General features: G+C 39.1%; 44 protein-coding genes, 1 other RNA gene and 1 riboswitch. Of the genes, 1 reads left to right on the top strand and 44 read right to left on the bottom strand.

Annotation, left to right across the window (positions count from 1 at the left end; translation table 11 throughout):
- Nucleotides 1–160 precede the first annotated feature (160 nt).
- From JJE29_03030 to JJE29_02815, 44 genes are all read right to left on the bottom strand, one after another.
- The gene (locus JJE29_03030) at nt 161–1792 is read right to left on the bottom strand and encodes a putative manganese-dependent inorganic diphosphatase (GenBank protein MBK5251603.1); all 1632 of its coding nucleotides are present in this window, start codon (nt 1790–1792) and stop codon (nt 161–163) included.
- A gap of 48 nt (nt 1793–1840) precedes the next feature.
- The gene (locus JJE29_03025) at nt 1841–3700 is read right to left on the bottom strand and encodes an ABC transporter ATP-binding protein (GenBank protein ID MBK5251602.1); all 1860 of its coding nucleotides are present in this window, start codon (nt 3698–3700) and stop codon (nt 1841–1843) included.
- Entirely contained in the window at nt 3697–5913 is a 2217-nt protein-coding gene (locus tag JJE29_03020; GenBank protein MBK5251601.1) for an ABC transporter ATP-binding protein, read from the bottom strand. Before JJE29_03020 ends, JJE29_03025 begins: the two co-directional genes overlap by 4 nt.
- Nucleotides 5906–6373, bottom strand: coding sequence for a MarR family transcriptional regulator (locus JJE29_03015; GenBank protein ID MBK5251600.1), 468 nt, complete (start codon nt 6371–6373; stop codon nt 5906–5908). Before JJE29_03015 ends, JJE29_03020 begins: the two co-directional genes overlap by 8 nt.
- Nucleotides 6374–6632: 259 nt before the next feature.
- The gene (locus JJE29_03010; GenBank protein ID MBK5251599.1) at nt 6633–7703 is read right to left on the bottom strand and encodes a Fic family protein; all 1071 of its coding nucleotides are present in this window, start codon (nt 7701–7703) and stop codon (nt 6633–6635) included.
- A gap of 267 nt (nt 7704–7970) precedes the next feature.
- Nucleotides 7971–9599, bottom strand: a complete 1629-nt coding sequence (locus JJE29_03005) for an amidohydrolase (protein ID MBK5251598.1) — start codon at nt 9597–9599, stop codon at nt 7971–7973.
- 420 nt (nt 9600–10019) lie between these two features.
- Nucleotides 10020–10373, bottom strand: a transfer-messenger RNA (tmRNA) gene (gene ssrA, locus JJE29_03000).
- Nucleotides 10374–10376: 3 nt separating this feature from the next.
- Entirely contained in the window at nt 10377–10853 is a 477-nt protein-coding gene (gene smpB, locus JJE29_02995) for an SsrA-binding protein SmpB (GenBank protein ID MBK5251597.1), read from the bottom strand.
- A gap of 28 nt (nt 10854–10881) precedes the next feature.
- Nucleotides 10882–11142 carry an iron-only hydrogenase system regulator gene (locus JJE29_02990; GenBank protein ID MBK5251596.1) on the bottom strand — a complete coding sequence of 87 codons (261 nt, stop codon included), beginning with the start codon at nt 11140–11142 and terminating at the stop codon, nt 10882–10884.
- 83 nt (nt 11143–11225) lie between these two features.
- On the bottom strand, nt 11226–13349 hold the full coding sequence (rnr, locus tag JJE29_02985; protein MBK5251595.1) for a ribonuclease R: 2124 nt from the start codon (nt 13347–13349) through the stop codon (nt 11226–11228).
- 155 nt (nt 13350–13504) lie between these two features.
- Complete coding sequence (locus tag JJE29_02980) at nt 13505–15511, bottom strand: sodium-translocating pyrophosphatase (GenBank protein ID MBK5251594.1); 2007 nt, start codon at nt 15509–15511, stop codon at nt 13505–13507.
- A gap of 37 nt (nt 15512–15548) precedes the next feature.
- The gene (gene secG / locus JJE29_02975; protein ID MBK5251593.1) at nt 15549–15779 is read right to left on the bottom strand and encodes a preprotein translocase subunit SecG; all 231 of its coding nucleotides are present in this window, start codon (nt 15777–15779) and stop codon (nt 15549–15551) included.
- A 137-nt stretch (nt 15780–15916) separates the two neighbouring features.
- The gene (gene eno, locus JJE29_02970) at nt 15917–17206 is read right to left on the bottom strand and encodes a phosphopyruvate hydratase (protein MBK5251592.1); all 1290 of its coding nucleotides are present in this window, start codon (nt 17204–17206) and stop codon (nt 15917–15919) included.
- A 16-nt stretch (nt 17207–17222) separates the two neighbouring features.
- Entirely contained in the window at nt 17223–17972 is a 750-nt protein-coding gene (locus JJE29_02965; protein MBK5251591.1) for a triose-phosphate isomerase, read from the bottom strand.
- 1 nt (nt 17973) lies between these two features.
- Entirely contained in the window at nt 17974–19179 is a 1206-nt protein-coding gene (locus JJE29_02960) for a phosphoglycerate kinase (GenBank protein ID MBK5251590.1), read from the bottom strand.
- A 115-nt stretch (nt 19180–19294) separates the two neighbouring features.
- Nucleotides 19295–20692, bottom strand: a complete 1398-nt coding sequence (gene rpoN, locus JJE29_02955; protein ID MBK5251589.1) for an RNA polymerase factor sigma-54 — start codon at nt 20690–20692, stop codon at nt 19295–19297.
- Between the two features lie 137 nt (nt 20693–20829).
- Complete coding sequence (locus JJE29_02950; GenBank protein ID MBK5251588.1) at nt 20830–21771, bottom strand: ABC transporter permease; 942 nt, start codon at nt 21769–21771, stop codon at nt 20830–20832.
- Entirely contained in the window at nt 21772–22866 is a 1095-nt protein-coding gene (locus JJE29_02945; protein ID MBK5251587.1) for an ABC transporter permease, read from the bottom strand.
- Nucleotides 22863–24395, bottom strand: a complete 1533-nt coding sequence (locus JJE29_02940) for an ABC transporter ATP-binding protein (protein MBK5251586.1) — start codon at nt 24393–24395, stop codon at nt 22863–22865. Before JJE29_02940 ends, JJE29_02945 begins: the two co-directional genes overlap by 4 nt.
- A gap of 84 nt (nt 24396–24479) precedes the next feature.
- A complete protein-coding gene (locus JJE29_02935) occupies nt 24480–25535 on the bottom strand; it encodes a BMP family ABC transporter substrate-binding protein (GenBank protein ID MBK5251585.1) in 1056 nt (351 codons plus the stop codon).
- Nucleotides 25536–25665: 130 nt separating this feature from the next.
- The gene (locus JJE29_02930) at nt 25666–26847 is read right to left on the bottom strand and encodes a glycine reductase (GenBank protein ID MBK5251584.1); all 1182 of its coding nucleotides are present in this window, start codon (nt 26845–26847) and stop codon (nt 25666–25668) included.
- A 10-nt stretch (nt 26848–26857) separates the two neighbouring features.
- On the bottom strand, nt 26858–28393 hold the full coding sequence (locus JJE29_02925; GenBank protein MBK5251583.1) for a ketoacyl-ACP synthase III family protein: 1536 nt from the start codon (nt 28391–28393) through the stop codon (nt 26858–26860).
- 77 nt (nt 28394–28470) lie between these two features.
- On the bottom strand, nt 28471–29781 hold the full coding sequence (gene grdB / locus JJE29_02920) for a glycine reductase complex selenoprotein B (GenBank protein ID MBK5251582.1): 1311 nt from the start codon (nt 29779–29781) through the stop codon (nt 28471–28473).
- A gap of 30 nt (nt 29782–29811) precedes the next feature.
- Entirely contained in the window at nt 29812–30285 is a 474-nt protein-coding gene (locus JJE29_02915; protein ID MBK5251581.1) for a glycine/sarcosine/betaine reductase complex selenoprotein A, read from the bottom strand.
- Between the two features lie 33 nt (nt 30286–30318).
- Nucleotides 30319–31605, bottom strand: a complete 1287-nt coding sequence (locus JJE29_02910; protein ID MBK5251580.1) for a glycine/sarcosine/betaine reductase component B subunit — start codon at nt 31603–31605, stop codon at nt 30319–30321.
- A 52-nt stretch (nt 31606–31657) separates the two neighbouring features.
- On the bottom strand, nt 31658–31975 hold the full coding sequence (locus JJE29_02905; GenBank protein MBK5251579.1) for a thioredoxin: 318 nt from the start codon (nt 31973–31975) through the stop codon (nt 31658–31660).
- A gap of 14 nt (nt 31976–31989) precedes the next feature.
- Nucleotides 31990–32937 carry a thioredoxin-disulfide reductase gene (trxB, locus tag JJE29_02900; protein ID MBK5251578.1) on the bottom strand — a complete coding sequence of 316 codons (948 nt, stop codon included), beginning with the start codon at nt 32935–32937 and terminating at the stop codon, nt 31990–31992.
- Between the two features lie 18 nt (nt 32938–32955).
- Nucleotides 32956–33330 (bottom strand): GrdX family protein, encoded by a 375-nt coding sequence (locus JJE29_02895; protein ID MBK5251577.1) that lies wholly within the window; start codon nt 33328–33330, stop codon nt 32956–32958.
- Nucleotides 33331–33489: 159 nt separating this feature from the next.
- Nucleotides 33490–33590, bottom strand: a riboswitch (glycine riboswitch).
- 150 nt (nt 33591–33740) lie between these two features.
- Nucleotides 33741–34205 (bottom strand): tRNA (cytidine(34)-2'-O)-methyltransferase, encoded by a 465-nt coding sequence (locus tag JJE29_02890; protein ID MBK5251576.1) that lies wholly within the window; start codon nt 34203–34205, stop codon nt 33741–33743.
- A 20-nt stretch (nt 34206–34225) separates the two neighbouring features.
- Complete coding sequence (locus JJE29_02885; GenBank protein MBK5251575.1) at nt 34226–35872, bottom strand: Na/Pi cotransporter family protein; 1647 nt, start codon at nt 35870–35872, stop codon at nt 34226–34228.
- A 15-nt stretch (nt 35873–35887) separates the two neighbouring features.
- On the bottom strand, nt 35888–36673 hold the full coding sequence (locus JJE29_02880) for an undecaprenyl-diphosphate phosphatase (protein MBK5251574.1): 786 nt from the start codon (nt 36671–36673) through the stop codon (nt 35888–35890).
- A 53-nt stretch (nt 36674–36726) separates the two neighbouring features.
- A complete protein-coding gene (gene nth, locus JJE29_02875; GenBank protein MBK5251573.1) occupies nt 36727–37368 on the bottom strand; it encodes an endonuclease III in 642 nt (213 codons plus the stop codon).
- Nucleotides 37369–37534: 166 nt separating this feature from the next.
- Nucleotides 37535–38122, bottom strand: a complete 588-nt coding sequence (locus JJE29_02870; GenBank protein ID MBK5251572.1) for a TetR/AcrR family transcriptional regulator — start codon at nt 38120–38122, stop codon at nt 37535–37537.
- Nucleotides 38115–41237: an efflux RND transporter permease subunit gene (locus JJE29_02865; GenBank protein MBK5251571.1), complete on the bottom strand. Its 3123-nt coding sequence runs from the start codon at nt 41235–41237 to the stop codon at nt 38115–38117. Before JJE29_02865 ends, JJE29_02870 begins: the two co-directional genes overlap by 8 nt.
- Before the next feature lies 1 nt (nt 41238).
- Nucleotides 41239–42291, bottom strand: coding sequence for an efflux RND transporter periplasmic adaptor subunit (locus JJE29_02860; protein MBK5251570.1), 1053 nt, complete (start codon nt 42289–42291; stop codon nt 41239–41241).
- A 139-nt stretch (nt 42292–42430) separates the two neighbouring features.
- On the bottom strand, nt 42431–43618 hold the full coding sequence (locus JJE29_02855) for a glycine C-acetyltransferase (protein ID MBK5251569.1): 1188 nt from the start codon (nt 43616–43618) through the stop codon (nt 42431–42433).
- A gap of 84 nt (nt 43619–43702) precedes the next feature.
- Nucleotides 43703–44806, bottom strand: coding sequence for a DUF1730 domain-containing protein (locus tag JJE29_02850; GenBank protein ID MBK5251568.1), 1104 nt, complete (start codon nt 44804–44806; stop codon nt 43703–43705).
- Nucleotides 44807–44835: 29 nt separating this feature from the next.
- Entirely contained in the window at nt 44836–45393 is a 558-nt protein-coding gene (locus JJE29_02845; protein ID MBK5251567.1) for a helix-turn-helix transcriptional regulator, read from the bottom strand.
- A gap of 16 nt (nt 45394–45409) precedes the next feature.
- Nucleotides 45410–47062, bottom strand: coding sequence for a SpoIIE family protein phosphatase (locus JJE29_02840; protein ID MBK5251566.1), 1653 nt, complete (start codon nt 47060–47062; stop codon nt 45410–45412).
- A 21-nt stretch (nt 47063–47083) separates the two neighbouring features.
- Nucleotides 47084–48730: a nucleoside kinase gene (locus JJE29_02835; GenBank protein ID MBK5251565.1), complete on the bottom strand. Its 1647-nt coding sequence runs from the start codon at nt 48728–48730 to the stop codon at nt 47084–47086.
- Between the two features lie 13 nt (nt 48731–48743).
- Complete coding sequence (gene lepB, locus JJE29_02830) at nt 48744–49265, bottom strand: signal peptidase I (GenBank protein MBK5251564.1); 522 nt, start codon at nt 49263–49265, stop codon at nt 48744–48746.
- Nucleotides 49266–50183: an RluA family pseudouridine synthase gene (locus JJE29_02825; protein ID MBK5251563.1), complete on the bottom strand. Its 918-nt coding sequence runs from the start codon at nt 50181–50183 to the stop codon at nt 49266–49268.
- A 340-nt stretch (nt 50184–50523) separates the two neighbouring features.
- On the bottom strand, nt 50524–50790 hold the full coding sequence (locus JJE29_02820) for a pentapeptide repeat-containing protein (GenBank protein ID MBK5251562.1): 267 nt from the start codon (nt 50788–50790) through the stop codon (nt 50524–50526).
- 165 nt (nt 50791–50955) lie between these two features.
- On the bottom strand, nt 50956–52329 hold the full coding sequence (locus JJE29_02815) for an RsmB/NOP family class I SAM-dependent RNA methyltransferase (GenBank protein ID MBK5251561.1): 1374 nt from the start codon (nt 52327–52329) through the stop codon (nt 50956–50958).
- A gap of 138 nt (nt 52330–52467) precedes the next feature.
- Between JJE29_02815 and fba the strand changes: the two genes are divergently transcribed.
- Nucleotides 52468–53397 carry a class II fructose-1,6-bisphosphate aldolase gene (gene fba, locus JJE29_02810; protein MBK5251560.1) on the top strand — a complete coding sequence of 310 codons (930 nt, stop codon included), beginning with the start codon at nt 52468–52470 and terminating at the stop codon, nt 53395–53397.
- Nucleotides 53398–53572: the final 175 nt, after the last annotated feature.

The following is a 53572-nucleotide window of genomic DNA, read 5'->3' as shown; positions in this document are numbered from 1 at the left end:
TTTTCGATGGTACAATATTCTTGACTCATGAGTTAAACCCTCCATTTACAAGTTTTAGATTAGTTACTAAACATTGTACACGGGTTTTTCTCTTGAGTCATTTGTTTTTACAAATGTGGTCATTTCATTTTACAACTTAGCGCCAAGTGTTATTTTCGGTTTAAATTGTATCAACATCCATTCTATGCAATGCTTCCAACAACTTCGGCACTACCTGCTTTTTCCGAGAAATCACATTGCGCACAAATATGCCTTGGCTCTCATTTACATCAAAAGCTTTCTTCATTGCTCCCGCAAATTCAGTTTTAAACAAAAGGGTTGATCCTTCATTAATTATGTCTGTAATCACCAAAAGTGTTATCACATAATTATTCTTATCATGTACCTTTTTCATAAACTCGAGAATTTCATCTTTTCTATCCATAATGCCTTCCACATCCATTGTAAGAACCTGACTAACGCCTATTTCTCGGTTCTTATATTCAAATGTTTTAAAATCTCGATAGAATATTTCTTCTATAGACAACCCTTCCAAAGAAGTTCCTATTTTAAACATTTCTTTTGCATAGCTGTCCATGTCTATCTGCAGTATCTCGTTTAATTCAAAAGCCACTTCACTGTCTATTATTGTAGTCGTAGGTGATTTGAAATTTAAAGTATCCGATATTATACCTGATAGAAGCAATCCTGCTATTTCTCTTTCGGGCATAAATCCTGATTCCCGGTATATCTTATATACAATTGTACATGTACTTCCAACCGGCATATTCCTAAACGATATAGGCATGTTTGTTCTAATATTTCCAATTTTATGATGGTCTACAACCTCCATAATTTCCGCTTCTTCAATACCGGGGGCACTTTGAGAATATTCGTTGTGATCAACCATTATGACTTTTTTCCTTTGAGGGTTAAGTAGCTGATTCCTTCCTATAAAGCCCAAATAATTGCTATTTTGATCTATTATTGGATAAAATGTATGTCTATGTTCTCGAATGTTTTTATATACATCTTCAAGATACTCGTACTCCTTAAGTGAACAGATTTCATCGCAGCGCATAATCGATGAAACATATGTGCACTGATCGATTTTTCTCGATGTAATATAGGTGTCAGATGAAACGGACATGACCGGAACATTTTTTTCATTGGCAAGATCAATAAGCCTTTCAGGTATCTCATGGCCCCCTGTTACTACAAGCAGTTGTACTCCCTCATTTATGCAGAATTCAATATTTTCATAGTTGTCGCCGACAATACTTATCCAAGTGTCATCAAGCATGCTAGTTTTTGCCAAAGTCTTATGGAAAAAGGCCATTACCATTATCTTGCCATCTACATTCCCCTGTTCTCCTACAAGCATCTTCCCGCCAAGATCATTGATAATATTGTTCATATGTGTTTTTAAATGCCTCTCGTTGTTCTGTATCAGCCCCATGGCTATATCCTTCATAGTAACGATACCTAGCAGGATTCCTTCAGCATCGCAAACAGGGATTGTTTTAAGCTTATTGTCCTCCATCATTTTAAAAACCTGCAAAATTGATGACTTTGGATCAACAAAAGGAATTTCATCATAAGTCAAATCTCTTACTTCCGTCTTTATATCTTCTATAACTATGGGGTGTTCTACTCCATACATATCAAGAGCGTATTCCGTTTCTTTATTTATTTGATCAAGCGAGCAAGCCTTTGTCTCAAAACCCATCTTGTTTTTTAATCTTGACAGAGCTATCGCAGAACATACAGAATCTGTATCTGGGTTTCTATGTCCAAATATATATATCATTATCTATTCCCTTCTTTTTTTTAATTACTATATCACGTAAAAAAGCATTAGTTAAGCAATGTCATTTTCAAATTGACTTTGGTAAAGGCTAGAGTAAAAGCCACGTCGATCCAGCAATTCCAAATGTGTTCCCTGTTCGACTATATTGCCATGATCCATAACGAGAATCAAATCCGCGTCCCTGATTGTTGAAAGACGATGCGCAATGATGAAAGATGTCCTTCCCGACATCAATCGACCCATTGCCTTTTGTATCTGCATTTCAGTACGAGTATCCACAGAACTTGTAGCTTCATCGAATATAAGAAGTTTCGGGTCTGCAAGGATTGCCCTGGCGATTGTAATAAGCTGCTTTTGCCCTTGGGAAATATTGGACGCTTCTTCATTTAGCACCATATCATAACCCTTTGGAAGCATGTGTATGAAGCTGTCTACATGGGCCGCCTTTGCCGCACTTATAACCTCTTCATCAGTCGCAGCAAGTCGTCCATACCGTATATTCTCCATTATCGTTCCGTTGTATAGCCAGGTATCCTGAAGCACCATTCCAAACCGTTTTCTTAGGTCATGCCGCGAGAAGCCTCTTATGTCTATTCCATCAACCATTACCGAGCCGGACTGAATATCATAGAAACGCATAAGCAGTTTTACCATTGTGGTTTTTCCTGCTCCTGTCGGCCCAACTATAGCCACAGTCTGTCCTTTTTTTATCTTTGCGCTAAAATTATTGATAATCGGTACTTTCGGGTCATATCCAAAATGGACGTTGGCAAATACAACATTGCCTTCTATATGATCTACCACGGCAGGCGTTTCGCTCTCGGCAATTTCTTCCGACTCATCTAAAAATTCAAAAACTCTTTCGGAAGCCGCAGCTGTTTGCTGAAGGACGTTTGAAATATTGGCAAGCTGAGAGATCGGCCTTGTAAAATTTCGTACGTACTGTATGAATGCTTGTATTTCTCCTACTGATATAGCCCCTCTAACTGCAAGTGTCGCTCCCATAACGGCCACTGCAACATAACCTATGTTGCCTATTATACTCATAACCGGCATCATTATTGATGAGAGAAACTGTGATTTCCAAGCTGTTCCATAGAGTTGCTCATTGAGAACATTGAATTTTTTGATGCTTTTTCCCTCGCCATTAAAGGCTTTGACTATCTGATGTCCTCCGAACATCTCTTCGATGTGTCCGTTGACATTGCCAAGGTAGGCTTGTTGCTGCTTAAAATATTTTTGGGAACGCTTTACAATCATCATGACAGATATAGCCGACAGGGGTATGATGGTCAAGGCCACCAAAGTCATCCATCTGCTAATTGTCATCATCATGATGAGTACGCCCAGCACAGTCACAGAAGATGTGAGTATCTGTGACATGCTTTGATTCAGGGTTCGGCTGATGGTGTCCACATCATTTGTCACTCTTGAAAGTACTTCGCCCTGATTTGTGTTGTCAAAGTATTTTAAAGGCATCTTGTTTATCTTCTCTGAGATTTCCTTACGCATGCTATAGCTTACCTTCATGGATACACCCGACATGATGTAGCCCTGAAAATACGAGAACAGGGAACTCATTCCATATAGACCCATCAAAAGAATAATTATCCTTCCAACGTATTTAAAATCAATGCCGATTCCTATTCCGGACAGCTGATTGATTGCCCCCTCAAATATTTTTGTGGTAGCCATACCCAAGAGCTTGGGCCCGAATATCCCAAACGTGGAGCTCGTCACTGCAAACAGTAGCACTATGGCAAATTGAAATCTAAATTCCTTGAGATAAGCAAGCAATCGACGAATAGTTCCTTTGAAATTTTTCGTTTTCTCCCCGCTTCCCATCATGGGTCCGTGGCCTCGGCCCATTCCCCCTCTGTGTCCACTATCCTTTCTCTTGTTTTTATTCATGACAATTCCTCCACCGACAATTGCGATAAAGCAATCTCTTTGTATATCTCGCATTTTTCCATGAGTTCTTCGTGTTTGCCAATTCCGCAAATGCCGCCTTCTTCAAGCACTACTATCTGATCTGCATTTCTGATGGTCGAAATTCTTTGAGCAATAAGAAGAATAGTACTGCTTCCAGTCTTGTCTTTGAGTGCCTTTCTAAGCTCGGAGTCCGTTTTGAAATCCAGCGCAGAAAAGCTGTCGTCTATGATATAGATTTTCGGCTTTTTTACAAGGGCGCGCGCAATGGACAATCGTTGTTTTTGTCCACCGGAAAGATTCGCGCCGTGTTGCGAAACCTCGGATTTGAGACCATCTGTTTTTTCACTTACGATGTCGGATGCCTGGGCTATGGAAATGGCCTCGCTCAATTCATCTGCCGAGGCTTCCTCGTTAGCATATTTAAGATTGCTTTCGATTGTTCCGCTGAATAGGGATGCCTTTTGTGGCACATAACCGATCATATCCCTCAAATCATGCATAGTCATATCTGATATATTTACTCCGTCTATTTTAATTTCACCATTTTTTATATCGTAGAACCGAGGAAGCAAATTAACTAGAGTGGTTTTGCCGGACCCTGTGGCACCAATAATTGCGGTAGTTTCACCGGGTTTTGCGACAAAGCTTATGTTTTTCAACAAGCTTTCTTCAGCCCCCGGAAATCCGAATTCGACATCTTCATAAACTACTTCCCCCGCTCCATTTGCGTTTGGCTTTACTGGATTTTTCGGGTCAAGTATTACAGGCTCCACATCAAGGACTTCCGAGATTCTCTGTGCGGACACTATGGCTCTGGGAACCATTATAAACATCATTGACAGCATCAGGAATGCAAAGATTATCTGCAACGCATATTGCATATAGGCCATCATATCTCCAACCTTCATGGCAGAGTTTGCAATCTGGTGAGCTCCAACCCAGACAATCAATAGCGAGGTCCCGTTCATGATAAGCATCATGGCCGGCTGGAAGAATACCATTAGACGGTTGACAAAAAGATTGGTCGCCGTCAGTTCCCTATTCGCATCGTCAAACCTTTTCTCCTCGAAAGCCTGCGTGTTGAACGCCCTTATTACCATCATCCCGGCAAGATTTTCACGCGTTACCATGTTAAGCCTATCAATCAGTTTTTGTACCAATTTAAACTTTGGAAGAGCTATGCTGAATATTACAATGATCATCCCTATCAGTACTATTACCGCTAGGGCGATTATCCATGACATCGATCCGCTTTTTTCAAGAGCCATAAACACCCCGCCAATACCCATTATGGGGGCATAAAAGATAATTCTTAGCAGCATGACAAGCAATGACTGTATCTGTGTGACATCATTGGTGCTTCTTGTAATTAGGGAAGCCGTAGAGAATTTGTCAAATTCCTGGTTGGAAAAGCTTTCAATCTTGGTAAAAATCGTCTTTCTGAGATTTTTACCAACGCCCGCTGCGATTCTTGCGGCAAGAAAACCAACCGATATGGAAGCCATCGCCCCCAAGATTGTAATTACAATCATGATGGCGCCGATTCCAAGAATGTAGCCTCTCTGATTCCCCGCTACATCAATGCCGATTGAGGCATTGTATTCGGCTAAAGCCCTAGTTCCCACTTGTATAAGCATGCTTTCATTATTTTCAGGTATTTGACCAATTAATCGTTCGGCCGCTGCCAAGCGTTTTTCTAAAGGCATTCGAGCCAGTAGTTCAAACACATCCGCATCGGGAGGGATTATCATACCGTCAATCTCCATCCCCTTGCTGCCTTCATCCATAATAATTCTGCTGATGCCTGTATAAGCTAGAAGAGATTTTGCCATTATAGGCTCAATCTCGGAAACAGAGTACTCGGCATCTTCATCTAATACATAAATAGCCTTTCCTTCCGCCTTCAAATCATACTCCCCATAGTCCTTGTCTTCAGGCGCAACTCTACTATAGATGCCATTGACATCATCCATCTCTTCAGGAGTCATAAACAGCATTAAATACTGAAAGTCATCTTCAATCATTATTTCAGGAATGGCATATTCTACTCCGCTCTGCTGTATTCCATTATTGACTATTCGAGACATATAATCAGGTAAAGCCAAATCCGCCATAGCCTGTCCAAAAAGGAGAATAACCGTCAACAGAATCAGCGCAATGAAGGGTTTTAAAAATCTCATCAACTTAATCACGCAATAGGTCCCCCTCTTTAATTTCGTTTTTCATTTCAAACAGTTTATCGAGTATTAACAATCCGTCGAGAATTGCATCGATTTCGTCAGGTGAAACATTTGAAAACAGATCGTTTGCGAATTTTTCGAAGCAGTCGCGATGCTCAAGCGCCTTCTTTTGATAACTGTCGCTAAATCCGACGCGGACAATGCGCCGGTCATTTTCATCGCGGGTCCTTAAAAGCACATCTGCTTTTTCCAAGCGATTGACCATTTCAGATACGGTGCTTGTCGACAGATTCATCCTATGGCTCAGATCGCTCATCTTTATCGGTCCGAAATGCACAATCATGCCAACCATCATCCCCTGGGTCCCCGTCAAATCCAAATGCTTGAACTGTTCTCTTTTAAGCGTCCTGAACCTGCCGTTTATGGACCGGTATAGATTCATTATTTCGAGGCCTCTATTTTCTTTTTCCATTTTCTGTTCCTTTCATTTTTACTTCGCAAGCGAATATTTCGTGTACGAATTTATTATATTCCACTACTCGCGATTTGTAAAATACTTTTCTTCTATCCATTTAAGAAAAGGTATTATATGCTGCCAGCAAAAGCTTTATTCAATCACGCTTTCAGGCTGCGAAAAAGGCCACTCTGCTATTGCAGAGTGGCCTTTTTTTTACTTGATAATTCACCGATAATTTGTATTTCCAATAACACTGAAATATTTGATATCAAGTTTATCTACTGTATCTAACAATATCAAACAACCGTTTGTTCAGGTAAATCCTTTCCTTTCCAATCTTCTCTGATACTAGGATGCCTTCTTTTTCAAGAATATTCAAATATGTAACTGCAGTTTTTCTGGATACGGATAGTCCTTTCTGAATAAATATCGTTTTAGTATAAAATTCAAAAAATAATAAATCAATTAATTCTTTTGAATATAGCTTTGGTAGATTTTGTTTTATTTCATCTGTCATTAATTGTACCTCTTCATTTATTCTTCTCACTATCCTCAAAGTTTCATTTGAAGTCTCCTCTATACCTTTAAGAATATAAATAATCCAATCCTCCCAATTTTCTTTTGTCCTTACTTCGTGAAGTAATCTATAGTACTCTAATTTATTCTCGTTTATATACTTACTTAAATACAGTATAGGACTCTCAATGAGGTCTTTTAAAACTAAATACAAAATATTGATAATTCTACCTGTTCTACCGTTCGCATCATAGAAAGGATGAATGCTTTCAAATTGATAATGAATAACTGCTAGTTTTATCAATGGGTCAACAATTATCTCATCGTCATTAATATAATTCTCAAGATTACTCAATAATTCTCTGATTACCACTTCACCTATTGGTGGTGTATATACAATTTCACCTGTCATATCATTTTTAAGAACAGTACCAGGCAACTTTCTAATTCCAGCATCATTACCCTCAACAATTGATTGTAAATCTATAATCATATTTGTTGTAATTACTTCATGCTTTTTTATAAAATCGAATCCATACCAGAGCGCTTCTCGGTACGAAATCACTTCTTTCGCAGCAGCACTTCCTGAGGAATATTGACTCATAGCCCTATAAATTTCATCGTGTGTAGTCACAATATTTTCGATTTCCGAACTATCTTTTGCTTCATTGATTAAAATTACATTGATCAAAATATTCTTATTTGGAATCGTATCCGAAAAACCTTTTAGCTCAGCTAGCAAACGATTTGTTTTCGACAACTGCTTCAATATTTTATTAGTTTCAATATCTGAATTAGGCGGTAACATATTCAACGTATTATAATCCATCAATATCCACTCCTTTATAAGTAGATTATCACTATTATTTACCTATATCAAGCTTACGTGTGTAGAAAACATTAAAAAACTACCTATATTATTCTGTTATAGGTAGTTTATCTAATATCTCTACTTGTGTATTTTTTCTATTATTTGGATTTCAAGTAGCCGATTATGTCTATTTGAAATATATTTTGAAACAGCGTCAAAATTTAGATGCAATTGAACACAAATTCATTACTATCTAACACATTATTTTATCACACGACTGAATAGTTACCTTTCCCTTTTATATACTATGTTACCATCCATAATAGTCATCTCTACAACTATATCTTTTATCTTGTCAAGAGATACTTTGTAAATATCATCTGAAATTACGGCTATATCAGCAAACTTTTTTTCTTCAATTGAACCCTTTATATTCTCTTCAAAAGATGCGTATGCTGAGCCCATAGTGAAAGCATAAAGTGCCTGTTCCACGGTTAAACACTCTTCTGGATACCATCCTCCGTTTGGATACCCACTATAATCCTTTCTTGTTACAGCTACATATATGCTATTCATTGAATTGAGCGAATCTACAGGGCAGTCAGAAGAAATACACACATGCACGCCATCTTCAACTAAAGTTCTATATTTATAACTAGTCTTAGCTCTATCTTTACCTACTCTGTCTTTAGCCATATGCAAGTCATTATTAACACATATTGGTTCTGCATTTGCTATGACATTTAATTCCTTAAATTTATTCAATAGTTTTTCATCTGTGATTTGCAAATGAACTATTCCAAACCTAGGATCTTCATTTGGATACTGAGATTGAGCTTTCTCAAAACTATTAAAACACATATACATAGCTCCATCTCCTATAGCATGAGTTAGTATTTGCATACCATTTTTATGGGCCGTTACTATTAAATTATCTAGTTCTTCTTGGGTGAAAGTACTCATTCCTCTATTTGATGGGTCATCTGAATATGGTTCACAAAGAAATGCTGTTCTTCCCCCTAAGGATCCATCTGTTAACAATTTTAGCGGTCCTATTTTAAAATATTCATTTCCTTGACCTGTTCTATAACCAGAATCTAGAAAACCCTCCAATCTATCTATCTCTGGCAATAGACATTGTTCATAAATCCTTATGGGTAAAGCTTTTTCAGATACTAACTCATTATATGCCTGCATAACCATTTCATAATCTCTATTGGCAAATGTTTCAAAATCATCCGTCTGTACCGATGTAATACCATAACTTGAAGCTATTTTTGATACATCAACAAGCATCTTCTTAATATCATCTTTGCTTACATTTGGAACGTTTTCATAAATCATATATCTTGCAGCTTCCCTAAATATACCTGTAGGTTCTCCTTTTTCATCTATGTCAAAATGTCCACCTAGTGGTTGAGGTGTATCTTTAGTTATTCCACATACTTCAATCGCCTTGCTATTTGCTACAGTAATGTGTTCACAGATTCTTGTAAATGAAAGTGGGTGTTCAGTCGTGATTTTATCTAAATCATATTTGTTGATTTCTCTTTTATTATTAAAAATAATCTGGTTCCAGCCTCTTCCCAATACCCATTCGCCTGGATTTGGTTTATTAACATCAATAAATTCTTTTCCTAGTCTAATTATTTCTTCTATCGATTTAGCACTACTACAATCAACTTTTATTAAACTATATCCATAATTCAGCAAGTGCACATGACTATCATTGATCCCTGGTATTACAGTCTTATTATTTAAATCTATTATTTTTGTCTTATTAGTCTTCAATCTTAATATTTCTTTGTCTGTTCCAACCTTATATATTATGCCATCCTTAATAGCTACGGCCTTAGCAATTGCATTCATTTCATCCATAGTAATAATATTTCCGTTAAATAATATTAAATCCATTCTTATCACTCCTATTTAAATGCTGTATTTTTTTAATCTACTCTTGTACAGTATAATAACATAAACAAATTGTATATATCCCTGCGAGTATCGCCCTACTGACGATTAACTTATAAATAGCAGCCATTGGTTATATTCTCTTTGTCTATATTTCTCATTTTATTTTAGAGTTATCTTTATTTTCATACACCAAGATACCTTCAACATATGTGTTTAGAATTTTAACATCTTTAATACTATCTTCTCGAATTTTAAAAATATCTTTGGATAATACAACAAAATCTGCAAATTTTCCGTGTCTAACACCTTTAGAAACATCAAGTCTATCGCCATTAGACAACAATGTCAATAAAGTTTCTCAAAAAACAACGGGATCCACTGATTAGTGGATCCCAATTATATTGATATTTGTATCTTTTTTGGTGGAGGCGGCGGGAATCGAACCCGCGTCCGAAAGCACTTAACATTGAAATTCTCCGAGCGCAGTCATTGATTTATTTCTCGCGTCCAAAACCGCTCAATGACAAGCTGTTTCATCGGCCAGTCCCAATTAGTTCAGCAAGAGGTCGGGACAACCCTCAAGTCGGATCCCCGCATATCGACACCCTATAACTGAAGCGGCGGGTAGGCTTCAGCAGGATGAGCCACAACTAGGCGGCTAAAGCGTAATTATTATCTGCGTTTACATTTTTGTCCGGTTTTTTAATGTGGCACCAAACAAACCACAGCTCGCTGTTCAATGCTCCATACCCCCGTCGAAACCTGTACGCCCCCGCGTTAGTCTCCCCTTTGGGATTTTCGCATTTCCTTTAGCATTCTTCTTTCTGCATCTTTCTTGGCTATTGTCTCACGCTTGTCGTAGAGTTTTTTACCTCGCCCTACACCAATTTCCAGCTTCACTAAGCCCTTCTCATTCAAATATATTCTTAAAGGCACAAGTGCATACCCCTTTAGCGTTGTATAACCTATCAATTTTCTTATTTCTCGTTTGTGCAGAAGCAATTTTTTCGGCCGCAAGGGATCGGTATTGAATATGTTGCCTTTTTCGTAAGGACTGACATGAACCCCAAGAAGGAATACCTCTCCATCGCGAAGTTCTGCATAGCCTTCCTTAAGATTTACTCGGCCCATGCGTATGGATTTTACCTCGGTACCTTTTAAAACCATTCCGGTTTCGTAGGTTTCCTCTATGAAATAATCATGTCTTGCTTTTTTGTTGTTTGCTAAAACTTTCATAGATTCACCTGCTTCCATTCTTTTCAAATAAAGACTACCTTATTTATCAGCTGTCGAAATCCTTTTTCGAAATAGATGTCTTAACATTTATTCCTCTTATGTTTCCGAGTTTGCCAGTCAATCCGTTAATTTCATCCATTGTTCCAAATACAATTATTGAAATTACAGAAACTCCTGCTTCTTCATAGGGAATTCCCATTCTGCCCTTGACGATTCCCTTATATTCAGCTACCGTATCATTGAATATATGTTGGGTCTCTCTGGGCCGATCCAAAATTGCCCCTATGACAGCGAATTTCTTCCTCATGATTTTCTCCTTGATATTTTTTCAGTCAAGACCTCCCGGAAGCAATCCGGGAGGCTCACAAACATTCTACCATTTTTGAAGCTTTATTTCAATTCTTCAAGTTCGAAGTCAATTTCACCCTGTGGAACGTCCACGCGAATCAACAACACCTTTACATTGTCTCCCAATCTATAACGCTTTCCTGTCCGTTCACCGGTAAACATCATGTTGTCTCCATCATACTTGTAATAATCGTCATCCAAAGATGCAATCTTCACTAGACCTTCTATGGTATTCGGCAACTGCACGAAAAATCCAAAGGATGCAACCGACGTTATTATGACATCGAAAACCTCACCTACATGATGGCTCATATATTCAGCCTTCTTGAGGTCATCTGTGTCTCTTTCAGCCTCCATTGCAATCCTTTCCCTTTCAGAAGATCGTTCGGCCGCATTTTTAACTATCGCTAAAAGAGCCTTTTTCCTTCCCTCTGAAATGCCGCCATTTAGATATTCCTTTATTATTCTATGAATCTGCAAATCGGGATATCTTCTTATGGGCGATGTGAAATGCGTATAGTATTCTGCTGCCAAGCCGAAGTGTCCAAGATTATCCTCGGAGTACCGCGCCTGCTTTAGTGAACGCAACATCAATGTATGAACGAACAGTTCCTCTTTATGACCCTTCACTTGTTCAAGCAAGTCCCTTAGATCTTTTGGGCGAACCTCTTTACCTATGCCTTTTATGTGATATCCAAGATTGTGAACCAGATTGTTGAAATTCTCAAGCTTCTCCATATCCGGCGTTTCATGAACTCTATAAACAAAGGGTATCTTAAGCTGGAACATATGCTCAGCTACGGTTTCATTGCAAGCAAGCATGAAGTCCTCAATAATTTTATTGGAAACCCCTCTTTCCTCAACTATTACATCTACCGCTTCCCTTTCCTCATTCAGTATAACCTTCGCCTCCGGCAAATCGAAATCTATAGCTCCCCTATTTTCACGATTTCCTCGTATTATAGCACTCAGTTTCTTCATATCCTTAAACATATCTTTAAGGTATTCGTATTTTTCAAGCTCGGGATCACTCCCGTTCTCAAGTAATGCTGTAACATCCTTGTATGTCATTCGTTCGGACGAATTGATTATGCTCTCAAATATTTCGTATTTTATCACTTTCCCTTTTTTATCTATTTGCATTTCTACGGATAAAGTCAGCCTGTCTACTTTTGGATTCAAGCTGCATATTCCGTTTGAAAGCCTCCTTGGAAGCATAGGAATAACCCTGTCAACAAGATAAACGCTTGTTGCCCTATTTAGAGCCTCCTTATCCATTTTGCTTCCTTCACTAACATAATGTGTGACGTCCGCGATATGAACCCCAAGCAGAAAATCTCCATTTTCAAGTTTCTTAATAGAAACAGCATCGTCCAAATCCTTTGCGTCTGCACCATCAATTGTAATAATTTTTTCGTTTCTAAGGTCTCTTCGTCCTTTTATATCCGATTCACTTACTGCTTCCTCGGTCCTTTCGGCTTCATCAAGCACCTTTTGGGGGAATTCTTCAGGAAGTTTGTGCCTCCTTATTATTGAAAGTATATCTGTTCCTATATCATCCACATATCCAAGTATCTCGACTATTTTACCTTCTGGATTTCTGCCTGCTGCGGGCCATGCAGTGATTGACGCAACAACCTTATGTCCAGCTTTAGCGCCCATTGCCTCCGTTTTTGGTATGAAAACATCCGTATTCATTTTTTTATCGTCAGGAATTACAAACCCGAAATTTTTGTTTTCCTCAAATGTTCCTACTATTACTTCATTGTTTCTCTTGCTTACTTTAACAATTTCTCCGTCTGTCTTTTTATTGAATACTCCCTTGCTTAGTATACGAGCAACTACCGTATCACCATTCATGGCTCCATTTATTTTATTCGCCGGAATGAATATGTCTTCCTTTTGTGTTTTCGATACAACAAAACCATATCCGTTCTTTGTCATGTCCATCTTTCCGACAACCAGATTAAGTTTTTCCGGCAAAGCAAATTTATTATGCCTCGTCTTTACTATCATTCCTTCTTCCACCAATTCATCGAGGTATGTTACAAATTTCCCTATATTCTTGCCTTTTACTTGAAAGGTTTTTATCAATTCATCTTCCTTCATAGGTTTATATGCTTTTTCACTCATTAATTGCAAGATTGTATCTTTTTCGATTAAAATATCAATCACTCTCCTTTATTTGTTGTTGTTATTTCATTATACCGAACATTCGATTCTTTTACCAATTATTAAAGCAACATACTTAAACACAAATCAATGCACAAAAAGCTCCCCTTCACTATGAAGGGGAGCTGAAAAGTCTTTTCTATTTAAATCTAAAACAACATTCCACCCATTTTTACAAACAATGGAGCAAATACAAGTGAAACTATTGTCATAAGCTTTATGAGTATGTTGATTGAAGGCCCTGAAGTGTCCTTGAACGGGTCTCCAACTGTATCTCCAACAACAGCAGCTTTATGAGGTTCGCTTCCTTTTCCTCCGTGGTTTCCTTCTTCGATGTATTTCTTGGCATTGTCCCATGCTCCGCCTGCATTGGCCATAAATATTGCCATAAGAACACCGGTAACAAGGGCTCCGGCCAAAAGGCCGCCTAGCGCTTCCGGTCCAAGCAGCAAGCCCATAGCTATTGGAGCAACTATTGCCATTATTCCGGGAATAAGCATTTCTTTAAGCGCAGCTGCTGTCGAAATATCTACGCATTTAGCATAATCCGGTTTAGTTGTACCTTCCATTATTCCGGGCATTTCCTTAAATTGACGTCTAACTTCTTCAATCATCTCAAATGCCGCTTTTCCAACAGACTCCATTGTCATAGCGGAGAAAAGGAATGGCAGCATGCCGCCAACGAAGAGTCCGACTACAACTTTAGGATCCAAAATACTTATCTCTGTAACTTCCGCAACCGTTGCATACGATGCAAATAGAGCCAAAGCTGTAAGTGCCGCTGAACCGATTGCAAAACCTTTACCCATAGCCGCTGTAGTATTTCCTACGGCATCAAGCTTATCAGTGATTTTTCTTACTTCATGCGGCAATTCACACATCTCGGCGATACCGCCGGCATTGTCTGCAATTGGTCCGTATGCGTCAACCGCAACTGTTACCCCTGCAGTTGAAAGCATACCTACAGCCGCCAAAGCGATTCCATAAAGTCCCATAAATTTAAAAGAAACCAAGATGCCTACACATATTGCTATGATTGGCGCTGCTGTAGAGTACATGCCTACAGCCAAACCGCTTATAATTATTGTAGCAGGTCCTGTTTCGGATTGCATCGCTATCTTCTTAACCGAATTGTAGTCTGCAGAAGTATATATCTCAGTTAACTGACCTATTACAAGTCCAACAACCAATCCTGCTGCAATTGCAAAGAATGCATTCAGGTTTCCGAAGAACATTCTGCTCATGAAAAATGCTCCGATCAATACGAGAGCGCCGCTTACATAAGTACTCATTTTGAGAGCCTTGTGCGGATCCGAATTCTCATCGCCTTTTACAAACAAGGTTCCAATAATGGAAGCTATGATTCCAAATGATGCCAAAGCTAATGGGAACAACGCTCCTGCTTTTTCTATTAGTCCCATCTCGATTACTGCTTTTGACGAAACGCCCAAAGTAATTGCCGCGATTATTGACCCTACATACGACTCGAAAAGATCTGCTCCCATGCCTGCTACATCACCAACATTGTCTCCTACGTTGTCTGCGATGACTGCGGGGTTCCTGGGGTCGTCCTCAGGTATTCCAGCCTCTACCTTGCCAACAAGGTCAGCTCCCACATCTGCTGCCTTAGTATATATTCCTCCACCTACACGTCCGAACAATGCTATAGATGAAGCACCCAAACCAAATCCGGTTATGATTTCAGGACTTCCGAAAACAATATATGCCATACCAACACCAATGATTCCCAAACCTACTACCGACATTCCCATAACAGCTCCACCAGAAAACGCAACCGAAAGAGCTTTATTCATTCCGCCGTTCATTGCTGCATTAGCAGTTCTTACATTTGCTTTTGTAGCAACCTTCATACCAAAAAATCCTGCCATTGCTGAAAAAACTGCCCCAAACAAGAAACAAATTGCAGTAAGCCAATTTATCCCGAAACCTACAATAACAAAAACCACTGCGGTAAAAATAACCAAGGATCTATACTCTCTAGTCAAAAAAGCCATTGATCCTTCTTGTATATAAGAAGCAATTTCAATCATTCTTTCATTTCCCGGTTCAACCTTATTAATCTTGTTAGCCAGCATAAACGCAAAAAGAAGCGCAACTACCCCTATAGCCGGCACCATGTAAACTAGTGATTCCATCTATTTCCTCCCTAAACCTAATTATATTATTGTTCGATTATTGCAGGTAAACCATTACCAAGGAACTTATTATGAAAACTATCGCTCCTATCTTTGTAATTTTAGCCATGATTTCGTCAATTCCTCTGCTCTTTTGTTTTCCCCAGATTTGTTCCGCTCCTCCCCCTATGGCTCCGGAGAGTCCGGCACTTTTTCCAGGTTGCAACAATATGCTAGCAATCAGTATGACACTTGTAATAATCTGAATTACCATGAATACAGTATTCATTAACATTTACACCTCCTTGCATCTTGTTTAACAAAGATATTCTATCATAGGGCTATTTATAAATCAATGAATTATGTCTTATTCTTTGCATTATAAATTAAAGCGATGCACTCACTTTTGAATGCATCGCTTTTCATCTACTTGATATTGTAAAAAGCCATTTTCCCGGCAAATTCAGCAGCATCAGACAATGTTTCTTCTATTCTAAGCAATTGGTTGTATTTAGCCACTCTATCAACACGAGCAGGTGCTCCGGTTTTTATTTGCCCCCCGTTTACGGCAACTACGAAATCGGCAATTATCGGATCTTCCGTTTCTCCTGACCTGTGGGATACAACAGTGGTGAATCCTGCGCGTTTTGCCATTTCTATTGCATCAAGCGTCTCAGTAATTGTTCCGATTTGATTTAATTTTATAAGAATTGAATTTGCGGATCGCTCTTCTATGCCCCTCTTGAGGCGCTTCGTGTTAGTTACAAACAAATCGTCTCCAACAATCTGTATCTTTGAACCAAGTCTTTCTGTCATTATCTTCCAGCCTTCCCAATCCTCTTCGGCAAGACCATCTTCTATCGAAATTATAGGGTACTTTTCTACCAGTTTGGAATAGTATTCCACCATTTCTTCGGCTGTTTTTGCAAGCCCTTCTCCTGCTAATGTATATAGTTTTTCTTTTTCATCATACAATTCCGTGGCGGCTACATCAATTGCAAGCTTGATGTCTTTATCAGGTTCATAACCTGCTGCTTCAACCGCTTCAATGATAACCTTGAGAGCTTCCTCGTTTGATGTCAAGTTAGGCGCGAATCCACCCTCGTCCCCTACGGATGTGCTCAGGCCTTTTGATTTCAGAACCTTCTTGAGACTGTGGTATATTTCTACGCCCATGCGAAGGCATTCTTTGTAGGTTGCAGCACCTACCGGCATAATCATGAATTCCTGAATGTCTACATTGTTGTCGGCATGCTTTCCGCCATTTAGTATGTTCATCATCGGAACCGGCAACGTTTTTGCGTTTACTCCTCCAAGATATTGATATAAAGGCATTCCCAACGAATTAGCAGCAGCCTTTGCAACCGCCATGGAAACTCCTAGTATGGCATTTGCACCCATGTTTTCTTTGTTTTCCGTTCCATCAAAATCAATCATGAGTTTGTCAATTGCAACCTGTTCAAGAGCGTCCATCCCTATTAGTTCCGGTCTAAGATCTTCCATCACATGATCTACTGCTCGACTTACGCCTTTTCCCATGTATCGATTCTTGTCTCCATCTCGGAGTTCAACGGCCTCGTAAGCACCCGTTGATGCCCCCGACGGTACAGAAGCCCTTCCCATTGAGCCATCCTCAAGATATACCTCAACTTCAATCGTCGGATTGCCTCTTGAATCCAAGATTTCTCTTGCATTGATTTCCGTAATAAATAACATACTCACACCTCCAAAATTATTTGTATTCGATTATTTTCTTGAAATGCTCTTTGTTAAGACTCGCACCACCTACGAGTACCCCGTCAATGTCTTTTTGTTTCATGATTTCCTTTATGTTAGAATACTTTACACTTCCACCATAGAGTATTCTTATCTTTTCAGATACAGTCTTTCCATATTCATTTTTTAACAATTCTCTTATATATTCAATGGTTTTTTGTGCATCCTCAGGAGCTGCGGTTCTTCCAGTTCCAATTGCCCATATGGGTTCATATGCTACGGCTACAATCGACGCATCCTTGCCCAATATATCCATGAACGCTCCCATAATCTGTCTTTGAAGTACGCTTTCTGCCTTGCCCTCTTCTTTTTCTTCAAGAGTCTCTCCTACACAAACTATCGGCATAATTTCTTTTTCCAGCGCTTTCTTCAATTTTAGGTTCACCGATTTATCTGTTTCATTGAAGTATTTTCTTCTTTCAGAATGTCCAATTATGCAATGCGTGATTCCATAATCCAGAAGCATGCCTGCAGATATCTCACCCGTAAAGGCTCCATTGTCTTCCTGATGCATGGTCTGAGCCCCAAGCTTCAAATCACTTCCCGCAGCTTTTGCCGCAAGCATTCCCAAATATATACTCGGTGGACAAATAAGCACATCATCGCTTGTATTGTCAGCAGCTTCCATAATTGCAACAATGAAATCTTTTGCATCATTCATGGACATGTTCATTTTCCAATTGCCTGCTATCAAAGGCTTTCTCATATCACATCTCCCCCTTATTCGATATACATTCAATTCCCGGTAATTCTCCACCCTCAAATAATTTTAATGATGCTCCACCACCTGTCGATATATGCGTCATTTTATCTTCTAATCCAAATTTGTGGATTGCTGAAGCACTGTCTCCCCCTCCAATGATGGTTGTTGCATCCGCACCAGCTAAAGCTTTTGCCACTCCGAGAGTACCTTTTGCAAATTTCTCCATTTCAAAAACGCCCATTGGTCCGTTCCAAAGAACAGTTTTGGATTTAGAAATAATATCCGCAAACAGCTTTACGGTTTCTTCCCCTATGTCAAGCCCCATCATTTTAGGCGGTATTTCCGTCGTTGAAACACTTTTAAATGAAGCTCCATTGCTGAACGAATCAGCTACAACAACATCCGAAGGCAATATGAGTTGAACTCCTCTTTCTTTACAAAATTCAATTATAGTTCTTGCAGTTTCAAGTTGATCTTCTTCAACTATTGATGTTCCTATTTCGCAGCCCGTGGCCTTAAGAAAAGTAAACATCATTCCTCCACCAATCAATATGTAGTCAGCCGAAAGTGCAAGATTCTTTATTACCCCTATTTTATCGGATACTTTTGAGCCCCCTAGTATAACTGTAAAAGGCTTGTCAGCATCAGACATAGCTTTACCCATTATTTCAAGTTCTTTCTCAACTAAAAGCCCAACACACGATGGCAATAGACTCGCTATTCCCACATTAGAGCTGTGAGCTCTATGGGCTGTGCCAAAGGCATCATTCACATACAGTTCTCCCAAAGAGGCAAGTTCTTTTGAAAAATTCACTCCGTTCTTCTTTTCTTCTTCCCTAAATCTTGTGTTTTCTAAAAGAATCACATCTCCATATTGAGCAGATGAAACCTTTTCTTTTATTGAATCGTCTACAACTTGCTCGCTCTCGAGGAATTTTACATTAACTTTTAAAATTTCAGATATTCGCTTTGCTACCGGTGCCAATGAAAAAGCCTTTGAATACTGTCCCTTTGGCCTTCCAAGATGGGACAACAAAATAACTTTCGCTTTTTTTTCCATAAGGTATTTGATAGTCGGAATTGCCGCTACAATCCTTTTGTCATCCGCCACATTCCCCTTTTCGTCTAATGGAACATTGAAATCACATCTTACAATTACGCTTTTTTGCTTGAAATCCATGTCCGATAAGGTTTTTTTATTAAACAAAATACACACCTCCGCATTTCACTCAATCTGCCAGTTAACTATATTATCAACAAGCTTGGGACACGATAAACGTGTCCCATATCATTATATTCCTTATATATTTTTTTTCAATCCTATATTAGTATCTCTTTCTTCTTGAAGAAGAAGGTATTTTAAGCTCATCTCTATACTTTGCAACAGTTCTTCTCGAAATTTTGATGCCTCGATTAATCAATTCCTCGGTTATAAATTGATCACTGTGAGGCTTATTAGGGTTTTCTCTTTCAATTATATCTTTTATCATAGATTGTATGCTAGCGGAAGATACTCCTTCTCCCGCGTTGCTCAAAACTCCGCTCTGAAAAAAAAACTTCAATTCGAAAATCCCCCTAGGGCACTGCATGTATTTCCCATTGATAGCCCTACTTACAGTTGATTCATGAACCTCTACCTGCTCGGCAACATTTTTCAAAGTCAATGGTTTCAGATAGGCTTTGCCATTTTCAAAAAAATCATATTGGAATTCGATTATAGAACTTACAACTCTCGCTATTGTATTTCTTCTTTGCTCTATGCTTTTAATAATACGCACAGCCGCGTTAAGCTTTTCGTTTATATATGACGATGCATTGTTTTCTATATTTCCGCTTGATAGAAGTTTTTTATAGTAATTGCTTATTGTAAGTCTCGGTGCTGTTATATCATTTATCTTTATAACATACTCGCCCTCTATCTTCTCAACGGCTATATCCGGTATGATGTATTTCACGCCCTTCATCGACGCAAACTCCCTGCCCGGTTTAGGTTCAAGTGTTTTTATAAAATCAGCCGCTTCTTGTATTTCTTCTTTCGAAAAATTTGTAGCTTTTGCAATTTGAAGTATCCTGTTTGAAGCTAAATCATCCAAATGTAAACTTATAATCTGCTCTGCAACGGGATATTCTATCCTTCTTCTCTCAAGTTGAAGAAGCAGGCACTCCCTCAAGTTTCTAGCGCATACTCCCAAAGGATCGAAGTCATGAATCACATCAAGAATCTTTTCAAGTTCAGAATCATCAATTCCAAATTTTTCCTTTATTTCATCATCCGTAAGCTGATAATACCCGTTACTATCCAGGTTTTCTATTATATACTCTGCTACTATCTTTTCCGCTTTGTCAAGAAGTGTGAATTTCAGTTGAAACAAAAGGTGTTCTGTTAGAGTTGTTTCATTCGTTACGAAATTTTGGAAAAGAACCTCTTCTTTTTCTTCTTTGAAATTATTTCTGATTTTGGTTCGTTCAAAGTCCGAAAAATATTCTTTCCAATCTATATTGTTTGATTCCTTTTCAGTTGGCTCTGATTCTTCCACTTTTTTTTCATCGTCAGTTTCGTCATTTTTTGGATTTTCAAGCAAGGGATTGCTTAATAATTCCTGTCTTATGAACTCATTAAGCTCCACCGAATTATATTGCAGTATTTCGATGGCCTGCTTAAGTTCCGGTGTCATAACCAATTTTTGAGTTTGCGACAAGTTTAAATTATAGGACATTTTCATAAAAACATCACCTTGCTTATATATTTCAACATATATATATTATAACAGATACATTGTTTCATACAACTTATTAGGCGGAAGCTATAAAGCCACCGCCAATTTTAAAAGCATATTATTCATTTATTGGATAGAGTAATTTAACCCATATCCTTTTCGTATGGTTCCCCATCAGCTTTGGGAGCAACCGATCTGCCGACAACTCCCGCAAGAGCGAAAATAGTTGCAACGTAAGGAAGCATCTGAAGAAATTCCTGCGCAATGGGAATCCCAAAGGACTGCGCCTGTATCTGTATAGCATCAGCCAATCCGAAGAATAGACAAGCAAATAATGCTCCAACCGGATGCCATTTTCCAAATATCATGGCAGCCAAAGCGATGAAGCCTTTCCCTGCAGTCATCCCTTCCCTGAAAAGGCTTATTGTCCCTATCGAAAGAGACGCTCCAGCCAGTCCGGCAAGTGCTCCGCTTATCATTACACAAATATATCTTATCCTATAAACATTTATTCCTACCGTATCCGCTGCCCTTGGATGTTCCCCTACAGCCCTTACCCTTAATCCAAAAGAAGTCTCGAATAGTACATAAAAAGAAACTGCCACCATAAGAAACGCTAAATATACGAAGGGTGTAAATTTTGAAAACAAGTCACCCAATAAAGGTATACCTTCCAGAAATTTAAAAGGATTATCTGTAAGAGCGCGCTCGACAGAAGGCGTAGAACCAGAGCGCTTCCAAACCATTTCAAGCATGAATGCCGTGAAGCTTACTGCCAAAAGATTTATGGCAACTCCGGCAATAACTTGATTTCCTCTTAAGTTGATTGATACAAACGCTAATATAAGAGATGTTAATATGCCAACAACTACCGCGGCAAGAACTCCAATCCATGGATTGCCTGTCATGTGTGTGAACAGCACGGCAAAGAATGCACCCATTATCATGATTCCTTCCAATGCAATATTAACAACTCCAGAACGCTCTGAAAACACTCCACCCAAGGAAGCAAATATCAAAGGTGTCGCAAGACGGATTGCCGAAGCCGCAATTGCTATAACAATTACTACTATTCCATTATCCATCTATTCCACCTCCTTCTGCTTCATTTTCTTTATTTTTTTAGATAAAATCTGTACAATGAGTTTTCCTGCGATAAAAATTATTATAACTCCTTGGATGATTCCGATAACTTCTTTTGGAATTCCGGCCAGCTGCATCTTTCTTGCACCGTTGCCCAATACTCCAAAAAGAAATGCGCTTGCAAGCACTCCCAACGGATGATTTCCAGCAACCAGTGCTACAGCTATTCCATCGAATCCATATCCTGACATTGCCGATGACATGTTGACCTTATAGATAAGCCCAGTCACCTGTACTGCCCCGGCCAATCCAGCTAAAAGTCCTGAAATAAGCATTGCCAAAATGATATTTTTCTTTTTGCTTATGCCTCCATATTCAGCAGCATCCGGGCTGAAACCAACGGAACGTATCTCGTATCCAAGGGTTGTCTTGAATAATAAATAATAGATAATAATCGCACATACGATACCTATGAATATGCCGGTATGGGCACTTGAGTACCCAAACTGCGGGATATATTGGCTCAGCTTGGCAAGCCTAGCTTTTTCGGGTATAGATACCGAATAAGCCATTTTAGTAGTCCCTTGCAGTACCTGGGGATTTAGTATTGTTCTAATAATATAGTTTGTACCAATTAAAGCTGTATAATTAAGCATAATTGTAGTAATTACTTCATGAACCCCGAAGCGGGCCTTTAAAAATCCGGCGATCGAAGCCCAAATGCCACCTGCTATAGCACCTAAAATCAAAATCATTGGCAAAAGGATTACTGCCGGCAGATTTTGAAAATACCAACCTATTGCTATTGCAGTTATTGACCCCACAATATACTGGCCCTCTGCTCCAATGTTAAAAAGCCCGGTCCTAAAAGCAAATGCAACAGAAAGTCCGGTAAAGATTAATGGAGTGGATTTATAAAGTGTTTCTCCTATCTTGCTCAAACCGCCAAGACTCCCTGCAAAAAGAGCTGAATAGGCAACAACCGGGCTTTTTCCGGCAATCAAAATGAAGAAAGCTCCTACAATAAACCCCAATAATATTGCAACTAAAGGCAATTTAAAGCTGTCCCAAAGCCATCCGAATCCTTTTTTCTTCATCCCTTCACCTCTCTTTCGGGTATTCCTCCGGCCATCATGATTCCCAATTCTTTTTCAGTTGCATTTTTGGCATCGACAATCCCAACTATTCTACCATCGTATATAACAGCGATTCGGTCTGCCAAAGACATGACTTCATCCAGCTCCATCGATACCAGCAGAACCGCTTTATTGTTGTTTCTTTGTTCAATTAATCTTTTATGAACAAATTCTATGGCGCCTACATCGAGTCCTCGGGTTGGTTGCGCGGCAATCAAAAGCTTTGGATTCTTGTAAAACTCTCTTGCAATTATCACTTTCTGCTGATTGCCGCCGGAAAGTGATTTCGCCAATACCTGTTCGTTAGGCGTCCTTATATCAAACTCCTTTATCAAGGCCTTGCCGTGGGCGTTAATTGCCTCGTAATTCATCATTTTATTCTTGCTGAAAGGCTTTTTATTGTGCAAACCAAGAATCATATTTTCAGCCAATGAATATTCTAGAACCAAGCCTCTTTTATGTCTGTCTTCCGGAATATGCCCAACACCCTTATCGATTATTTCCTTTGTCTTGGAATGAGTTATATCATCCCCATCCAATTCAATCGAACCGTAAATTACTTTTCGAAGTCCAGTAATTGCTTCTATAAGTTCTGATTGGCCGTTGCCGTTAACACCGGCAATTGCCAAAACCTCTCCTTGTTTTACTTCAAAGCTTACATCCTTCACCGCTTCCAGCTTCCGATTATCAAGAACTTTAAGATTTTCAACCTTCAATACAGTTTTTCCAGATACCTTATCATCTTTATCAATATCCAATTTTACTTTTCTTCCAACCATGAGTTCGGCAAGTGAATCGATATCAGTATCAATTGTATTCAATGTTTCAATAATCTTTCCCTTACGGATTACAGTGACACGATCGCTCATTGACATTACTTCTTTAAGCTTATGCGTTATCAGAATTACCGACTTTCCTTCAGCGGTCAATTTTTTAATAATTTCACCAAGTTCGTCTATTTCTTGAGGTGTAAGTGCAGCCGTAGGTTCATCTAAAATTAGTATATCCGCGCCTCTATAGAGCGCTTTGATTATTTCAACCCGTTGTTGCAGCCCCACAGATATATCCTGAACTTTCAAATCGGGATTGATTTTCAATCCGAAATCGTTTGAAAGCTTGATAACTTTTTCTCTTGCCTTTTTCATGTCAATTTTCATTTTCCAATACTTATTGGGTTCGTTTCCCAATACAATATTCTCAGTAACAGTAAACGGTGGGACTAGCATAAAATGCTGATGTACCATGCCGATTCTTTGCTCTATAGCCGTATTCGGATTTTTCATTAAGACTTTTTCACCACGAATAAATATTTCTCCTGATGTTTGTTGATAAAGTCCATATAATATATTCATCAAAGTAGTTTTTCCCGCACCGTTTTCGCCCAGAAGCACATGAATTTCTCCCTTCGCCAACTCAAAATCCACATTGTCATTGGCAACTACTCCCGGGAAAATTTTAGTTATATTTTTCATTTCAACAACATTATTCAAGGTTATTCCCCCCGTAAAATAATAATAAGGCCAGATGCTTCATCTGGCCTTATTATACCTTTTTTGTTGTTCATATTCTATATATTACATTGCAGGCATTTCAAAGGCATTAAACGTTGCTTCGTCATAAGGCACTTCAAATTCGCCATTCATAATTGACATTCTGTATGCTTCAGCTTGCTCGGCTATATCTGCTGGTACATTTCCTGCATTATCGCTGTATCCAACGCCTTCTTCAGCGAGACCAAATTCAAGATTCGTACCATCAAATGTGCCTTCTACAACGGCCTTTGTTGCCAAATAAGTCGCATTGTCAACACGCTTGATCATCGAGCATAGCACATGCTCCGGATCAAGTGCCGATTGGTCCTGGTCAACTCCAATTGCCCAGAAACCCTGTTCTCCAGCGGCTTCAATTACGCCGATTCCACAAGCGCCTGAGGCATGATAAATAACGTCGGCACCGGCTTGATTTTGAGCAAGAGCATTTTCTTTTCCAAGTTGGGGATTATCGAATGCACCAGTATAGTTAACAATGATTTCAGCATCGGGATTAACTGCCTTAACGCCTGCTTCAAATCCATACTGGAATTTTTCAATCAAAGCATACTGCATTCCGCCAACGAACCCTACCTTATTTGTTTCGGTCATGAGTCCTGCAATGACGCCTGTCAGGAATGAACCTTCATGTTCCTTGAATGTCAAACCTGCAGCATTTGCCGCATCAACGGTTTCGTCAATTATTGCAAACTTCTGCTCCGGAAATTGAGCTGCGGCTTCAGCCGTAGCCGATTGCATCAAGAATCCAACAGAAACAATCAAATCCGCTCCATCTTCAGCTGCAGCCGAAAGATTCGGTCCATAATCGTCGGGGGTTTGAGATTCGAGAACACTCACTTCAACACCGAAATCCTCTTCAGCTTTAACTAGTCCGGCATAGGCAGAATCGTTGAAAGATTCGTCTCCCAAACCGCCTGTATCTGTTATCATTGTAACCCTGATAGCCTCTTCCATAGGTTCTTCCGTTACTTCACCCGGTTCTTCCGCAACCTCTTCAGGTGCTTCTGTTTTCGCACAACCTGCAAACACAGAAACCATCAAAATCAATACTAAAAATAATGCCAACCATTTTCTACTCATTTAATAACCCTCCTTAATATATTTGTTTTTCTAGTTTTAAATACTTCTACATTATTACCCAATTTCCTTCCATAGCTTACAAAAATAAAAAAGAAAAGCGACATATAAACATAGCCGCTCTTCTTTTAGCTTAGCATGGTGCAGATTCTTTAGCCATAAATCCTTTTTTAATCAATACATCCATAGCTTTCTGCGCCTTGGCTTCGCTTACCATAACAACGGGTCCCGTGCAACCCATGCCGCTTTCGGCATAAATCCCCGCTTTCCACAAAGCCTGTACTGCATCTTCAAGCTCCATTATGTCTATGCCGGACAAAGTTCCAGTTACAATTTCCTTTGTTGGAACTTTTACGGTTTCTTCTGAATCTTCATTCTTATCCTTGACCGTATTTACTGTCAAACTCTTCAATCCGGCTTTTTCCGCTTTATCGAATTCAACCCGGGCAATACCCCCCAGCTCGCCCCTGGCCAAACTTGAGGCATACTCTATTGCATTTGCAACCACCGGAATACCTGATGCCCTAGAAAGGATCAATATGATTCGACCATAATCCTTCCCAACGCCCGGCCCGTATCCGTAGCCTGACGCTTCATAGCTTCCACCCGTGGTATATGATGAAAACATCTTCATCAAAATGTTTCCTGTCAAGGTATCTGTCACCATGACATCAACGCTACCTTGCAAGAGATCGTTGCCCCTCATAACTACTCCGCCGTCGGCTCTCGAAGATTCTCCAAAGAAAATTTCGTATCCATTGCCTTTCAATTCCTTCAGAAGCCTTTCAACTTGTCTTGCTCCATCCAGATTCAAAATTCCAACCGTTGGCTCTTCTATTCCCAATGCCTTCGCTGTAATTATTCCGTGCAAGGCATTCCTTAGCATCGCTTCCGTGCGATTCATGGAAGATGTTCCCGTAGTGGTTGCAATAATCATTTCCTTGCCAGTAGCGGGTGTTAAAACCATTCCTACCGTAGAAACCCCAATGGGAAAATTGTAATGCATAGTTACGCATGCATCTATAAATCCATTGTCCAATATCTCTTCCATCTTGGAATGCATGTCCCTTTCTTCTTTAACAACGACCGTTTCCAAATTAGAATCGTTTTCCGGACCAATCAAAACAATTTCCGTATCTCTCAATCTCGAAGCGGCAAGTACTGCACCTTTAATCAGGTTTTCCGTTCCATGCTCACTTCCGAGAATTGTCAATCCGACTCTTATCTTCCGACCAAAATCACCACTCTCAATTGAATCGGCAATTTCCATGAATGTATCTTTTATCATTTTTTTTACAGCAAGATTTTCAGCCATATCAACACCCCTATTCATCCGTCAGCGTTTCAGCGAATCCCCTAATGGCTTCAGCAATCAGCTTCTTGACTTCAACTTTCGAAACCGATTCCGTCTCTTCCATGCCGGTATTCTTTTCAAGAATAACAGAAACACCATCGAACAGATTAGTCATACGGCCCAGGAATAGACTTCCCTTGCCAACAATCATGGCCTTGCTCAATTTGCCTTCAGCCATGTCATCTATGGCAAATCCCACATATGGAACACCCGAAGGTATATGTCCCTGTGTAGGCGCCCATCCCGGTAAACCGTGTTTTTCAACAAATGGCATCAACTCTTTACGCTCGAGCTCTTTGCGTTTTACTCCAAGAGCGGCAATCATCTTGTAATTAGCTGTCGGAACATCTCCAGCTCCAGCCGGTTTTGTTATATCCGGATTCTGCATTTCGACCGAATACTTGTCAATATCCGTTATCTTGAGGTTCCCTTTGTCCAGAGGCGCAGTAATCAATGATGTAATTACCGCCTGTGGCGATGAGCCGGTTCCAACAGTATGTCTTCCAACCAAATCGGTTCTGACTATCGGACTAACCCCATCGTTTTGGCTTATCATAATTGCAAATCCACCAAGAACATCTTCCAAGACCGGATATCCCTTTTTAACATGGTCTTTACCATTCATTCCAAGCTTAGCCGTAGCTCCGCCTGCAACAATAACCACATTTTTGTATACCCCTGCTTGAACAAGTGCCGATGCGTTTATCAATGCGTGAGTAGGCGCAGCGCAAAAGCCTCTTGTATCCGATCCTGTTGCATTGACAGCTCCGGCCATTTCTGCGATAGCCTTCGCAAAATTGCCGCCGCCTCTCTGGTTTATATCTCCGCAAGCTTCTTCCGAACACTCAATTACATACTCTATTGATGCAGGGTCAAAATCATTCTTTGCGATAAGGTTTCTAAGCGCCAACGCACCGGAAGCCTTTACAACGATATTTTCAAACATCGTGTGCGCATTAAGGTTCGTATCGATGTCATGGGCCCGTTTCACGCATCCTACAACTTTTCCGTCAACATAAATGCCTTCAGCGTGATTTCCACTTATCAAATCTTCAATTTCCGAAAGCACTACACCTTCTTTTATTTTCGCAAGGTCCGCTTCGTCGAAAAGAGGATGTTTCTGCAATTTCTTCTTTACTTCAACAACAAAATCATTTTCCAATTTTACAAGATCGAAAGCATCAGCTATTTTCATGAGTCCTATAAACTCGTCTTCAGGCATGATTTCTCCGTACTTACCAAATCTTTCTTTTATTGGTGATTCCTTGTCAAACCAAGGCATATCGTATTCTCTTAATTTTTCAGGATGTAAATTTCCAATATATACCTGATTCGGCAAATACGCCACAACCTCATCGAAGGATCTTATATGTTCGGTCAATCCCTTTAGATATTCCGAATCCGGATTTGTCAACCTTTCGATTGTTTGAGTCGACCCGTTGTGAACTACCATATCCGGAGTATTAACCAAAATATACCCAGCTCCCTTGACTACAGGAAATTTCATGTCCTCACCTCCAAAATTTATATTGAATAAATATTCTTTTAAAAATGGACGGCCTTATTAAAGACCGTCCAACGTTTTTAGTCCTCGAATACTGTCTGTTTGTCAACTTCAACAGTCAAAGCCTTAAGAGCTCTTTCAACTATCTTTCTTCTTAAACTCTTTTCTTCCTGAGCATTCAGGCTGGGATCACCAAGCGGATGAGGGATGGCAATAGCAGGTACAATTCTGTTAGCTCCAACTGTCAATGAAATCGGCACAACAGTACAAATGTGAACAATCGGCAATCCGACTCTTTCAATTTCTTTCAGCATAGATGCACCGCATCTAGTACAGGTGCCTCAGGTGGAGGTCATGATAACGCCATCGACTCCGTCTGCCAAAAGTTCTTGTGCATATTCTGCAGCAAACTTGACTGCATTTCCAACGGATGTTCCGTTTCCTACAGTTGCGTAGTAGTATTTATGAAGCTCTCCGATTACGCCTTCTCTTTCTAAATCTCTCAATACATCAATCGGAAGAACCCTGTTAGGATCACTGTTCGCATAGCATGGATCATAACCGCCATGAGCAGTTTCATGAGTTTCCGCGGTCAAAAAGTCAAACCCCGTCAAGTCATACTTTCCGTATTTTGACGCACTTGACGATTCGATATGATCGGGATTACCCTTTGGAACAATTCCACCTGAAGTAACTACTGCAATTTTTGCCTTTGAAATATCTTTAAGTGCTGCCGCCGGAGCAACATGGTCAAATACAGGCATTGGATATTCAGTTACGAAAGGCTGCGAATTGATTTTTGCCAATAGCATGTCAACAGCTCTCTCTGCGCCTCTTTTTTCTCTGAATATGTTCTTTCTGATTCCTCTTTCAAGATATCCTTCGTCTGCAGGGCTTCCAAGCTCCTCGCCCTTTGCCATTTTTATTGCCAGTTTAGCCATTTTGGGTACGGCTTTTCTCATATCTGCGGCCGAATTTTTAGTCTCGGCAATGAATAAATCTTTTTTGAACATGTCGGCCCCAGGGTTTTCAACATACATACCTGTCAAAACTGGGATTCCAAGATCGTCCTTGACGGCCTTGCATATTGCTCCGCAGGCTGTTCCGTATCTTCCCGCGTTAAAAGCCGGTCCTGCGATGAACATATCCGGAGATTTTGATCTCACCATTTCGAGTATGGTCTCTTCAGCTGTCTCCATATTCTCTGCGTAATAGGAATCTCCACAAATAATTGTCGCTACAATTTCCATATCATCTTTTAACGCTCCGGCAAATGCCATTCCCGGACCAACAACTCCGTCTCTCATTTCCGGCGGGATGTTCGCTTTTTCTTCGCCTCCGATGCCGGCAAAAAACTGATTTATATAATGAACAACTTTATACTTACTCATTTTGTTTCCCCCCTTTCATTTTTTCTGATATTAGTACTTTGAAAAATCATTTCTTATTGACGTCATCTCTTCGATTATTTCATCAACATCCAAAACCATTTCCATCATACTGATTTGCTCTTCGTACACGTCCGGATCAACTGCTTCTTTGAATTCCGGCTCTACTGCATGATAAACTGCGAGTCCCAACTGGACTCCTGCTAAAGGACCTGCAAAGGTAGGATCTCCGTTAGTAACGGTTTCAGCTGATAATCCGGCTGATTCAGCTTCTGCTGCGCCAAATATTACAACTACATTTTCAGCACCGTGTTTTTCTGCGAGATCTTTAACTCTGTTTTGATTCTCCAGATCCATTGCTCCTGCGGCCGTTCAGACGAAACATTCTGTAGCGGAGAAGACAACTTCTGTTCCGGAAACCGTTTTTATGCATTCCTCAATGGCCGGACCCGGTACGCCGTCTCTATCTCCGATGATTATGATTTTCTTGTTCTCAAATACGCTCATTCATCATCATCCTTTCAATTTTTTTATGTAATTTTAGTATGTTGTGGCAGAGTATTTATTGAAGCCCAGTTCGTTCGTAGCTCCTGTTATAACTTGAATTTCAGCTTCTATGCTTCCATCCGGCTTGAGACTGCCATCGAATCCTCCGGCTATTCTATCCGCATAGTCAAGCATTCCGATAATCTTGTCCATTGGAGGCAAGATGATAAACTCGTTTGCATTTCCGCCCGTTACAACAGCATCCGCCTTAGGATCGGCATCAGCCAATGATTGGGATGCCCCGTCTCTACCGGCATATTCGTCAGTAACTATTACTGTTTTTACTCCTTGATTCTCAATTTTTTTGCAGTTCATAATCAAGTCGGTATCCGGATTACCGAAACCTTCTTGCGAAATGATTGCAGCATCGAGTCCGAGATATTTTGCAAATTTAGCCGACCAGTCGGATGATCTTTCCTTGTCTGCAAGATAAACATTTTCGTTAGTCGCTATGACTCCCATAAAGTTCAATTCCTTGCCGTGTTTCTTATAAAGCTCCTCAATAATCGGATTGTTCAAATGGTGATACGAAGTATTTTTGTCGCAGGCAGAAACACAGTTTCCGCTCAATATTGCCCCATCCATAATTTCTGTCGGATAAAGAATGGTCGGAACTATTTTCTTAGCGTCCACGCCATAAACGTATGAATCATGAAGCAACCCTTGTGTCTGGAGCATGTATACATATCCCACTTTAGGCAAGTCGGGATATTCCGCAGCCTGTTCCAATAAAGGTTTTGTCTCATATATCATGACTTCATCAGGTTCAACGTCAATGCCAGCCTTTCCAAGATAGGTTGCCACTTTCAGTCCTGCCATTCTTGCTGCTTTTTCGTATGTATGCTGTTCAATGCCTTCCTTCGGCTCTACAACCACGCATACATTGTTCAATTTAGAGAATGGAGTCAATTCGGCTCCCGGACCGGTCATGTCGATAATGCCTTCCTGGAATCCTACGATTTTTCCGCAAGTTACAACGGCTGCTCCGCTCAATACGTGCGTTCTTCCGCTTCCTACAGTCTCAACCTTGTTGATCATTCCAGGGAATATTCCACCGGGACCTTCAACTTTTACTCTCGGCTCAATTACATCCTTAACAGGTGTAATTCGAACACTTTCACCGGGTCTTGCAAGTTCCACAACGCATTTTACAATATGCTCATCATCCATTACCAAGTCGATGATTTCCTGCTTGTTAACATACAGGGTACCATTTTCAACTTTAGTTGCTTCTGAAAATTGAACATCTGTAATCTTGATTTTTCCAAGTTCCAAACGCAAAACATTCACCCCCCTTTATTTTAGCAATGCACAGCATTGCCTTAAGGCAATATTAAATGTGTTTCTCGATCATTGCTTCGATATTTGCCGGTTTCGCATTGTCTTTAGTAACTTCCTCGATTTTTTCGCCATCTTTGTAAAGCAAAATAGTCGGAAGTCCTAAAACTCTTTGAGAAATTGCCAATCTTCTAGCTTTAGTGATATTCAATTTGCAAAATTTCACTTTTCCTTCGTACTGCGCTGCAAGAGCCTCCACATCCGGCATAAGAGCCTTGCATGGTTCGCATCCGTCACTCCAGAAGTCTACAATAACAAGCCCTTCAGATTTTAAAACTTCCTCTTCGAAATTGTTCTTTTCAAGTATAATCATTTTTCGCCCCTCCTTTACGCTTCAAATGTATTTTCGATATATTTTTCCGCTTGAACAGCGGCTATTGCTCCGTCCGAAACAGCTGTAACCACTTGCCTTAATGATTTATGCCTAATGTCTCCTGCAGCAAACACTCCGGGAAGCGCAGTTTTCATATCAGGGTCAGTCATTATGTAGCCACCCTTGTCAGTCTCGAGTAATTCTTTGAACAATTCGTTTTTGGGTATATATCCAACGAACGGGAAAATTCCAAAGGTTCCATCTTCCTCGGGTGCATTTATTTCTGTTATTTCCCCTGTCTTTTTATTCTTTAGAACCAAGGTTTCGACAATTCCGTCACCCTTGATCTCTTCAACTACAGAATCCCATATGAATGCCATTTTTTCATTTTTAAATGCTTTTTCACGAATAGACTTGGCCGCTCTCAATTCATCTCTTCTATGAACAATAATAACTTTTCTTGCAAACTTCGTGAGGTACATTGCCTCTTCTACCGCAGTATCGCCTCCGCCTATTACATAGACTTCCAAGTCTGTAAAGAAGTCGGCATCGCATGTGGCGCAGTACGATACGCCTTTCCCTGTTAATTCACGTTCTCCAGGAACTCCAAGATATCTCGGGCTTGCTCCTGTTGCAATTATGACCACCTTGGATTTGTATACCCCTTTTTCTCCGGAAACAACTTTGATCTTGCCCTTAAGTTCAACCTTTACTATTTCATCTTTTATTCTTTCGGCCCCAAATTCTTCCGCCTGCTCAACCATTCTGGCAACGAGGCTTGGCCCTGTTGCATCTTCAATCGAACCCGGATAGTTCGCAACTTCATTAGTCGTTACAATCTGTCCGCCCGCTTTTTCCTTTTCAAGAATTAATGTCTTCATCCTTGCTCTTGAAGAATAAAGTCCGGCCGCCAATCCTGCGGGTCCTGCACCTATTATTACTACATCGTATAAATTTTCCATGTTCTCCTCCTAATTTTATTATTGATTTCCTTCTATAGCACCCTCTATTAGTGAAAGATCGATAACCTTAAAATCATCAAGTATCGTTTCTGTCCACTTTGGTGTTATTTTGTTATTATTGAATTTTCTTACAGTCGCAAGGCTGTCTTCAATTATTACTAAAGAGTCGTAATCCAAGGCTTGCTTTGTTCTGCTTATTAAAATAGATTTAAATGGTGTTTCATTAGGTTTAACGCTTCCTGATAGGGGATGTGACAATAGCTTGTGTCCTTCATGAATTCTATCCCTTACATAAAGCAATATTTCTTGATAAGTTTTTTCAGGCATGAAAAGTAAATCAATTGTGTCTCCGAATGTTTCCGCTACCTTTTGGTTGTTGGTAATCAGTATCATTTTATTCCCTCCGGTTTCTCTCAGATTTAAGACAACAAAAAAAAGCAATAGGAGTTTGTAATAGCCCATTGCTTCTCTGTCATAAGACCTGAGAGTTTCTCTTTATGTCCCCATAAAAATTGCCCCTTCGGTGCTCAAAAATCAAGCTTTTCAGAGACTCGTCCCTGTGCGGTTCTTTTGCCTGAGAATTTTGTTTCAAACGGCAACGTTGAAACTTTTTCCTTCGGCGGTCCTTTCGGACTCTCTCCCGCATAGTTCATCCAAATCGATTTATTAAATTGTGATAGGAATATTTTATGAGTTGATGTGATGTATTTATTCTTTCAATGATTATTATATACAAAGACCGTTAAATATTCAACAATATTTTGTAAATTAAAATTAATTTTTGCTTATAAGCTTTCATATGCCTATTCCAGATCCAAAAAACCATTTCTTCTCATTCCCTCATACAAAACAATTGCAACCGAATTGGAGAGATTAAGCGATCTGGCTCCCTCAACCGCCTTCATCGGTATTCTGTATCGACTGCTCTCGTAAAGCGTATGGAGTTTTTCAGGCAACCCTGCTGTTTCCCGTCCGAATAATATGAATGTATCCGATTCAAATGGTATTTCATCATAATTCTTATCGCCCTTGGTAGTTATGAGACAGATATTTTCATTTCCATATTTTCGAAGAAAATCCTCCAAAGATTCATGTATCTCCTTTGAAAGGAGCGGCCAATAATCAAGCCCAGCTCTTTTGAGAGTCTTGTCATCAAAATTGAAGCCGCACGGTTTTATTATGTGGAGCTTGCTTCCGGTAACGGCACAAGTCCTTGCAATGTTTCCAGTGTTCTGTGGAATGTCAGGCTGAAACAACACAATATGCATTCTTTAATCCCTTCTTCGCTCTATGGTTTTTTGAAATAGTGCAGCCTGCTAGAATCTATTACCGACCATGCAATGTTAGACGCATGGTCTCCTATTCTTTCCAAATTGCTTATCACATCCAGAAAAATGACACCTGCGTTCGTTACACACATCCCCTGATTCAATCTGTCTATATGGCTCATCCTAAGATTCTTTTCCATGTCGTCTATTTCGTCTTCTCTTTGAATTACCCTTTCAGCCAAATCCGTTTTTCCTGTCGCCAACGATGTCATTGACTGAACGAATGATTTCATTACCCTGTCGGACATGAATTGAAGTTCATCTTTCGCCTTTTCAGTAAATATTAAGTGATCTTCTATGCACCTTTCAGCCAGTTCCGCGATGTTTTCCGCATGGTCCCCAACTCTTTCAATATCGTTTATAGTATTAAAAAGGCCTGTAATAATTTCTCGTTGTATGCTCGATACTTCTCTGTTTGAGAGCTTTACAAGATAGCTGGAAATACCCTTTTCAAGCTCATTTATTTTCTTTTCTACTCTCAAAGTATTTTTTATACTTTTTTCGTTTTGATTGACTAAAGCATCCATTGCATTTTCATATGAATATTTTGTAAGATTACTCATATGTAGAACCTCTTTTATTACCTGAACCAATGCAATTGACGGAGTCTCCAATATACGATCATCCAGATATTTTATTCCTTCTATTTCCTTCTCTTCGTCCGCACTATATGGAATAATTTTTTGCGCAATTTTTACCAAAACAGCTGAAAACGGCAACAATAAAATTGTATTCATTATGTTGAAAAATGTATGCGCATTCGCTAACTGCTTTACAGGGTTTTCTGGAGATATTTTTACAACAGCAGCAACTGTAGGGCCTGCAAATAAAATAATAAATACGATTGTTCCTATCACATTAAACATTAGATGAATAAGCGCGGCTCTTTTAGCCGTTTTGTTAGCTCCTATGCTTGACAGCATAGCCGTTACGCATGTCCCTATGTTCGTTCCGAGCAGAATAGGAAAAGCAGATTCAATAGGCAAAAGGCCCTCGCTTGCCAATGCAATCAAAATACCGGTTGTAGCACTCGAGCTCTGAATCACTGCCGTAATTGCAAATCCTGTAAATATTGCCAATATCGTACTCATTATATTCTTATTTCCGAAACTCAAAAGCATGTTTCTGAAGCCTTCGAACTCCCTTAGAGGCGTTACCGCTTCCTTCATAAAATCCATTCCTATGAATAGTATTCCAAAACCGATAAGTATCTCAGCAATGTTCTTGATCTTCCTATTTTTTGCAAAAAGCCATATCATAACACCTATGCCTATCGCCAAAGGAGCTATATTCGAAAGATCCAAAGCAACAATTTGAGCCGTAATTGTGGTACCTATATTCGCCCCCATTATTATTCCTACTGCCTGTGTAAGACTCATTATCCCTGCATTTACAAAACCGACAACCATGACAGTCGTGGCGCTCGAACTTTGCACAATTGCTGTAACAAATGCTCCTACAAATACACCCATGTATTTGTTATTAGTAAGAACCTCAATGATTTTCTTCATTCTATCCCCGGCTGTTTTCTCAAGACCAGTTCCCATAATATTCATGCCGTAAAGAAAGAGTCCTAAACCGCCAATAAGTCCAATAATTATTTGCATCTTATCCTCCTAGGATCATTTGAATACATACAAAACCAAAATGCCCAAAACAATACGGTAATAAGCGAATAAATTGAAACTATGGTTCTTTATATAATTCATAAACGCCGCTATTACAACGTAAGCAACAATGAAAGATATCCCCGTACCTACAGCAAGCAAAATCCATTGCTCGTTGTTAATATGCAGACCGCTTTTTATCATTTTGTAAAAGGATGCTCCAAGCAATGTCGGAACAGCTAAAAAAAACGAAAACTCGGCAGCAAGCTTTCTTCCAAAGCCTAATCCAAGACCGCCTACTATGGTTGCTGCTGACCTTGACATCCCTGGAATCAATGCAAAGCATTGAACACTACCAACAATAAACGCCTGCCTATATGTCAATTCGCTTTCCTCTTCTATTTTTACAACATGGTTCCTGTTTTCAAAATAAAGAAGAAGGAATGCTCCGACAATCAATGCCCATGCAACTGTAACCGTATTAAAAAGATACTTGTCAATGATATCCTCAAACATGACTCCCAATATCACGGCCGGAACCACTCCAACAAAAACCTTGGACCAGAGTCGTATTTTTCTCGTCATATCATCATTATCCTTAAAGTCCGGAATAAGTTTTTTTCTAAAATACAGTATGACCGCAAATATTGCCCCGACCTGAATGACCACATCGAATGTATTTGCAAAAGGCCCTTGAAAATCCAAATATCTGTTTGCTATAATCAAATGTCCCGTAGATGAAATGGGCAAAAATTCTGTCAATCCTTCTATTATGCCCAATATTATTGCTTTTATTATCATTGTTTCCTCCGGTATAATATAATAATGCACACAAACCCTATTATATATTTAAGCTACTTGCTATTCAACTTATTATTGTAATAACGACACTCCTTATTTATCGGACAAATATCGCATTTTGGTTTTCTTGCCGTGCAAACCTTCCGTCCATGATGAATAAGCCATAAATGCGCCGCTCCCCAATCCTCTTCTTCGAGGTTTTCCATAAGCTGGAGCTCTGTCTTTTGCGGAGAATTCGAAACTGCAAGGCCAATGCGGTTTGACACCCTTTGAACATGAGTATCTACCGCAATTGCAGGTTTACCAAATGCGTGGTTAAGCACTACATTTGCTGTTTTCCTGCCTACACCCGGCAATTTCATAAGCTTTTCCCTTGCTTCAGGTACATTGCCGTCGTAATCCGAAATCAATAATTCGCATGTCCGAATTATGTTCTTTGATTTCATCCTGTACAATCCACAACTTCTTATTGTCTCGGCTAATTCAGACTCATTCATTTTCGAAATCTCCATCGGTGTCTTTGCTTTCTTAAAAAGCACAGTGCTAACCTTATTGACTCTTTCATCCGTACACTGAGCCGAAAGAATTGTTGCTATTAGCAACTCAAAAGTATTATTATAGTCAAGCCCAGGCTTGACACCCTTGTAAACACTTCTTAATTTTTCAACTACCGCTTCAATTTCTTTAGTATTCATTGATTTATCCAAGGCTTTCCTCCATCAGTTTATTTCTTTTTCAAGACTTATTATTTCAATTTCAGGCTCACCGAAAGCCTCCTGTATATCGCAAAGCTTCGAGCCAACATTTATTCCACTCTATTTAATAATATATCAAAGATAAAGCAAAGAAAAGAAGCAGTTATTAAAACTGCTTCTTTTTAAAACCATCATCAAGAATTCTCAGAGTTTTCCTTGCGTCATCAATTGAAAAATCGTTAATGCCATGATAGAAACTTTTGAATTGAACCTGATTCAATGCGCCCAATAGAATCGCAGCCGCCAAATCAACATCTAAATCACTACAAAAAAACCCTTCATCAACGGCATCTTGTATAATTTTGCTATACAATTCTATTTTTATTTCTCTGATTCTGTAAATGAATTTCTTGAAATCCATTTCAATATTCATTGATTCCCTCATAAAAGTAAATGCAAAGTTGTCATATTTTTTTTTAGTTTGTGCTTCAACCTTCAATATTGCGAAGATTTTTTCATCAACATTCTTTTTTCCTTTAATAGCCTTGTTTATTTTATCAAAATACATGTTTATTGCATATTCCAAGGATTCTTTAAACAATTCTTCTTTATTTGAAAAGTATTCATATAGCGTTCCCTTTCCTACACAAGCACTTTTAGCAATTTGCTCCATGCGCGTATCGTGAAATCCATTTTTTGAAAAAGAATTCAAAGCAGCCTTGATTATCCGTTTGCTCTTCACATTCCTACTCAACGCACGGTTCCTCCTTGTCTTTTTTCCTGTTGAACCATTTTTTAACATGTGTCGAAAAACCGTCCATCACAAGATACATAACAGGTATAAGAACAAGTGTCAGAAGTGTAGAAAGAAGCAATCCGCCTATTACTACCGTAGCCAATGGCGATTGTATCTCAGCTCCTTCTCCTGTTGCTACTGCTATCGGCATGAGCGCCAAAATCGTTGTCAGCGAAGTCATCAGAATAGGTCTAAGCCGCGTCGGACCAGCAATAAGAATTGCTTCAACAACGTCATGTCCTTTGCGCCTCAGTATATTCACATAATCTATCATTACTATTGCATTGTTTACTACTATTCCAGACAGCATCAGAAATCCTATTACCGACGGCACACTCAATGTTCTACCGGTAAGAAATAATCCCAAAGCCCCTCCTGAAAATGCCAGGGGCACTGTAAACATGATGATGAATGGATATAGAAGCGATTCAAATTGCGATGCCAGAATCATGTACACCAAGAATATCGCCAATATAAGCGCAAGGAAAAGGCTCTTGAAGGATTCAACAAGGTCTTCATTCTGTCCTCCAACTTCGAAGCTATATCCATCTTCAAGAAAGTAGTTGTCAGTCTGAGCTTCTATGTCAGACACTATGCTTGCCAAATCTCTGCCAATTATATCAGATGTGACCGAAACAGTCCTTACCTGACCTATTCTATTTATGCTTACAGGCCCTTTGGTTTCGAAAATTTCCGCAATTTGCTCCAACGGAACACTGACTCCCATTGGGCTTTTAATCTGCAAATACCTGAAGTTGTTTATGTTGTCCTTAAGATAACCCACAGATTCAATCATTACATCGATTTCGTTTCCATCAACCTTGTATTTTGTAGCACTTACTCCTGATAAATTATCCCTTATTGTCTGTGCTATCTGATAAGAGGTTATGCCATATTGCGAAGCCGTCTCACGTTTGATTCTTACCTGTACTTCGGGTAGACCCTCCTCGAAACTTGATGCCACTTCACGTGTGCCCTCTATTGAATTCAGTATATCTACAAAGTCTTTTGATATTCCTTTAAGAACTTCAAGTTCATCACCTTGTATACGAATACTTATGGGCGAGGATCCCATTCCCATGCCCCCTCCTTGACTCGAAACAGCCTGAACCTGAATATTGGCGCCCGGGATATCGGCGAGCAATTTTCTTATTTCATCAGCAACGTAATCGCTGCTGCTTTCTCTATCTGCAAGACTCATAAGCGCCAAATCAAGGGATGCATAATTACTTTGACTACCGCTGGATATGAATGAGTTTCCCCCGCCAATTGATGCAAATATTGTATCAATTTCAGGAATGTCCTTTATCAGTTCTTCAACTTCATCGACGTATAGCCGCGTTTTTTCAAGTTTAGCGCCTGTTGGGAGCTCAATGCTTATACTTATTCTCCCCTCGTCTGTACTGGGCAGAAACTCAGCACCGACTTGAACCACTGCAAAAATCGAACCGATGAAAATCACCAATGCAACAGCAATCGTAAGGAGTTTATGACCGATGGCCTTTTTCAAAAGCGCCCTATACTTCCCTTCAACATTCGAGAACGTTTTGTCGAAAGCTTTAAATATCTTTATTCGGCTTTTTACTTCTTTCTTTTCGGAGCAAGTGATTTTAAGAATTTTCGATGACAGCATTGGAACAACCGTAAGGGCTATAACCAATGAACTTAATAGGGCGAATGTAATTGTTAACGCCAATTCCCTAAAAATAATAGATGTTATACCTTCAACAAATACTATTGGCAGAAAGACAGCTACAGTTGTCAATGTTGATGCTATTACAGCCATCCCGACTTCTCCTGCCCCATCCTTTGCCGCATCAATTCTTGAATAACCCGCTTGCCTAAACCGATATATATTTTCCAAAACAACTATGGAATTGTCAACCAACATGCCCATTCCAAGAGCCAACCCACCAAGTGTCATAAGATTCAAAGTTATCCCGGAAAAGAATATGAGTGAAAATGTGGCTATTATGGAAACCGGGATAGATATTCCTATTATGAATGTGGATCTGATATTTCTTAAAAACAGATACAACACAAGTATTGCCAAAACTCCACCAATCAATCCGCTTTTTGATACGTTTTGTATTGATTTCTTAATGTATGTTGATTGATCGAAAACGTTTTCGATTCGCACCCCTTCAATTTCACCTTCAAGTTTTGAAAGTTCATTATTGACTTTGTCGGCAACATCCACTGTATTATAACCTGATTGTTTGAATATGTTGATACTGACACTCTGCTTACCATCTAGTTCATTTATCTTTGTAATTTCTTTTGGAATCAAAGATACTTCAGCGATATCGTTTAAATATATTTTGCTTCCATTCGGCAAAATAATTGGCAGGTCAGAAATTTCTTTTACAGATTCGAATTCCCCTATAGAACGCACAAGCAAATTCTTATCGCCTTTTTCTACAGATCCACCGGGAAGATTAAGGTTTTCCAAGCGCAACAAAGTGGAAATCGACGTCATGCTTAAACCATATCTATCAAGCTCCAATGGGTTCACCAAAACCCTTACCATGTCCTCGTAACCGCCTGATATGTCAACAGACGCCACACCATCGATGCGCTCCAAACGGCTCTTAAGCTTGTTTTCGGCTATAGACTGTATCTCGTCTATGCCTCTATCACTGCTTAGACCTGCAGTGATTATTGGCATTGCATTAGGGTCTATTTTAAAAACAAAGGGGCTGCTGGCATCCCCGGGTAAAAAATCCCTAATTAAATCCAGCTTTTCCCTCATCTGCATTGTTCCCGCATCCATGTCAGCCCCATAATCGAACTCCAAAACAACTACAGAACTTCCTTCGCTTGAAGTCGAACTGATTCTATCAACATTATTGACCGTTGCCATGGACTCCTCGACTGGCTCTGTTACCAAGGATTCTATCTCCTGCGGGCCAACTCCAGAATAATTAGTAATTACAAGTGCAACCGGCACTTCAATATCAGGATATAAATCTATAGACAGTTTGCTTAAGGAAACAAATCCAAGCGAAACCACAATCAGCATCATCATTATTACAGTGACAGGTCTTTTTACGGATAAATTAGATATTTTCAACTTATTCACCCCTTATGATTCGAACAGAGGACATATCCTTTACAAATTCCTGTCCGCTAACAATTATGTTGTCTTCGGCCTTAATGCCTGAAATAATTTCAATATATTCTCCATTGTCAATATCCACTTTAACCGTTTTATGAATAGCCTTTCCGTCTTCAACGACATATACAAAATACTCGGTTTCTTCCTGAATGACTGCATCTATTGGGAGCATGAATACCTCCTTGCGCTCATCGATTGCAAAATAAATCTGCGCGATCATTCCCGGTTTTATTAAATCATTATAATTAACTACCTGTATTTTCATCTTGTAAAGATTGGTCATAGCATTCGGCACAGGATTAACTAAACTCACCTTTGCATCCATCTTTTCATCTGAAATTACCGGTATGCGGAGTTGAATGTTTTTCCCAACAAAGACTTTGTTTATCAATTTTTCTGTTATATCCGCTTCTATCTGCAATACGCCGATATCGGTGATTACTACCGCAGGTTGCCCGGCAACCACAACGCCATTTTTCTCAATATTTAGTGCAGATACAATACCTGAAATCGGAGCCTTAACATATGAATCATTCAATTGATCTTGAAGTGCTCTTACCTGAGTATTAGAAACCGAAAGCTTCGCTTGTTCGTATTGCTGCTTGGAAACAGCTCCCTCCTCATATAATTTCGAAATTCTCTCAAAATTATTTTTCGCTGTTTCATAAGCCAACACAGCATCTTTGATTGAAGAACTCAATGTTCCATTGTCTAGAGTGAAAAGCAAATCACCTTTATTCACATAATCGCCCAATCCTATATTTAGACTCAAAACATCAGAAACTCCTGCAATTTTAGGAATTACGGAAATTTCATTATCTGCCTTTAATTGCCCTGAAATCACAATGTCTTGTGAAATATTCCCCTTCATAGCTTTAGAAACAACAACCGGAATTGATACTTCCTGTTCTTCAACCGTTATCTCTTGATTATTTCCACCGCAACCAGTTAACGATGCAATTATAATTGTCAGAACAACCGCTCCTGATATCATTTTTTTATTATTCATGTGTTTTCCTCCATCCTAATTTCCGACCGACCGGTCAGTATTCTAATCCTACTTCACCTTTTTATTTTTGTCAATCAAAAAGGACATCTATTTAGATATCCTTTTTGATTCGTTTAATATATTATTTATACACTTATGACTATAAAATACCCAATTCTTTTCCTGCTTCCTCAAAAGCCTTTACAGCTCTTTCAAGCTGTTCTTCCGTGTGTGCTGCAGTAACCATACATCGAACTCTTCCCGTACCGACAGGAACAGTAGGAAATACAATTGCCGAAGCGAAAACGCCCTTTTCCATAAGCTTTCTAGAAAACTCCATGGTTTTCGACTCGTCCCCAATTATAACCGGCGTTATTGGTGTCTGGCTGTGACCTGTATTAAATCCAAGCTTCCCAAGCTTTTCCTTAAAGAATCTTGCGTTTGACCACAATTTATCTGTATATTCGGTTGTTTCTTTCAATATTTTAAAGGCTTCAATTATAGCTCCAACTGCAGCAGGCGGAAGCGATGTGCTAAACAATATAGGCCTTCCTCTGTGGCTAAGCCATTCCTTCATGGTTTCACTTCCCGCAACATAGCCTCCAATAACACCTATCGCCTTTGAAAGCGTTCCTATGCTAAAGTCTATTCTTCCATGCATATTAAAATGGTCAACAGTTCCTCTTCCATTTTCTCCTAAAACACCGGAGCCGTGCGCATCGTCTACATAAGTCATCGCTTCGTATTTTTCGGCTAGCTCAACTATCCCGGGAAGATCTGCAATATCCCCATCCATGCTGAATACACCGTCTGTAATTACCAGTATGTTTTTATATTTATCCCTGTTGCTTTTAAGAACATCTTCCAAGCTATCCATATCGCTATGCTTGTATATTGTTTTGTCAGCCCTTGACAGTCTGCTTCCATCAATTATGCTTGCGTGATTGAATTCGTCTGAAACTATCAAATCGCCTTTTTCAGTAATCGCTTGTATCGTACCCGTGTTGCAATTGAAACCCGACTGATAAACCATGGCGGCCTCTTCACGCTTAAAATCAGCAATAGCCCTTTCCATTTCCTCATGGATATCCATATTGCCTACTATTGTTCTTACTGCTCCCGAACCGGCTCCATATTTTTCTACCGCTTCTATCGCAGCCTTCTTTAGTCTTGGATGGCATGCAAACCCCAAATAATTATTTGAAGATAAATTGATTGCGCATTTCCCATTGATTATTATTTCCGAACCATTCTCCGTGCTTAAAACCGGAAGCTTTCTGTAGACACCTTGATCCTTAAGTTCTTGAATTTTTTCCTTAAGAAATACTAACTCATGTACATTGCTCATATGCTCCTCCTTTTATGTATTTGTTGGCGGTGCTAATACATACGGGCCATAATAGGCTTTTATGTTAATATATCACATACATATTTATTTTTCATCACAATAATGGCTTAAAAGTTTTTCCATCTCAGCCAATCGCAAATCGTCCTTTTCTACTTTGGATTTTCCATTAATCCATAAAGCTGCTCTTATATTGTCAATTCTTAACATAGCCCACCATGCATGAGTTGCAACCATATATGAATTTGAAGCAGCAAGATCAAATGCCGCTTCAAAGGATTTACTGTCCCCTGTGCTTTTAAATCTGTTCCCAAGCAATATAAGCAGATTGCGTTTATAAACCGAATGACCCCTCCAAGCAAAGGCTGTTGATCCGTATTTGAGAGTAAAACTTTTCTTTCCTAAATTTAAATCCTTAAAAATATTATGGCGGCAAGCTAAAGGTTTTATTGCAACGCAATTGTATGGGCAAGCTTCCTGACAAATGTCACATCCATAAGCCCCCCCTATAATTTTTTCACGAATATCGTAAGGAATCTCTCTCTTTGACTGCATCCGTTCCGACAGGCACAGATTGCTATCTATCTTATATCCGTCTCCTATTGCCCCATTCGGACAAGCCTTAATGCAAAGCCTGCATTCTCCACAACCATCTATTATAGTTTTATTACAATAATCTTCACTATTGAATTTTTTTTTCATAAAAAGAGAACCTATTGTAAAAGAGGATCCCAATTCTCCGTTTATCAAAAGGCAGTTTTTACCATACCAGCCAAGACCAGCGCTATAAGCCATATACCTGTCCACCATAGGCCCGTTGTCTATATGAATGCCATAGCCTTTGGATTCATTTAATTCTAATTCAAGCTTCTCTGCTAGTTCTTTCAGTATTTCTCTATTTTTTTTGTGGTAATCCAAACCTTCGGCAAAAGAAGCGACTCCATAGGAGTCGTTATATTCAATATGCGCTTTCATTTTATATGGAAATAAGACAACCAAAATGCTTTTAGTTCCCACAAGGATTTCTTCCGGATTAAATCGTTTGTTCAAATCTCTTTCTGCAAACTCTGAATATTCTTTGCTATTTTTATATGGCTCCAAAAATTCTTTCCCGCATTCGATTATTTCAGGCCTAATAAGCCCATAGTTAAATATGCCATTACTGTGCAAACATTCCTTTATTCGGTCCATAAAAATCTCCTTGGATATTCTGCAAGCCATCATTTTGGAACTACAAGTGTTGAGACTGAGTAGTGCTTTAATTCACAATAACCTCGATCTTTTCTCCCATTTACAAATTCTTCTATGGATGCTTCTAAACGCCCCTGCAACAAATCAACTTCTTCCTCTGTTAAATAGCACTCTCTTTTATGTATAAGACTTTCCTCATTATTAATAAATCCGCTCTTTTCAATCGCATTATAGAAATCTTTTGAAATGCCATCAAATGCACATATATGTTTCCCACATAAAAATCCGTCTATGGATTCTCCATCCTTTATTAGAAAACTCTTATCGATTATAAAAACCTTTGCTGAAGGTCTATAAAACTTTTCAACTATTCCAAGTCTAACTTTTTCCTCTACCAATTCAAGTACTCCAACATTTAGCAGTTCCTTAATATGATAATTTACTTTTGCATGAGGTTCTCCCATGCAATCGGAAATTGTCTTCGCTGTAGCCTGTTTTCCCCCGAATGATTCAATAACTTCTATTCTGTATTTATTTGATATAGTCTTTATTTGTTCAAGTTCATTCAGTATCATGACTTCTTTCATGATTGACAGTCTCCTTTTAAATGATTTCCATAATAAAATAGGTTATATCATCTTCTATTTTCCCGCCATTGTCTTCCATTCGTTCAGCTATGTAACGGTCAATCGTCTCAATATCCTTATGCCTATTCGATTCTAATATATCAATCAAATCTGTCTGGCCAAAAACACAATTCTTTTGTTTGTCTATCAAACCGTCAGTATAAAAAATGACTCTATCTCCCTTTCGCAGATCTATTCTGCTGCTATAATACTCAGGTATATAAAAATCGCTGCATTTACAAATTGGAAATCCTTTGCTCTTATCAAGAAATACGTGGCCTCCATCATCTTTTATCAATATCGGATAACAATTCATGCCCCCGGAGCTATATGTCAGAATCTTGCTGTTAAAATTATAAGAAGCAAAAAATATTACCATATGCATAGCCGGCGGAAAATTCATTTTATTAAAGGCCTCATAAAAATGCGCAAGATTTCTGTGAGGCTTCAGCCCTCTATACCTATTGATAAGCCTTTCAGTCGATTTGACCGTATTTATACAAAACATCGTCATCAAAGCCGCCGATACTCCATGTCCTGAAACATCCAATATATACATCCCAATATTTTCTTCGTCTACTTTAAAGATATCGAAGTAATCTCCGCTAAGGTTCTCGCAAGGCATATATCTCGATACGAACCTTGTATCCCTAATCAGCAGATTGCTTTTGGGAAGCAACGACTGCTGTATTTCCTTTGCATATCTAATTTCATTCATTATGTGTTTGTTCGCTTCATTTTTCTTTTGCGTCTTCTTGTCAATTGCATTTTCCAGGTCCAAAGCATACCTCTTCATCCTTTCCTGGGCTTCCCGCATTTGTATCCATGGCAAATTTATATTGTAACTGAACAACGCTTTGAATATGAAAATCAAAGCAATAATTTTTATCGCATTAGTGTATATGCTCATTAATCCATAGTTTTGGCCCCTAATTACAAATATAACTTCATTAAATGAAAACATCATTATTCCAAACGCAGCTATTATGAAAACCCAATTCTTCATTCTCATTCCCGTTTTTGTGAAGTTAAAGGCTCCAATCATCTGCAAGGTAATAATCAATACTCCAGCAAATACAGATTTGGATCTCGTGTCTACAAGCATTGTTCCTGAATAAATCAAAATAAATACTGCACCAATAAAAACCGTCAGTATACTATTGATTATATTAATCCTTCCCGAATACTTCCTTTCTAAAGGCAGAAATGAAGATATTGTCAAAAGCAATGAGAAAACAAATTTGCCAACTATCCAATATGTGACAGTGGTGTGTGGAGATACATTTTTAAATATGACTGCAGTCCCTGCATATGAAATTGCATAAAAGCAATCCATAATCGCCAGGAATATGAAACCAGCATAAATATAAACCAGCCTGATTCTCTTCATCTGCAATAAAGAATAGTAACAATTTGCAGAAATCATTAATGTTATGGCTATACCCAAAAACTCCAAAATAAGATACCATGTCAATATGTTGTTTTGGTTCATTTGTCCAAATATATTTTCATCCATATTGATTCTCATAACTAAAAACTTATAAGAACCAATTAAAATGGCTAATAAAACAACATAAGCAATAATCATGCGATTTTCAAATTTCAAGTCCTTAGCGCCGCTTTTATCCATAAATCAATCTCCTCCTATTCATCAGATGTGGCAGCTTCCCCCGATAAATTCTCTTAAAATCGAATTCTTCAAAATATGGCATTCGTTATCTATTGGCAAGAAATTGCTTAACAGCTTGAGCAATCCCCTTGCTTCTGCATACTCCCTTTTCGTATCATCAATAGCCATTAAAAGCGGTTCGACATGTTTCTTTAATACAGCCAATTCATACACTAGCGCAGAATTGAACATTACATCGGCTTCTTCCTGAAATGGGAAAATATTATGTTCCTCCCCATCCCTAACATTCTTCCACATGGCAATTGTCTTTATTGCATCATGTCCTCTGTACCTGCTGTCACGGACTATCCTTCTGATAAGTCTTGCATCAGACGTCCGTACTCTGTTGTGGTTGTCAATATTTAGCTGTGTGAGTGCACTTATATATATTTTAAAAACTTTGTCTCTTGATATTTCAGGCAACAGCAAATTGTTCAAACCATGAATTCCCTCCACTATTATAGGCTGGTCTTTATTGATTTGCAGCCCTTCAATGGAATATTTTCGGTTCCCTTTTATAAAATCAAAAATAGGCAATATAACCGAATCTCCGTCAATTAATTTTTTCAAGTCTCCATTGAATCCTCTAATGTCCAACGAATCAAGTGATTCAAAATCATATGAGCCATCGGGTTTCTTTGGAGTTTTTTCACGGTCAACAAAGTAGTTGTCAGTTGAAAGCGTAAGCGGTTTCAACCCGAGAACTCTCAGCTGAATAAAAAGTCTTTCGGCAAAGGTTGTCTTGCCAGAGGAAGACGGCCCCGCTATCATTATTACGCGGGCATTACGTTCATTTATCATGTCCGCTATATTCGCTATCTTCTTTTCATGCAGGGCTTCTGAAATGTGAATAATTTCACCGCTATTACCGTTTTTAACAATGCGATTAAGGTTTGCAACATTGGCAATATTAAGTATATCTCCCCATGATTCTGTTTCGTCAAAAATTGCAGATAGTTTTTTATGGTCTCCAAAGGCCGTAATGATTGAAGGATTCTCTCTATCAGGCAATTGAATAACAAGTCCTCTTCCATGTAAGAATATATCAAAAATATTTAGGTAACTCGTATTCGGAACCATGTACCCATAAAAGTAATCCAAAAGCCAACCGCATCTATAAACACCTACTTTGTTTTCCGTAGAGTATTCTAAAAGCTCTTTCTTATCATTCATACCGATTTTTTCAAATAAATTTATAGCCTCGTTTTTCGTAAGAACCGAAAGAGTCAACAGCTCTTTTTCTTTAATTATTTTCAGCATTCGGTTTTTAATTTTTTCAACCATGAGTTGATCGATTATCTCTTTTGTTTTGATTTCGCAGTATATCCCTTTGCCAAGAGAATGTTCAATATAAACCTTTGCGTCTTCAACTATTTCTCTCGCCGCCCTTATAAACACAAAGCTAAGGCTTCTTTGATAAACCTTTTGTCCATCCGAATCTCGAAGATCCGAAAATTCTATTTTTGCATCTTTATTAATCTGATAATTGAGGTCTCTGAAATGGTTATTCACTCTTGCAGCAAGCGGTTTATACTCAAACGAACCCAGTCGCGGAATCATTTCCACTAATCTGATTCCCTCTTCAAATTCATATTCTGCATCTTTGAAATTCACCTTTACCATCTTCATGCAAGAACCCCCCTTAATCAACACTACCTATTTCATCAAATGGGAAAAGTCTTACTATTACCTTACCCCTAATCATTTCCAGATTTACCGGACCCACACGAGAATCCCTGCTATCCATACTTTTTTCACGATTGTCTCCCATTACAAAAATCTTTTCGCATGGAATCGTTAAATTCAAATCTCCTCTAGTAAAACTCCCGTTTATATACGGTTCATCAATTTCTACATCGTTCACATATACCCTTCCGCTTTCAATCACCAAATGGTCTCCCGGAACTGCTATAACCCTTTTTATAAGATCCTTTTCCTTTCCATCTTCGGTTAGCAAATGGGACTTGAAAACCACAATATCCCCCCTCGACGGTTCTTCCAAAGTATATGGGATTTTATTTATTACAAGATAATTGTTCGGTTCCAAGGTTGGATACATCGAATACCCCTTTACCAATGTCGGCCTTACAAAAAGCGTTATCAGGAATGCTATTGCTATTGACAAAAGGATCGTCTTCACCCATTCCATAATTTCATGTGTCATTTATTTTTTCCCTTTCTTGTTTTCAAGTTTCTTAATAAAATCGTTAAGCTCTCTGTTTTCACATGCAAATGTTTGCCCTTCAACCACCATTTTATAAGCATGTAAGAGCTGCGTGGAAATGCCGTATTTCTTGGCTCCTCCGTATTTGGTATCACCTACTACCGGATGTCCTATCGAAGCCATTGAAACTCTTATTTGGTGTGACCTGCCTGTAAGCAGCTCTACTTCCATAAGAGTATATTTTTCAAACCTTTTTAAAGGTATATATTTTGTATGGATTTCTTTTGCATCTGAATTGCATTTTTCACTAGTTAGTTTAACCTGATTTTTGCCACGGTCTTTTTCTAAATATCCAATTACCTCTCCCGAACTGTCCACATCTCCTTCTACTATTGTAAGATAGAATTTCTTAAAAGCCCTCTGTCTCATCAATTCATTATACTTCTTCACAGCCTCATAGGTCTTTCCGAAAAGTACAAGACCGCTTGTGTTCTTATCAAGCCTCTGTATAGGTGCCGGTCTAAATGTTCTTGAGCAACAGTCTGCAAGGTATGCAATCGCCTTGCTTGACAATGTGTTAGCATATTCTTTGCTGTCCGGATGTGTAAGAAGTCCTCTTGGTTTATTCAAAACCAATATTTCATCATCCTCATAAACTACATCAAGTCCCGATGAAACGGCATCGGTCTCCTTTTCTTTAATCACAAATTTTTCCAATATTTCTTCGTTTAAATATATCTGTATTATGTCGTTTTCTTTGATGAAAGTCTCAGGAGATGCCTTTTTCCCATTTAATTTTATCACCTTTTTTCTCAACAGCTTGTATATATTCCCTCTTGTAGTATTTTTGTAAATTTTGAGCAAATAGCGATCTATCCTTTGCTCAGCCTCATTTTTCTGTACTATTATATCCTTCAATTGCACACATCCTCTTCTTAATAGGTTCTTTCTATTCTTATTGTATAATATTTTTTTTTCATATAAAATACTTTTATGATAAATTTTTATTACAAATAAGTAATCTCTATATATATGAACAGCCAACTATGTTATTCTAATTTTGGAAAGGCGGTAGATAAACATGGAAAAATTAAAGGATATTTTGTACGATATAAGCGATATTTTGCTGGCGCTTTTTATAATAGCGATTATGGCAACAGTAATTTCATGGAAATTTGCAGGTTCTTTTGTCGGAAACGCGAGTGTGCCGGATCGTCATGAAGAAAGCTCTTCATTCCAACAGATAGATCAAGAACCATCAGAAACAAAGCCGGCTGTCGAGGAACCCAGTATTGAGGAACCCAGTATTGAAGAACCCAGTATTGAAGAACCCAGTATTGAAGAACCCAGTATTGAAGAACCCAAGCCTGAGCCCGAGCAAACCGTTATCTATACAACCGTAAAAATACCTTCCGGCAGCACAGGTGTAGGCATCGCCGGAATCATTAAGGACGCCGGCATCATAAATAGTACTACCGATTTCATCAATCGCATTGAAGCCCGCGGCATGAGCGCTAAACTGCAAAGCGGCTCGTTCAAAATAGGCTCCGACAAGTCTTTGGATGAAATAATCAATATCCTAACTGGACAATAGAGGGATATATCTAAAGGACATTTAAATTTTAGGCAACAAACAATAAAAAACAGCACTCATGACGAATATCATGAATGCTGTTTTTCTATATGGAAATCATCCCTGCATTCTCCAATGCTTGTTATACATATTTTTTAGAGAACCGCCTTGCCCTTTCCCCCATCCCAAGGGGTATCCCTCGACGCAGACAAGATGCCATCCTTTGCAGCATTTTGTGCCCAGTGTTTCACCTTTTAGATATTTCAATACATCAGGATTTTCCATATCCAAATCAATTGTGTTCAGTACCTGCCGTTTTTCAAGCCCCATAGCCAAAGATTGCGAAGGAATGAACCTTCCGTTATTGACTTCACCTATGTACCATCCGTTTCGCACATATTTGAGCCCACTAAGGTTCAAGCTCTTTTCCGGGCGAACATATACCTTGTTTTCAAAAAAAACGATTCTCTCTATACTTTCTTCAAATCCTGTGATATTTTCCTCAACAAAAGACATTACTGCTTCCATACTACTTTTACCACATGGCACTTTGCCATTTTCCCGTGTTGTCATTTTCGGCTCATCGTTCTTCCGGCAATATATTGAAGCCATAAAATGGCCCTCTCCACGGTGTCTATGCGGCCATATTCTGCCAAATCCCGAAGCATCGGCATTTCCATCGCATGTCAATTCATCCGATATGTTCCACGTAGCCGGAATTGTCCCCATTTCAAATTCATCGCTTTTGTTTACAAACTCCGATACTATTTCTTCGTTCTCGATTCTTCCGAATGTGCATGTCGAATAAGCCATTTTACCGTCTTTTTTAAGCATACGGCCAGCAGCACATATTATTTCTCTTTGAACATCTGTGCACATATCCCCTTCATATTTTCCCCAGCTTTCGACCGCCTTAGAGTCCCTCCGAAACATTCCTTCTCCCGAACACGGTGCATCGACGAGGATGCAATCGAAAGCAGATTTCCATCTGCCGGCAATTTTTATGGGGTCTTCATTTAAGATAATCACATTCCTTATTCCAAACCATTCCATATTTCTAATCAATGCTCGTACACGCTTTGGATTTATATCATTGCATACCAATAGTCCACTATCCTTCATCATTGCTGATAATTGCACAGACTTGCCTCCCGGAGCAGCGCAAAGATCCAAGACCACATTCCCCGGTTTTGGTTTCAGAATATTTGCGGGAGCCATTGCAGAAGGTTCCTGAATGTAATACAGTCCCGCATGGTAGAGCGGATGCTTTGAAGGTTTGCACTTTTCAGCGTCGTATATGAAACCGTTATCATCCCATGGAATAGTTTCTAGTTCAAATGGACATATTCTCAAAAATTCGTCCCGGGTAATTTTTTTAGTATTGATCCGTATTCCATGAAGCGGTTCCTCATTATATGTTTTTATGAAATCTTCATATTCCGATTTTAGGTCGTTTTTTATTCTCACTCGAAATTTATCCGGCAAATTCATATGGCAACCTCTTCTTCCTATATTATTATTTTACAATATATCACAAATAGCTATTGCTATGTAGATATATCCAATTTATAAGTATATAATTATATTGGGAATAAACAAATATCTACTGCATACAAAGGAGGGGCTAACATGCCTTTAGTTACATCCACCGAAATGTTCAAACGTGCATATGATGAAAAGTATGCCGTTGGAGCCTTTAATGTTAATAACATGGAAATCATCCAGGGAATCGTACAGGCAGCTGCAAAAGAAAACGCACCATTGATTCTTCAAGTATCTGCTGGCGCAAGAAAATACGCGCGTCCGGTTTACCTCAAAAAATTGGTTGAGGCAGCCATCGAAGACACCGGCCTTAACATCGTGCTTCATCTTGACCATGGCGAAGATTTCGAAATTTGCAAGCAATGCATCGATGACGGATTCACTTCCGTAATGATTGACGGCTCTAAACATCCGTTCGAGGAAAATATAATTCTTACAAAAAGAGTAGTTGAGTATGCGCACGACAAAGGCGTTGTTGTTGAAGCCGAGCTCGGAAAACTTGCCGGCATAGAAGACAGCATTAAAGTTTTAAGCAAAAACGCTACATTCACTGACCCCGACGAGGCTGTTGACTTCGTAGAAAGAACCAAGGTCGATTCGTTGGCTATAGCTATAGGAACAAGCCACGGGGCTTATAAATTCAAGGGCGAACCAAACCTCGATTTTGAGCGTCTAGAAACCATAACCAATCTGCTTCCAGGGTATCCATTGGTTCTTCACGGTTCCTCGACTGTAATTCCGGAATTCGTTCAAATGTGCAATGATTACGGTGGCAACATACCCGGCGCAATGGGCGTTCCGGAACCAATGCTAAGGAAAGCGTCCAAGCTTGGCGTATGCAAAATAAATATTGACACCGACCTTCGTTTGGCCATGACAGCCGCCATCCGAAAATCATTCGTTGAAAATCCGGATGTTTTCGATCCCAGAAAGTATTTAGGCCAAGGAAGAACGGCCATCGAAGAGATGGTATCCCGCAAAATTAAAGATGTTCTTGGATGTAGCAATAAAGCTTAGTAATAATATATAATGATTATAATATAAATAATTGACTCAACTTTCGCAGGCGAATATTAACTTCAAACCCTTGAAAATTAAATACTTATAGTACATTTAATTTCTATATTGACATAAAAAATGCACCCAAGTTTGATAAAATGTAAGTGTCAAACAAACATTACAAACAGAAAGG

The sequence above is a fragment of the Peptostreptococcaceae bacterium genome (assembly GCA_016649995.1).
Lineage (GTDB): Bacteria > Bacillota > Clostridia > Peptostreptococcales > BM714 > BM714.
This window is presented reverse-complemented; position numbering and strand designations above follow the sequence as displayed.

Bases quoted from the DNA above. Each gene is read 5' to 3' on its own strand.
- JJE29_03015 (MBK5251600.1), bottom strand. From the start codon at position 6,373: ATGGAAAAAGAAAATAGAGGCCTCGAAATAATGAATCTATACCGGTCC.
- JJE29_02945 (MBK5251587.1), bottom strand. From the start codon at position 22,866: ATGAAGAAAAAAGGATTCGGATGGCTTTGGGACAGCTTTAAATTGCCT.
- JJE29_02980 (MBK5251594.1), bottom strand. From the start codon at position 15,511: ATGGAATCACTAGTTTACATGGTGCCGGCTATAGGGGTAGTTGCGCTT.
- fba (MBK5251560.1), top strand. From the start codon at position 52,468: ATGCCTTTAGTTACATCCACCGAAATGTTCAAACGTGCATATGATGAA.
- JJE29_02855 (MBK5251569.1), bottom strand. From the start codon at position 43,618: ATGAGCAATGTACATGAGTTAGTATTTCTTAAGGAAAAAATTCAAGAA.
- eno (MBK5251592.1), bottom strand. From the start codon at position 17,206: ATGTTATTTATTACGGAAATCAATGCAAGAGAAATCTTGGATTCAAGA.
- JJE29_02990 (MBK5251596.1), bottom strand. From the start codon at position 11,142: ATGAGGAAGAAATTCGCTGTCATAGGGGCAATTTTGGATCGGCCCAGA.
- JJE29_02890 (MBK5251576.1), bottom strand. From the start codon at position 34,205: ATGCATATTGTGTTGTTTCAGCCTGACATTCCACAGAACACTGGAAAC.
- lepB (MBK5251564.1), bottom strand. From the start codon at position 49,265: ATGACACATGAAATTATGGAATGGGTGAAGACGATCCTTTTGTCAATA.
- JJE29_02930 (MBK5251584.1), bottom strand. From the start codon at position 26,847: ATGGCTGAAAATCTTGCTGTAAAAAAAATGATAAAAGATACATTCATG.
- smpB (MBK5251597.1), bottom strand. From the start codon at position 10,853: ATGGAAGCAGGTGAATCTATGAAAGTTTTAGCAAACAACAAAAAAGCA.
- JJE29_02885 (MBK5251575.1), bottom strand. From the start codon at position 35,872: ATGCAAATAATTATTGGACTTATTGGCGGTTTAGGACTCTTTCTTTAC.
- JJE29_02835 (MBK5251565.1), bottom strand. From the start codon at position 48,730: ATGAAGATGGTAAAGGTGAATTTCAAAGATGCAGAATATGAATTTGAA.
- trxB (MBK5251578.1), bottom strand. From the start codon at position 32,937: ATGGAAAATTTATACGATGTAGTAATAATAGGTGCAGGACCCGCAGGA.
- JJE29_02850 (MBK5251568.1), bottom strand. From the start codon at position 44,806: ATGGACCGAATAAAGGAATGTTTGCACAGTAATGGCATATTTAACTAT.
- JJE29_02845 (MBK5251567.1), bottom strand. From the start codon at position 45,393: ATGAAAGAAGTCATGATACTGAATGAACTTGAACAAATAAAGACTATA.
- JJE29_02860 (MBK5251570.1), bottom strand. From the start codon at position 42,291: ATGAATAATAAAAAAATGATATCAGGAGCGGTTGTTCTGACAATTATA.
- JJE29_02880 (MBK5251574.1), bottom strand. From the start codon at position 36,673: ATGATAATAAAAGCAATAATATTGGGCATAATAGAAGGATTGACAGAA.
- JJE29_03005 (MBK5251598.1), bottom strand. From the start codon at position 9,599: ATGGATTTAATATTATTTAACGGAAATATTATTACTATGGATGAAATG.
- JJE29_02950 (MBK5251588.1), bottom strand. From the start codon at position 21,771: ATGGATAATGGAATAGTAGTAATTGTTATAGCAATTGCGGCTTCGGCA.
- JJE29_03025 (MBK5251602.1), bottom strand. From the start codon at position 3,700: ATGAATAAAAACAAGAGAAAGGATAGTGGACACAGAGGGGGAATGGGC.
- JJE29_02815 (MBK5251561.1), bottom strand. From the start codon at position 52,329: ATGAATTTGCCGGATAAATTTCGAGTGAGAATAAAAAACGACCTAAAA.
- secG (MBK5251593.1), bottom strand. From the start codon at position 15,779: ATGAATACTGTATTCATGGTAATTCAGATTATTACAAGTGTCATACTG.
- JJE29_02925 (MBK5251583.1), bottom strand. From the start codon at position 28,393: ATGAAATTTCCTGTAGTCAAGGGAGCTGGGTATATTTTGGTTAATACT.
- nth (MBK5251573.1), bottom strand. From the start codon at position 37,368: ATGAATACTAAAGAAATTGAAGCGGTAGTTGAAAAATTAAGAAGTGTT.
- JJE29_02965 (MBK5251591.1), bottom strand. From the start codon at position 17,972: ATGAGAAAGCCTTTGATAGCAGGCAATTGGAAAATGAACATGTCCATG.
- JJE29_03010 (MBK5251599.1), bottom strand. From the start codon at position 7,703: ATGGATTATAATACGTTGAATATGTTACCGCCTAATTCAGATATTGAA.
- JJE29_02935 (MBK5251585.1), bottom strand. From the start codon at position 25,535: ATGAGTAGAAAATGGTTGGCATTATTTTTAGTATTGATTTTGATGGTT.
- rpoN (MBK5251589.1), bottom strand. From the start codon at position 20,692: ATGAAAATGTCCTATAATTTAAACTTGTCGCAAACTCAAAAATTGGTT.
- JJE29_02905 (MBK5251579.1), bottom strand. From the start codon at position 31,975: ATGATTATACTTGAAAAGAACAATTTCGAAGAGGAAGTTTTAAAATCT.
- JJE29_02895 (MBK5251577.1), bottom strand. From the start codon at position 33,330: ATGATACTGATTACCAACAACCAAAAGGTAGCGGAAACATTCGGAGAC.
- JJE29_02840 (MBK5251566.1), bottom strand. From the start codon at position 47,062: ATGGATAAAAGCGGCGCTAAGGACTTGAAATTTGAAAATCGCATGATT.